Source organism: Parabacteroides sp. AF18-52 (genome assembly GCF_003479145.1).
Classification (GTDB): domain Bacteria; phylum Bacteroidota; class Bacteroidia; order Bacteroidales; family Tannerellaceae; genus Parabacteroides; species Parabacteroides faecis.
In genome coordinates this window covers 1-57,671 of sequence record NZ_QUGR01000010.1, presented here as the reverse complement: position 1 = coordinate 57,671, position 57,671 = coordinate 1, and the positions used below count along the sequence as shown (strand labels likewise).

Annotated in this window: 43 protein-coding genes (1 of these 43 running past the window's edge); 20 read left to right on the top strand and 23 right to left on the bottom strand. The window is 44.7% G+C overall.

The window, feature by feature from the left end:
- The 6 genes from DWX23_RS16385 to DWX23_RS16360 all read right to left on the bottom strand — a co-directional run.
- Nucleotides 1-600: the beginning of a RagB/SusD family nutrient uptake outer membrane protein gene (locus DWX23_RS16385; RefSeq protein ID WP_122352057.1), read on the bottom strand. 1,032 nt of this gene lie to the left of the window's left edge; only the first 600 of its 1,632 coding nucleotides appear in the window; the start codon lies at nucleotides 598-600; the stop codon falls past the left edge of the window.
- A gap of 12 nt (nucleotides 601-612) precedes the next feature.
- Nucleotides 613-3,630 (bottom strand): TonB-dependent receptor, encoded by a 3,018-nt coding sequence (locus DWX23_RS16380; protein WP_122375275.1) that lies wholly within the window; start codon nucleotides 3,628-3,630, stop codon nucleotides 613-615.
- A 57-nt stretch (nucleotides 3,631-3,687) separates the two neighbouring features.
- Nucleotides 3,688-5,898 (bottom strand): glycoside hydrolase family 97 protein, encoded by a 2,211-nt coding sequence (locus tag DWX23_RS16375; protein WP_122375274.1) that lies wholly within the window; start codon nucleotides 5,896-5,898, stop codon nucleotides 3,688-3,690.
- A 24-nt stretch (nucleotides 5,899-5,922) separates the two neighbouring features.
- On the bottom strand, nucleotides 5,923-7,767 hold the full coding sequence (locus tag DWX23_RS16370; protein ID WP_122375273.1) for a glycoside hydrolase family 13 protein: 1,845 nt from the start codon (nucleotides 7,765-7,767) through the stop codon (nucleotides 5,923-5,925).
- Nucleotides 7,768-8,285: 518 nt separating this feature from the next.
- Nucleotides 8,286-8,771 carry a cupin domain-containing protein gene (locus tag DWX23_RS16365; RefSeq protein WP_122375272.1) on the bottom strand — a complete coding sequence of 162 codons (486 nt, stop codon included), beginning with the start codon at nucleotides 8,769-8,771 and terminating at the stop codon, nucleotides 8,286-8,288.
- Nucleotides 8,772-8,780: 9 nt separating this feature from the next.
- Nucleotides 8,781-10,448 carry an alpha/beta fold hydrolase gene (locus DWX23_RS16360; RefSeq protein ID WP_370450103.1) on the bottom strand — a complete coding sequence of 556 codons (1,668 nt, stop codon included), beginning with the start codon at nucleotides 10,446-10,448 and terminating at the stop codon, nucleotides 8,781-8,783.
- 187 nt (nucleotides 10,449-10,635) lie between these two features.
- Between DWX23_RS16360 and DWX23_RS16355 the strand changes: the two genes are divergently transcribed.
- From DWX23_RS16355 to DWX23_RS16330, 6 genes are all read left to right on the top strand, one after another.
- Nucleotides 10,636-11,547 carry an AraC family transcriptional regulator gene (locus DWX23_RS16355; RefSeq protein ID WP_122375270.1) on the top strand — a complete coding sequence of 304 codons (912 nt, stop codon included), beginning with the start codon at nucleotides 10,636-10,638 and terminating at the stop codon, nucleotides 11,545-11,547.
- A complete protein-coding gene (locus tag DWX23_RS16350; protein WP_122375269.1) occupies nucleotides 11,544-13,136 on the top strand; it encodes a DUF6377 domain-containing protein in 1,593 nt (530 codons plus the stop codon). Before DWX23_RS16355 ends, DWX23_RS16350 begins: the two co-directional genes overlap by 4 nt.
- A gap of 61 nt (nucleotides 13,137-13,197) precedes the next feature.
- Nucleotides 13,198-15,342 carry a DNA primase gene (gene dnaG, locus DWX23_RS16345; protein ID WP_122375268.1) on the top strand — a complete coding sequence of 715 codons (2,145 nt, stop codon included), beginning with the start codon at nucleotides 13,198-13,200 and terminating at the stop codon, nucleotides 15,340-15,342.
- Between the two features lie 14 nt (nucleotides 15,343-15,356).
- Nucleotides 15,357-16,283 carry an ABC transporter ATP-binding protein gene (locus DWX23_RS16340; RefSeq protein ID WP_122375267.1) on the top strand — a complete coding sequence of 309 codons (927 nt, stop codon included), beginning with the start codon at nucleotides 15,357-15,359 and terminating at the stop codon, nucleotides 16,281-16,283.
- Nucleotides 16,280-17,590 carry an ABC transporter permease gene (locus DWX23_RS16335; RefSeq protein WP_122375266.1) on the top strand — a complete coding sequence of 437 codons (1,311 nt, stop codon included), beginning with the start codon at nucleotides 16,280-16,282 and terminating at the stop codon, nucleotides 17,588-17,590. Before DWX23_RS16340 ends, DWX23_RS16335 begins: the two co-directional genes overlap by 4 nt.
- A gap of 1 nt (nucleotide 17,591) precedes the next feature.
- Nucleotides 17,592-18,116, top strand: coding sequence for a histidine phosphatase family protein (locus DWX23_RS16330; RefSeq protein WP_122375265.1), 525 nt, complete (start codon nucleotides 17,592-17,594; stop codon nucleotides 18,114-18,116).
- An 18-nt stretch (nucleotides 18,117-18,134) separates the two neighbouring features.
- Here DWX23_RS16330 and DWX23_RS16325 read toward each other — a convergent pair whose 3' ends face one another.
- The 6 genes from DWX23_RS16325 to DWX23_RS16300 all read right to left on the bottom strand — a co-directional run bounded on the left by DWX23_RS16325 (nucleotide 18,135) and on the right by DWX23_RS16300 (nucleotide 24,117).
- Entirely contained in the window at nucleotides 18,135-18,548 is a 414-nt protein-coding gene (locus tag DWX23_RS16325) for a PaaI family thioesterase (protein ID WP_075558412.1), read from the bottom strand.
- Nucleotides 18,549-18,576: 28 nt separating this feature from the next.
- Entirely contained in the window at nucleotides 18,577-19,143 is a 567-nt protein-coding gene (gene xpt, locus DWX23_RS16320) for a xanthine phosphoribosyltransferase (protein WP_122352045.1), read from the bottom strand.
- Between the two features lie 6 nt (nucleotides 19,144-19,149).
- Nucleotides 19,150-20,529, bottom strand: a complete 1,380-nt coding sequence (locus DWX23_RS16315; protein WP_122352044.1) for a nucleobase:cation symporter-2 family protein — start codon at nucleotides 20,527-20,529, stop codon at nucleotides 19,150-19,152.
- A 27-nt stretch (nucleotides 20,530-20,556) separates the two neighbouring features.
- On the bottom strand, nucleotides 20,557-22,386 hold the full coding sequence (locus DWX23_RS16310) for an endonuclease/exonuclease/phosphatase family protein (protein ID WP_199673306.1): 1,830 nt from the start codon (nucleotides 22,384-22,386) through the stop codon (nucleotides 20,557-20,559).
- A gap of 54 nt (nucleotides 22,387-22,440) precedes the next feature.
- Nucleotides 22,441-23,469, bottom strand: coding sequence for a low specificity L-threonine aldolase (locus DWX23_RS16305; RefSeq protein WP_122375263.1), 1,029 nt, complete (start codon nucleotides 23,467-23,469; stop codon nucleotides 22,441-22,443).
- A 138-nt stretch (nucleotides 23,470-23,607) separates the two neighbouring features.
- Complete coding sequence (locus DWX23_RS16300; protein ID WP_028728578.1) at nucleotides 23,608-24,117, bottom strand: RNA polymerase sigma factor; 510 nt, start codon at nucleotides 24,115-24,117, stop codon at nucleotides 23,608-23,610.
- Nucleotides 24,118-24,383: 266 nt separating this feature from the next.
- Between DWX23_RS16300 and DWX23_RS16295 the strand changes: the two genes are divergently transcribed.
- On the top strand, nucleotides 24,384-25,766 hold the full coding sequence (locus DWX23_RS16295; RefSeq protein ID WP_122375360.1) for a nodulation protein NfeD: 1,383 nt from the start codon (nucleotides 24,384-24,386) through the stop codon (nucleotides 25,764-25,766).
- Here DWX23_RS16295 and DWX23_RS16290 read toward each other — a convergent pair.
- Nucleotides 25,761-26,417, bottom strand: a complete 657-nt coding sequence (locus DWX23_RS16290; protein ID WP_122375262.1) for a helix-turn-helix domain-containing protein — start codon at nucleotides 26,415-26,417, stop codon at nucleotides 25,761-25,763. The genes DWX23_RS16295 and DWX23_RS16290 overlap by 6 nt on opposite strands.
- 70 nt (nucleotides 26,418-26,487) lie before the next feature.
- Between DWX23_RS16290 and DWX23_RS16285 the strand changes: the two genes are divergently transcribed.
- Nucleotides 26,488-28,749, top strand: coding sequence for a cation:proton antiporter (locus DWX23_RS16285; RefSeq protein WP_122375261.1), 2,262 nt, complete (start codon nucleotides 26,488-26,490; stop codon nucleotides 28,747-28,749).
- 26 nt (nucleotides 28,750-28,775) lie between these two features.
- Entirely contained in the window at nucleotides 28,776-29,540 is a 765-nt protein-coding gene (kdsB, locus tag DWX23_RS16280) for a 3-deoxy-manno-octulosonate cytidylyltransferase (RefSeq protein WP_122375260.1), read from the top strand.
- Here kdsB and DWX23_RS16275 read toward each other — a convergent pair.
- The 3 genes from DWX23_RS16275 to DWX23_RS16265 all read right to left on the bottom strand — a co-directional run bounded on the left by DWX23_RS16275 (nucleotide 29,515) and on the right by DWX23_RS16265 (nucleotide 34,137).
- The gene (locus DWX23_RS16275; protein ID WP_122375259.1) at nucleotides 29,515-30,348 is read right to left on the bottom strand and encodes a DUF6057 family protein; all 834 of its coding nucleotides are present in this window, start codon (nucleotides 30,346-30,348) and stop codon (nucleotides 29,515-29,517) included. The two genes, kdsB and DWX23_RS16275, sit on opposite strands and share 26 nt — an antisense overlap.
- Before the next feature lie 274 nt (nucleotides 30,349-30,622).
- Nucleotides 30,623-32,521: a membrane protein insertase YidC gene (gene yidC / locus DWX23_RS16270; RefSeq protein ID WP_122375258.1), complete on the bottom strand. Its 1,899-nt coding sequence runs from the start codon at nucleotides 32,519-32,521 to the stop codon at nucleotides 30,623-30,625.
- Between the two features lie 11 nt (nucleotides 32,522-32,532).
- Nucleotides 32,533-34,137: a CTP synthase gene (locus tag DWX23_RS16265; RefSeq protein WP_122352036.1), complete on the bottom strand. Its 1,605-nt coding sequence runs from the start codon at nucleotides 34,135-34,137 to the stop codon at nucleotides 32,533-32,535.
- A gap of 537 nt (nucleotides 34,138-34,674) precedes the next feature.
- On the opposite strand from DWX23_RS16265, the gene DWX23_RS16260 reads away from it, so the two are divergent.
- The 11 genes from DWX23_RS16260 (at nucleotide 34,675) to DWX23_RS16210 (ending at nucleotide 45,942) form a co-directional block, all read left to right on the top strand.
- The gene (locus tag DWX23_RS16260) at nucleotides 34,675-36,216 is read left to right on the top strand and encodes a DUF3078 domain-containing protein (RefSeq protein WP_122375257.1); all 1,542 of its coding nucleotides are present in this window, start codon (nucleotides 34,675-34,677) and stop codon (nucleotides 36,214-36,216) included.
- 100 nt (nucleotides 36,217-36,316) lie between these two features.
- Nucleotides 36,317-36,736 carry a SoxR reducing system RseC family protein gene (locus DWX23_RS16255; RefSeq protein WP_122352034.1) on the top strand — a complete coding sequence of 140 codons (420 nt, stop codon included), beginning with the start codon at nucleotides 36,317-36,319 and terminating at the stop codon, nucleotides 36,734-36,736.
- Nucleotides 36,737-36,745: 9 nt separating this feature from the next.
- Complete coding sequence (locus tag DWX23_RS16250; protein WP_122363558.1) at nucleotides 36,746-37,738, top strand: Fe-S cluster domain-containing protein; 993 nt, start codon at nucleotides 36,746-36,748, stop codon at nucleotides 37,736-37,738.
- A 12-nt stretch (nucleotides 37,739-37,750) separates the two neighbouring features.
- Nucleotides 37,751-39,082, top strand: coding sequence for an electron transport complex subunit RsxC (gene rsxC / locus DWX23_RS16245; RefSeq protein ID WP_122375256.1), 1,332 nt, complete (start codon nucleotides 37,751-37,753; stop codon nucleotides 39,080-39,082).
- A gap of 12 nt (nucleotides 39,083-39,094) precedes the next feature.
- The gene (locus DWX23_RS16240) at nucleotides 39,095-40,054 is read left to right on the top strand and encodes an RnfABCDGE type electron transport complex subunit D (RefSeq protein WP_122352031.1); all 960 of its coding nucleotides are present in this window, start codon (nucleotides 39,095-39,097) and stop codon (nucleotides 40,052-40,054) included.
- A 2-nt stretch (nucleotides 40,055-40,056) separates the two neighbouring features.
- On the top strand, nucleotides 40,057-40,689 hold the full coding sequence (locus DWX23_RS16235) for an RnfABCDGE type electron transport complex subunit G (RefSeq protein ID WP_122375255.1): 633 nt from the start codon (nucleotides 40,057-40,059) through the stop codon (nucleotides 40,687-40,689).
- On the top strand, nucleotides 40,682-41,266 hold the full coding sequence (locus tag DWX23_RS16230; RefSeq protein ID WP_122375254.1) for an RnfABCDGE type electron transport complex subunit E: 585 nt from the start codon (nucleotides 40,682-40,684) through the stop codon (nucleotides 41,264-41,266). Before DWX23_RS16235 ends, DWX23_RS16230 begins: the two co-directional genes overlap by 8 nt.
- A gap of 18 nt (nucleotides 41,267-41,284) precedes the next feature.
- Entirely contained in the window at nucleotides 41,285-41,857 is a 573-nt protein-coding gene (gene rsxA, locus DWX23_RS16225) for an electron transport complex subunit RsxA (RefSeq protein WP_007657600.1), read from the top strand.
- A gap of 22 nt (nucleotides 41,858-41,879) precedes the next feature.
- Nucleotides 41,880-42,920, top strand: coding sequence for a UDP-glucose 4-epimerase GalE (galE, locus tag DWX23_RS16220; RefSeq protein WP_122375253.1), 1,041 nt, complete (start codon nucleotides 41,880-41,882; stop codon nucleotides 42,918-42,920).
- Between the two features lie 414 nt (nucleotides 42,921-43,334).
- Nucleotides 43,335-43,559, top strand: coding sequence for an Hpt domain-containing protein (locus DWX23_RS25185; protein ID WP_229801170.1), 225 nt, complete (start codon nucleotides 43,335-43,337; stop codon nucleotides 43,557-43,559).
- Nucleotides 43,560-43,584: 25 nt separating this feature from the next.
- A complete protein-coding gene (locus DWX23_RS16210; protein WP_122375252.1) occupies nucleotides 43,585-45,942 on the top strand; it encodes a hybrid sensor histidine kinase/response regulator in 2,358 nt (785 codons plus the stop codon).
- A 7-nt stretch (nucleotides 45,943-45,949) separates the two neighbouring features.
- On the opposite strand, the gene DWX23_RS16205 is transcribed toward DWX23_RS16210, so the two are convergent.
- The 7 genes from DWX23_RS16205 to DWX23_RS16175 all read right to left on the bottom strand — a co-directional run bounded on the left by DWX23_RS16205 (nucleotide 45,950) and on the right by DWX23_RS16175 (nucleotide 57,099).
- Entirely contained in the window at nucleotides 45,950-46,579 is a 630-nt protein-coding gene (locus tag DWX23_RS16205; RefSeq protein WP_122375251.1) for an HAD family phosphatase, read from the bottom strand.
- A 54-nt stretch (nucleotides 46,580-46,633) separates the two neighbouring features.
- Nucleotides 46,634-47,284: an NAD(P)-dependent oxidoreductase gene (locus DWX23_RS16200; RefSeq protein WP_122375359.1), complete on the bottom strand. Its 651-nt coding sequence runs from the start codon at nucleotides 47,282-47,284 to the stop codon at nucleotides 46,634-46,636.
- Between the two features lie 68 nt (nucleotides 47,285-47,352).
- Nucleotides 47,353-48,171 (bottom strand): peptidylprolyl isomerase, encoded by an 819-nt coding sequence (locus tag DWX23_RS16195; protein WP_122375250.1) that lies wholly within the window; start codon nucleotides 48,169-48,171, stop codon nucleotides 47,353-47,355.
- Nucleotides 48,172-48,206: 35 nt separating this feature from the next.
- Entirely contained in the window at nucleotides 48,207-50,042 is a 1,836-nt protein-coding gene (locus DWX23_RS16190) for a U32 family peptidase (protein WP_122375249.1), read from the bottom strand.
- Between the two features lie 285 nt (nucleotides 50,043-50,327).
- Nucleotides 50,328-51,260 carry a homoserine O-succinyltransferase gene (metA, locus tag DWX23_RS16185; RefSeq protein WP_122352021.1) on the bottom strand — a complete coding sequence of 311 codons (933 nt, stop codon included), beginning with the start codon at nucleotides 51,258-51,260 and terminating at the stop codon, nucleotides 50,328-50,330.
- Between the two features lie 149 nt (nucleotides 51,261-51,409).
- Nucleotides 51,410-55,936: a multidrug efflux RND transporter permease subunit gene (locus DWX23_RS16180; RefSeq protein WP_122375248.1), complete on the bottom strand. Its 4,527-nt coding sequence runs from the start codon at nucleotides 55,934-55,936 to the stop codon at nucleotides 51,410-51,412.
- Entirely contained in the window at nucleotides 55,933-57,099 is a 1,167-nt protein-coding gene (locus DWX23_RS16175) for an efflux RND transporter periplasmic adaptor subunit (protein WP_122375247.1), read from the bottom strand. The genes DWX23_RS16180 and DWX23_RS16175 overlap by 4 nt, the downstream gene beginning before the upstream one ends.
- Nucleotides 57,100-57,671 lie beyond the last annotated feature (572 nt).

The following is a 57,671-nucleotide window of genomic DNA, read 5'->3' as shown; positions in this document are numbered from 1 at the left end:
AAACAATGCTTCTGCTCCTATCTGCGAAGGTTTCCACGATTTATCATCCGTAGGACTGTCATCCCAGACAACACCCGGATTGCGATAAAGGTCGATCAGGTAATAATAGTTCATTGCCCGCAAGCCACGTACCTGATCCCGGTATTTCTGAATATCTTTAATATCGCTATCGGCATGATAAACATCCAGAAACTCTTTACAATAGCGGACGTTCAACATGGCACGCTGATAAAAGGTATATGCATAGGGCAAGGTATAGTCCCAGTCGATCTCGCAAAGTTCCACGATACCTTCGTCTGTCCAGTTCCAGATGGCCTCATCCGTAGGGAAAAGCTGCATGGAAAGCAGTCCGCGAAGGAAAACCAGCGAACCCTGATCCCCACCCTGCAGGTCCGGTTCCACATTCGGGTCGGAAGAATTTCCCGACAGGCCGAAACCGGAATAGATTTTGGCAAGGAATGCCTGACAATCCGCTTCATTATGAATGGATGCGCTCGATTTATCCAATATCGGTTCCTGATCCAGATCACCCAGGCAAGAGGTTGCCCAGACACAACTACAAGAAGCGATGAATAACGATATATATTTTTTCAGTTTCATGATCTATACAATTTAGAAATTAATGTTAACTCCGAATAAAACAGTGATCGGACGCGGATACACATTGTTATCCATACCGTCATTTACTTCCGGGTCCAGTCCGTCATATTTAGTGATGACGATCGGGTTCTGAACCGTAGCATAAAAACGGGCATTACAGCCTGTGGCAAGGAACTTATTTACATTATACCCTAATGTGATATTGTCGATCTTCAGATACGAAGCATTCTGGATATAGTAATCAGATAAACGCTGGCGAGTCTGGAAACCGGTCTTCAACGCCGATGTAGGCTTATTGCTCAATGCATTATTACCAAACACTTCATTTACACCGAGAGCAGCATTGGCAGCTGTCGCATTAAAGTTATAATTCCCCAGGCTGATACGTCCGTTAAACCCAAGATCCCAGTTTTTATAACTGAATTTGGAATTGAAACCCATCATTACATCGGCTACCGGATTTTTGTAACGATACAAATCATTATCGTTCACTACACCGTCGCCGTTACGGTCTACATATTCCCCTTCTATCGGGTTACCGTCTTTGTCGTACACCTGCTGAAATACATAGAAGGAACCGGGAGCATATCCCACACTGTGAATTTTCAGACGCAGACCACCGTCACCACCGGTCGATTCAAAACGTTTACCCGGAGAATCCGAATTGTCGTTGTAAGTCAGTTCAGTGATCTTTGTTTTGTTATAAGCGATATTGAATCCCAGATCCCAGTTGAAATCTTTTCCTACCACCGGGCGAGTGTTGATAGAAAACTCAAAACCTTTATTCTCCAACGAACCGATATTCGAAACTACATATTCGGCGAAGTCGGTACCGGCAGGAACATTTACTTCCGCATTGATCAGGTCTTTGGTCTTACGGATATACCCATCTACAGAACCGCTGATCCGGTTGTTCAGAAAACTATAATCGACACCCACATTATACGTTGTCGTTGTTTCCCATTTCAGGTTCGGATTAGCCGCTGTCGGAGCTATCACATTCACCCAGGTCACATTCCCGGCTGCATCATAGATAGGATACATGGCACCGCCTTTCCCTTCCCGATAAAAAGAAAGATACGGATAATCGCCCTGGTTGATATCCTGTTGTCCGGTAACACCCCAACCCAGACGTAACTTCAGTTCATCCAGACTGTTGAAATCTTTCAGGAAAGATTCTTCATTCAGCTTCCAGCCTAACGCCAATGAAGGGAAAAGTCCCCAACGCTTATTTTTGGCAAAACGAGACGAAGCGTCGTCGCGTAAGGTAAAAGTCAACAGATACTTGTTCATCAACGAGTAATTCATACGACCGTAGAAAGAGGCCAATACATATTTCGTATCTGTTTCCTTATATTCATTGCTTACCGTTGTATTCTGGCCGAATGTTTCCGGACGGCGTGACAGATAATAAGTCACTTTATCCGTTTTCGTACGATAACTCTGGTAAGAATATCCAGCCATTACATCGAAATGGCTGGATATGGATTCAAAGTCCTTTGAATATTGGCCATACAGATCAAATATCTTATTGTTGTGCGAATTATTATAGATATTACGGCTTCCGGTCGCATCATCGTCCGGCTGATAAGAACCGGGAGCATTCGGGTCTACATACTTCTTACCTTCCACGGAAGTATAGTCGATCCCCATATTCATGTTGACACGAAGTTCGGGCAGGAAATGAAACTTATAATCGAACTGGGCATTTCCGATAAACGATTTGGCAGTCGAACGGTCGTCTACCATTTCCAGCATAGACACAGGATTCACACCGGCAGAAGTCGAACGGGTTCCGTCAGGCGTATAATCGCCCGTCCAGGTAAAGAAACCACCATATTTACTATTGTTATAAACAGGTTTGGTAGGATCGAAAGCTACTGCGCTACCCAAAGCCCCCGTATCGGCAAAACGGTTCTTGATATAAACGCCTTTTGCGTTCAGATTCACATTCAGATGATCGTTAAACAAAGAAGGAGTCAAAGAAAGGCTTCCGGTATACCGCTGGAAGTTAGAAGTTTTCAGAATACCGTTTTGATCGGTATAACCGAAAGATACACGGTACGGCATAAACTCTTTAACCGAACCATACGCACTGAGATTATGGTCAGTAGAAACAGCCGTACGTAAAACTTCATCCTGCCAGTCCGTACTTACACCCGGATGCAGGTCCAATGCTGTCAGCATACCCTCCGTAACATTCGGTGAATTAGTTATATAGTCCCAGTATTCATCTCCGCTCATGACATCGACCTTATTACGTTTCGTACTGATCGATACATTTCCCGAATAATTGATCTTTACGCTACCGCTTTTCCCTTTTTTGGTTGTAATAATAATCACGCCATTCGATGCACGTGAACCGTAAATAGCGGCAGCCGAAGCATCTTTCAATACGGTGAACGATTCGATATCAGCCGGATTGACCGTACTCAACGGATTGCTTAAGCCGTCAGGAGCACTGTTATTCATAATCACCCCGTCGATAACCACCAACGGGTCGTTCTTGGCAGACAAGGAAGAACCGCCACGAATACGAATCGACGAAGAGGAGCCCGGTTGCCCTGTTGAAGAAGCGACCGACACACCGGCCACTTTCCCCATCAACATATCCTGCGGACTGACCTGTACACCTCTGTTTTTCTCGTCCGGCTTGATTGCCGTCACCGCCCCGGTCGCATCATTCTTCTTTACCGTACCGTAACCGATAACGACTACGTTTTCCAGCATCTGGGAATCTTCCGCCAAAAGAATGTTCATATTGGATGCGGCAGGCAGTTCCTGCATTTTATATCCGATAAATGAAACAGAGATAATATCTCCTTTGGAAGCGGCCAACATAAACTTACCGTCTACATCCGTGACTGTACCGTTCGTTGTCCCTTTTATAATGACATTTGCCCCGATAACCGGTTCTCCTGTAGGATCTTTCACAACTCCATTCACCGTTATTTGCTGTGCAAACACAGAGATGGACATACACAAGCCTGCGATGAGCATCAACAAAGATTTAAACCTTAAATGTTTCATGTGCTTAAATTTAAGTTCTTTACAAGTTTACTTAATAACCTTAACAATCCTTTTACCTTATAGATTTTTTAACCCTTTTATATCTTTCTGGTCTTTTACCTCAAAGATACTGATGGCATAGCCACCACCGCTGGCAGCCTTCAAATTCAATTTACTCTTGTTTGTCAACAGCCCTTTCTTAATCGTATAGGACTGTGGATTATTTTTCCAGTCGGCATCTTTCGCATCTGCATATACAGTCGCGATGTATTTCTTACCCGGCTCGAGGAAGTCGAAAGAAAGGCGGGAGTCATGTCCGTTCTCGTCTGCCGTACAACCGACAAACCAATCACCTGTCCCCTTTGCCTTGCGTGCAATCGTGATATAATCACCCGGCTCAGCTTCCAGATAAAGAGATTTGTCCCAATCGAGGGCAACATCTTTGATGAACTGGAAAGCATCGGCATATTGTTCGTAATGTTCGGGAATATCTGCAGCCATCTGAAGCGGGCTGTACATCGTTACGTAAAGAGCCAATTGGCGTGCCAACGTAGAACGGACCTGTGAAGTGTTCGACGGATTCATCACACTGCAATGCGTTTCGAAAATACCCGGTGTATAATCCATCGGTCCGCCGATCAGACGGGTAAATGGGAGGATCGTGGTATGGTCGACATTATTACCTCCGAACGATTCATACTCGGTTCCGCGAGCCGATTCGTTTCCGATCAGGTTCGGGTACGTACGGCACAGGCCGGTCGGACGGGTGGCTTCATGGGCGTTTACCATAATCTTATAATCAGCTGCTTTCTTTACAGCATACAGATAATGGTTACACATCCACTGTCCGTAATGATGTTCGCCGCGAGGGATGATATCACCGACATAACCGCTTTTCACACTGTTGTATCCGTTGTCTACCATGAACTGATACGCTTTGTCCATATGACGTTCATAGTTACGTACGGAAGCCGAAGTTTCATGGTGCATCATCATCTTGATGCCTTTACTTGCCGCATAACGATGGATTTCCTGTACATCGAAATCAGGATAAGGAGTTACGAAGTCGAATACATAATCTTTGCTCTTTCCGAACCAGTCTTCCCAACCTTCATTCCATCCTTCCACCAGGACGGCGTCGAAACCATTGGCCGCGGCAAAGTCGATATAACGCTTCACATTAGCTGTATTAGCAGAGTGGCGGCCGTTCGGTTTCACCTTTGTGTAATCCGTTTCGCCCAACTTGACACTGCTTAATTCATCCGTATAAGCCCATGTTCCTTTATTGGTGATCATATCCCACCAGATACCGATATATTTAACCGGCTTGATCCAGGAAACATCTTCCAGTTTACAAGGTTCGTTCAAGTTCAGAGTGATACGTGAAGCCAGAATATCACGCGCATCGTCACTTACGATAACCGTTCTCCACGGAGACTGACAAGGTGTTTGTAAATATCCTTTATCCCCTTTGGCATCCGGAGTAAGCCAGGATTCGAAGACCATATTCTTATCATCCAGATTAAGGTGCATACAAGAATAGTCTACCAATGCTGCCTCATGCAGGTTGATATACAAACCATCCTCCGATTTCATCATCAACGGCGTCTGAACGCCAGTCTGGGAGAAAGGTGTTTGTGAAGAGTTAGGCGTAACGGCTTCCTTCATCAACCCGCGGATTTCGCTCAGACGGGAAGTAACCGTACTGTATTCTTGTGTGTCATAATCACCCGGGAGCCAGAACGCCTTATGGTCGCCTGCCATGGCAAACTGTGACTTTTCCTCTTTGATCACGAAATAATTCAGCTCTTTCTGCTGCGGAAATTCATAACGGAACCCTAACCCATCGTTGAACAGGCGGAAACGGATAATGATAGAACGGTCGTTTGCCGGTTGATCCAACGTAACGGCCAGCTCGTTATACTGATTACGAATTTCTTTTTCTTCTCCCCATACCGGTTGCCAGGTTTCATCGAAAGCAGCCGTGCGGGTATCCGTTATTTTGAATCCGTCATACAGGTTCGTCTTTTTATCCAACGCAGCAACATCTTTGCGTTGTTTGAACTCGAAGTCGACAGCGGCATCCGCATCTTCCTTCTTCAACTCCAGCCCTAGTTTACTGGGTTTGATCACTTCTTTCTGTTTATAACTCAGGTCATAAACCGGTGCGCCCTTTTCATCCAGCTTGAAAGTCATTTTCAGATTTCCATCCGGTGAGAGTAATTGCTGGGCATACGACACCGCACAGCAGCCAAACAGTGCGGCCAAAAACAAAATACTACGTTTCATGGTGTTATATGATTTATATTAACATTAAAATTCAAGGATCATAACATCTCTTGCAGAAAGAGACAGGGAGGAATCCAACCGGATATTCTTACCACTCAGCAGTTCATTTGCCGAAGAGGCAGGAAGCACTTCCCGGTAGGGAGCAAGGTCAAGCATTTTCTTTTCATCCGTACCGTTCAGGAGAACGACAACAGAACGGTTACCCAATCGTCTTTCGTAGACATAAACGCCGTTGCGCGGAATGAAATGTTTATAGGAACCTTTGGCGACCACTTCATTTCCGGCACGCCACCGAAGGAGTTTCTGCATATAGGCGAATGCTTCCGTCTGCAACGAATCACGTCCTGCCGGAGTGAATGCATTTACTTTATCTCCTTTCCAGCCTCCGGGAAAGTCGTTACGCAAAGCACCGTCGCCGTTTGCCTTATCGCCGGCCATCACTATTTCCGTTCCGTAATAGATCTGAGGTATTCCACGGACAGTCAACAGGAAAGCCAACGCCTGCTTGTAACGGTTCAGACCGGAAGACGGTGTCGTTTTATAGAAACGCGAAGTATCGTGATTATCCAGGAATACCAAAAGGTTCATCGGATTAGCATACACAATATCCTGTGACAGATAATCGTAAATCTTCGCCAGCCCCCTGTCCCACTCGTTCGTTTCCTCATCGAAAACATACGACATCAGACCGTTCAACGGAAAATCCATCACGGTAGGCAAATAAGAATTACGGGGATAAGCCACCTTGCTGTCTTCCTGCCAGAAAGAAACACCGACATTGCTACCGAGCCAGGTTTCACCGACAATATTGAAATCAGGATATTCCGCTTTGACTGCCCGGCACCAGCGCGCCATCATCTCAAAGTCGGCATACGGATGTGTGTCCTGACGGATACCGTCTATTCCGGCATATTCGATCCACCAGATACTATTCTGTATCAGGTAGGTAGCGACATGACGATTCCGTTGGTTCAGGTCGGGCATGGATTCGGTGAACCAGCCGTCCACACTTTTCGTCTTATCGTAATCCGAACGGTGTATATCCATTTGCGGCATGGTCTGGTAAGAGGTCTGTGTAAAATTATCCTGGAAGTTGAACCAGTTGTCAGATGGTTTATCTTTAAAGAAGAAATGTTCGCTGCCACAATGGTTGAAGATCATATCCATTACGATCTTCAGGCCCTTATTATGAGCAGCTTCTACCATCCGACAGAATTCCTGGTTGCTACCCAAACGCGGGTCGACGGCATAATAATCGGTGATTGCATAGCCATGGTAAGAACCTTCTCGCATATTGTTTTCAAGAATGGGATTCAACCAGATAGCTGTCACGCCCAGATCGGTAAAGTAATCCAGGTGATTTTCTATTCCTTGAATATCACCTCCATGGCGGGCAAAAGGATCGGAACGGTCTACCTTATTCTCCAACATCCCCGAAACGCGGTCGTTGTCGGGATTGCCATTCGCGAAGCGGTCAGGCATGATCAGATATAATACATCAGAAGCATCAAAACCTTGCGCTCCGGCAGGACTGTCTTTGCGGTCTTTGATCTGATAAGGAATAACGGCCTGCTCACCGTTCTTCTTCAGAATGATATCGAATTGTTGCGGAGCCGTCTCTGTCAAATCCAGATATAATAACAAGTAATTGGGATTTTCCAGCCAGACAATTTCCTTGATACGGATATCCGATGCCGACAGAGAGACATTATCTGTAGAAATATCGTTACCGTATAATAAAATCTGTAATTCGGTATTCTGCATACCGGACCACCAGAATGCCGGTTCTGTTTTCTGCACATTCAAAGCCGATACCCAGGGCAGATTGAAGGTCAGACATAGTACAATCGTAATAATAATTTGTTTCATGGAATGATTTGTTTGTTAACGGAAGCAAATGTAGCAGGTTGGTCAACCGGAAACTTCCACTAGAAAAAAAATCAAAACTCATAAAAGCATCTTATATCTGATTTACAACAATATAACCCCAACCAAACAGGATAAAAATCAAAACTAATTAGAAAGAATTATAGCCTGGAACTATAGTGATACACGGGATAGCATTATAGTATTACTGGGTATTACACTATAGTGCGAGATACCGTAGCACTATATAGGGAGCAAGTTCACTCCCCATAAAGTAATCACTCGTACTTTATAGGAAAAAGGCAAACACCCTATAAAGAAAAAACGTAAGTATTTCTCTGAAAAAACATAAGTATTTTTGCAAATGGGTAGGCATCGGTTGGTAAGCGGGTAGGCACTCATAAAAAATACTCCGATTATCATTCGATTATTCCAATCTGACACAAGCTGCTATCGTCGTCAGCGAAAGAAATAAAAGCGATATTAAACCAAACCTTATCATATTCAATATTTTTAGATAGTTATTTATTGTTATACTCTTCGTCTGTTACAGGTTCATACCATTGGGTTACTCCCAAATGCACTTTTGTATTAACAGCAATATGAGTGAAACTGCTGTCGGGAGCCGCTCCATGCCAATGCACTACATCGGCAGGAATGGCAACCACATCACCAGGATGCAATACTTGTATAGGTTTCCCTTTCTCCTGATAGTAGCCTTTACCAGCAGTGGCGATCAAGATCTGACCACCCGGATGCGAATGCCAACTGTTGCGGGCTTTCGGCTCGAATATCACATCTGACACCACGACATCGAATGTTTCACTGTCGGTCATCAACCTTTGAAGATAAGCCGTACCGTTAAAGTTAGCACCTTCGATAGCACTTCCTCTAGGAAAGATAGAAGTAGATACGGCAGGCTGGGTTGTTTCAACCTTATTCACCGGCTTCCGGATGCAGGCTCCAAGTACCACAGCCAATAATAATAAGCAAGTTATCTTTTTCATATCAAAATATTATTTCAGATATTGTTTGAAGAAAGCATCCAGTTTGGGAAGCGTGATCTGCAGATACTCCGGCTGGTCGTATAAATCCACATGCGTTGCTCCGGGTACGACAAACAACTCTTTTGGTTCGGCTGCTTTCGCATAGGCATCTTCTGAAAAATAGGCAGATACGGCGTTCTCACCCACAATAAAAAGTACCGGGCGCGGAGAGATGGTTTCTATCTGTGCAAAAGGAAAGAAGTTCATCATCGGAGCAAGACTCGTGTAGGAGTAATAGCCCGTGGAATTAGGATGCTGGCCACGTTCCGGATTATCGTAATAATCGAGGAAGTCGATCGCAAACTTCGGTGTCGAGGCATCTACTTTTTCAGGCAGTGCACGGATATCTTTGCGCGCAGTACCACTGTATTCTGCAGTACGTTGAACGCCGATGGCATCGAGAATTGCCATACGTTGCTCATACGTTTGCGAATCTCCAACACCCTGACGCCTGGCACGCCCCATGTCGTACATGCTGATTGTGGCAAGTGCCTTGATACGGTGGTCGATCTGTGTGGCACTGACAGAGTAACAGCCACCCCCACAGATACCGATGACACCTATTTTATCGGCATCGACAGCCGAGTGATTCGACAGAAAGTCGACCGCAGCACTGAAATCTTCCACACGCACTTCGGGTGATTCTATACGACGTGGATAGCCACCACTCTCGCCATAGTAGGAAGCATCGAAAGCCAACGTTACATAACCGAGCTCCGCCAGCCTGCGGGCATGAAGTCCCGAAGTCTGCTCTTTTACGCCGCCAAAGGGATGACCGACGATGATTGCAGCATACTTCTTCGTTTCATCGTAATCTTTGGGCAGATAAAGATCACCTGCAATGTCTATCAGAAAACGATTGTGGAAAGCCACTTTCTGCACTTTCACTCCATCATCCAATATCTGAGACGGGGCATCGGAGTATACAGCCAACCCCTTACTGTGCAGTAGGTCGTTCATTACCAGTCGTCCGGCATCGGCTTCACTGCGACCGATATTTCTCTGAACTACGGCAAACAGATTGCGCAGTTCGTCGGAAGTGACACCTATGTTCATTGCAATATTCATGTGGCTACGCAGCATCGGTTCCACCCCTTTACCAAGTGAGGCGATTACAGCAACAGTAGCCAGTTCACGTTCCTGGTAGGTCAATACGTCCCGTTCGAAGAGGTCAGCAAAAAGATGTTCTTTGAGGAACACTTCGATTTCGGGAGCCAGTACGGCATAACCGGCTTTCGGCGCATCGGCAGGTACACCTGATATCTCGGCCAATATATCCCGTCCTCGTTCGTACTTGCTGCGGGTATCGGTTATCGGCGATGCTTCCCGCCCCCAATTATCCTCGATACCTTCTTTTTTGCGTTCGTCAAGTACCTCGACAAGAGTTTGTAGTCCGCGCAATACCCGAGGAAATCCACAATAAGCATAGGTATGTACCATTACCTCTTTGAGTTCATTGACGGTCATTCCGTCGTCCAATCCCGTAACGAGGACTGGTTTCAAATGATGAAGGTCTCCCTTACCCACAAGGGTCGCGACCTCTACAATGTGTTGTCGTTTGTTGTCCATCTCTTGTTCCACTTTTGGAGTTTGTGCAACCGTATTTCCATACCAAAACAAGATACAGAACAGGGTCATCACTAATTTTGATTCTATTTTCATTCTTCTGAATATTTATTTATCTGTTTTATCTGATGCAAAATTAGTCTGATATTTCTGCTTTGACCGGTCATAAATTACGGTTCTGTGTATAATTATTACAGATCAGGACTGACAACCCGAAGATATTTCTTATTTTTGTATAGAAACAATGATACATGCTGTTATGGAGAAGATTATAAAGCTGAATACGATCAAAGATTACAATGATTTTTTGGGTATAGAGACTCCCCATCCATTGGTCAGCGTGATCGATGCGTCGAAAATCAAACCGTTGCATCATACCCGTAAAAATATTGGATTCTATGTCATTTATCTAAAAGACATTAAATGTGCCGACCAGATTAAATACGGTCGAAAATTATACGATTTTCAGGAGGAGACACTGGTGTTTGCCGCACCGGGACAGATTATCGGTAACGACGATACAGGTGAAGTATTTCAGCCCAAAGGGTGGTGGTTGACGTTTCAACCCGAGTTGTTACACGGCACCCCCCTGGGACGTCATATGCAGGACTATACATTTTTTTCCTATGCTGTCAATGAGGCACTACACCTTTCGAAACAGGAGCGACAAACCGTTATCGACTGTATGATAAAGATCGATGAAGAAATCAAAGGAGCGACGGACAAGCACAGTAACCTGATTATAGCCTCGGCTATCGAGTTATTACTCAATTATTGTACCCGGTTTTATGATCGTCAGTTCATTACCCGCAAAAAAGAGAATAAAGATACGCTCAGCACCTTCGAAGCGTTGCTGAACGATTATTTTACGTCGGATAAACCCCAGTTATTTGGAACACCGACCGTAGCTTATTGTGCAGAAAAACTACACTTATCGGCGAATTACTTCGGAGATCTGATAAAAAAAGTAACCGGTTCTTCTGCACAGGAATATATCTTGTCGAAAATAATGGATACAGCAAAAGAGTTACTCGCCGACCCGGCCAAATCAATCAGTGATGTTGCTTATGCTCTAGGGTATCAATATCCACAATATTTTAGTAGGGCATTTAAGCGTATCGTCGGATATTCGCCAAATGAATACAGAACATTGAGAAAAACACTCCTATGACTAAAACGATATCAGCCATTCTCCTGTTTCTGTTCTGCATTCAGTTGCCTTATGCTTCTGAAAAAGACAAGACGAATCTATCCCTGCTAAAAGAACTGGATCGCACGATTGCGCAGAAACCTTTCTTCCAGCAGCAACGGGAACAGGAAGCCGATAGCATTAAAAGTCTGTTGAAAACGACCTCTTCGCTGGAAAGCAAATATGAACTATACGGAACTTTATTCGGTATCTATCTGCATTTCCAGGCAGATTCAGCCTTGCGTTACCTGGAAAGAAGAGAGGCTTTGACCGACTCACTCCGTAACCTATCCTATAAGAATGACCTGCGGATAGCCCGGGCAGAGGTTCTCGGTATCATGGGGCTTTATAACGAAGTTCCCGAACAACTGGAACAAATACAGAGAGAGAGTCTTAGTGAAGGCTCATTACTTTATTATTATTATACCAGCCGTACTTTCTATGGATGGATAGCCGATTACACCCGCACGAACGACCGTCATAAATACATCGCCCAGACAAATGCTTACCGCGATTCGATCCTGGCTGTTACGCCAAACGGCATCGACCATAATATCGTACTGGCAGACCAGTTGATCGTAAACGGTAATCCGGATGAAGCCATTCGCCTGATGAACGACGAACTGACAAAAGCTCAGGGCACAGAATCCGCTATATACATATTATATAACCTATCCCAGGCATACGCTCAAAAAGGTGATACGGAAAAACAAATCTATTACCTGTCCCAAACAGCGATCAGCGATCTGAAAGCAGCCAAACGTGAGTATATATCCCTGCAAAAACTGGCATTACTCATGTTTGAAAAGGGAGATATCGAACGGGCATACAAATACCTGAGCTGTTCGATGGAAGATGCCGTTGCCTGCAACGCCCGTCTCCGTTCAGTCGAAGTGACCGAGTTTTTCCCGATCGTGGATAAAGTTTATAAACTAAAGATACAGAAAGAGAAACAGATTACCCGTACCCTGCTTATCAGCATCAGCCTGATGGCGGTCCTTTTACTGATCACCATCGTTTACCTCTACCGCCAGATGAAAAAGCTGTCGTTTATGCGTAAGAAAGTCAGTGCCGCCAACGAACAGTTACAGGAGATCAACCAGGAACTGAGCCAGGCCAGCAAAATAAAAGAAGAATACATCGCACTCTACCTGAACCAATGCGTTATCTATCTGGATAAACTGGATACATATCGCCGTTCACTCGCCAAACTGGCAATGGCCTCCAAGCTGGATGATTTGTTCAAGACGATCAAGTCCGAACAATTCATACGCGACGAGCGGAAAAACTTCTACAACGAGTTCGATAAATCATTCCTCCGGCTCTTCCCCCGTTTCATCGAATCTTTTAACGGCTTAATGACGGAAGAAGGAAAATTATATCCTAAATCCGGTGAGATATTATCGACCGAACTCCGCATCTTCGCCCTCATCCGGCTCGGAATAAACGACAGTAGCAATATCGCCCATTTCCTGGGATATTCGCTGGCTACGGTTTATTCCTACCGAAGCAAGGTCAGAAGCAAGGCACTGAATAAAGAAGAGTTTGAACAACAGGTAGCAGTCCTGTAAACATATTTCAAATAAAATCACTACATTTGCCTTCCGTTATTATAAGGAAGGAAATAATTAAATGATCGATCAACCTACCATAGACCGGATACTTGACGCTGCAAACATTGTGGATGTTGTTTCTGAATTCGTTACCTTGCGTAAGCGAGGGATCAACTATGTAGGATTATGTCCGTTTCATACTGACAAAACACCCTCTTTCTACGTCTCTCCGGCTAAAAATATATGTAAATGTTTTGCCTGCGGCGAAGGAGGCACGGCTGTTCATTTTATTATGAAGCATGAACAGCTGAACTATTTCGATGCCTTACGTTATCTTGCCAAGAAATACAACATCGAGATACAGGAACGGGAACTGACCGATAAGGAAAAGCAAAGACGCAGCGACCGGGAAAGTATGTTGATCGTCAACAGTTGGGCACAACAGTATTTCAGCACCCAGCTGTACGAACACGTAGAAGGGAAAACCGTCGGATTGCGTTATTTTGCCGAACGTGGATTCCGGGAAGACACCATCCGTAAATTTCAGTTAGGTTACAGTCTCGACCAGCGGGATGCTTTATATAAGGCAGCAACCAAGAACGGTTATAAAAAAGAATTTCTCGAAAAGACAGGACTCGTCATCGTCTATGACAACGGAGGAGTCAATGACCGTTTCCGTGGCCGTGTGATCTTTCCTGTACATACCCTAAGCGGAAAAGTCGTAGCTTTCGGTGGACGCGTACTCAAAAAAGACGAGAAGACAGCCAAATACGTCAACTCACCGGAAAGTGAGATTTATCACAAGAGTAATGAGTTGTACGGTATCTATTTCGCCAAACAGGCCATCGTAAAGGAAGACCGCTGTTTCCTGGTGGAAGGCTATACCGATGTGATCTCCATGCACCAGGCGGGAATCGAGAATGTCGTCGCTTCTTCCGGTACAGCTCTTACACAAGGACAGATACGGCTTATACACCGTTTCACCAGTAACATAACCGTATTATATGACGGTGATGCCGCCGGTATCAAAGCCGCTCTGCGCGGTATTGACCTGTTGCTGGAAGACGGCATGAATGTCAAGGTGGTCCTGCTCCCCAACGGTGAAGACCCCGACTCGTTCGCCCGTAAACACAATGCCAGTCAGTTTGCTGAATTTATCAAGCAGAGCGAAACAGACTTTATCCGCTTCAAAACCCGTTTATTATTGGATGATGCAGGAAACGACCCGATCAAACGATCGTCGCTGATCACGGATATTATACGTACGGTAGCCATCATTCCCGACAATATTGCCCGTTCAATCTATATCCGCGAATGCAGTGCAATGATGGAGATAGACGAACAGGTGTTGTTGAACGAAGTCAATAAAATTCGTTTAAGCAAAGAAGAAAGACAAAATACACAGGGTACTCCTCCGGTATCCAATACGATGAGTATAATACCGGAATATCCTGATATTCCCGGTTACCAGCCAATCGTTGAGGATAGCTTTTTGCCACCGCCGGACGATGCGATGCCATTACCGGACGATAATATGCCTCCTCCTCCACCGCCAATGGAAGAATATCCGATGGAAGAGACAGGGCCTATGGAGGTTCCACCGCCCGATTTTCCGCCGGTACAACCTACACAACCGGCCCACTCCGTCCAACCGAAACGCTCTCCGTATGAGGTATATGAGCTTACGCTGTTGAAATATATCGTGCGGTACGGTGAACAGGTCTTGTTCGATTATGTGGATGAGGAGACAAACGAACAGGTCATAATGCGAGTAGCAGAATATATCCGTTACGACCTGGAGCGTGACGATCTGACTTTTTATACCCCTATCTTTAAAAGCATGCTCGACGAAGCCTCAGAGAAATGCAAGACCGAGGGATTTAAAGCCAGCCGTTATTTTCTGGCCCATCCGGACCCGAATGTCAGCAGGCTTGCCGCCAACCTGATCAGCGAAAAGTATCAACTAAGCAAATATCACAGTAAATACCGCGAGTTGGAACAGGAGCAGGATAAACTGGACCAACTGGTCATCCGTGAACTATATGCCATGAAAGATGCCTATATCCTCCGGCAGATAAAGGAGGCACAACTGGGTATTAAAGAGGCACATGCCCAGGGAAATGAAGATAAGGTGTTCGAGTTGATGAAACAACTCACCCACCTGAACGAAATAAAAAATGTATTGAGTAAAGAATTAGGAGAACGTATCGTATTAAAAATGTAACAATCTTAAAGCCTATGAACTTTCTGGAAACAGAAGATGTGGTCAAACAATATGCCAATCATCTTGCCCTGAATAAAGTCAGCATACAAGTTCCCGAAGGGAAAATATTCGGGTTACTCGGACCGAACGGTGCCGGAAAAACCACGCTGATCCGTATTATCAACCGTATCACGGCTCCTGACAGCGGGATTGTCCGTTTCAACGGCCGCGAATCGAAGCCGGAAGATATTTATCAGATCGGTTACCTGCCCGAAGAACGGGGATTATACAAAAAGATGAAGGTCGGCGAACAGGCCATTTATCTCGCCCAACTGAAAGGATTGTCCTATCAGGAAGCCCGGACCCGCCTGACCCGCTGGTTTGAAAAGTTCGACATCATGCCCTGGTGGAATAAGAAACTGGAGGAGTTATCAAAAGGGATGCAACAGAAAGTACAGTTCATCATAACCGTGATACACGAACCGGCATTACTCATCTTCGATGAACCGTTCAGCGGCTTCGACCCGGTGAATGCAGAACGGCTGAAACAGGAAATCCTGGAACTGAAAGAAAAAGGGCATACGATCATCTTCTCTACCCATAATATGGCTTCGGTCGAAGAAATATGTGACAATATAGCCCTGATCAACAAATCGCAAGTCGTACTGTCGGGTAATGTAGCGGAGATCAGAAACCGTTTTCGTAACAATACGTTTACACTGCGTATCTCATCCGACAGCGAACTTTCAAACGATCATTCTGATATTTTCACGCTGCTTTCTGAAAAAGACCAAAGTGGAATACGCGAATTACAAATCCATAAAGCAGACGGAGTCAGCAATTCCGCTTTATTATCCGCTTTATCCGAAGAGGTCGAGATTCTATCGTTTACCGAAGAACTTCCATCCATGAATGATATATTTATTAATACCGTTTCGGGCACAAACTCTACACAGGCATGAATAAAATAGGACTTATTATCAAAAGAGAATATCTACGCCGGGTAAGCAAAAAGTCGTTTATCCTGCTAACATTCCTTACACCATTTCTGTTCGCCGCACTGGTATTCGTGCCGTTATGGTTATCGACCATCAAGGGAGACGAAGTACGTAACGTTGCCATCATCGATACGACCGGAAAGTATGCCCCGTTGTTCGAGAATAATGAAAGCTATCATTTCATCCATAGCAATAAGACGCTGGATGAATACCGGCAAAACGAGGACAAAGAAATATTTGCCTTCCTGAGTATCACGGACGATCTGCTGGACAATCCCAAAGCAGCGACCTTGTATTCTGAAAAACAAGTACCGGTAGAACTGAGCCGGATGGTCAACCAGACACTCAGCAAACAGCTGGAAAGCGAGAAACTGGCATCCTTCAATATCCCTAACCTGAAAGAGATCATCCGGGAAAGTAAGATCAACTTTAATGTACAAACGATCAAATGGAGTGAAGACGGCAAGGAAAGTGCCTCATCGGCTACCGTGGCTTCCGTGATCGGGATGGTATTTACCTTTATCATTTATATGTTTATCATGATGTATGGAGCAATGGTGATGCAAGGTGTTATGGAAGAAAAGACCAACCGTATCATTGAAGTGATGATCTCATCGGTTCGCCCGTTCGATCTGATGATGGGGAAAATCATCGGTATCGGCTTTGTCGGGCTGACACAGGTATTCCTGTGGGGAGTTATCACAACGATCCTCGTGGCTGTCGGAGGATTCATGTTCTCCGGTGGTGCGGATGTGACAGCCTTACAGGCAACCCCGTCCATGGGAATGATGGATGCAGGCGCACTAGCTTCCTCTTCGGGCAATGAGATTATGGGAATTATCAATTCGATTAATATTGCGGAAATAGGAATCTCTTTCATCATCTATTTTATTGGCGGTTATATGTTATATGCCTCCATATTTGCTGCTATCGGTTCGGCTGTCGACAGCCAGGAAGATACCCAGCAGTTTATGGCTCCGGTTACGATCTTTATGATCTTTGCTTTGTACGCCGGTATATATAGTATGGAGAACCCGGACGGACCGTTGGCATTCTGGTGTTCGATGATTCCGTTCACCTCTCCGATCGTCATGATGGTACGCATCCCGTTTGAAATACCGTTATGGGAAAAGCTATTGTCTGTAGCGTTATTATACGCTTCCGCTATCGGAATTGTCTGGATATCCGCCAAGATATACCGGGTCGGTATCCTGATGTACGGAAAGAAACCGAGCATCAAAGAGATGATCAAATGGATCAAATATAAATAATATGGAACAGAATATATCGCTTATACTAAGCCGTCACGGGGAGACGGAAGAAAATAAACTACGCATCATGCAGGGACAGATGCCCGGACATCTCTCCGAACTGGGCAAACAACAGGCGGAACAACTTGCCGACCTGTTAGAAAAGGAAGAGATCGATATCATCGTTAGCAGCGACCTGGCACGGAGTTACGATACCGCCATGGCCGTTGCCCGCCGAAAAGGACTGGAGCCGGTCCAAACGCCGCTACTCCGGGAAATGGACTGGGGTGTTTACACCGGAAAGGTTGCCAATGAACTGGATTTCAAAAAACTCCCGGAAAGCGTAGAGAGCCTGGAGGCTTTATATAAAAGAGCCGGAGAGTTTCTGCAATTCCTGCAAACGAACTTCCCCGGAAAACGTATCCTGGCGATCGGACACGGAGGTTTCAACCGTGCCATTATCGTACGGATAGAAAAAAGGCAGCAAGAGGATATCCTGAAGCTGCCGATCATGAAAAACACAGCTTGTCTGCGCTTTTCAATCTGAATGATTCTTTGTTATTGTTTATACCTGGGGCTGCACGACACTGAATGTACCGGATGCTTTACTGACCAGTTTATCGTCGCAATAAATCTCACACTCGCTGAAATGAACGTGACGTCCAGGTTTGATCACCGTTCCTTTAGCGATCAGTTCCTTGCCCCAGGCGGCTCTTAAAAAAGAGACTTTCAATTCTGCCGTCAGGACATCTTTGTCCAGCGGTGTCATCGTATAAGCGGCAAAACCGGCGATCGTATCCGCCAAAGCCGCCAGCACACCTCCGTGAATAACCCCGCTGTACTGGCGTTGTTCATCATGTAAAGGCATGCGTGCCTCGACTATTCCATCCTCTACTGTCGTGAATTGAACGCCCAAATGATTTACATATGGGTTCGTCTTTACCCTGTCAAGCAATCTTTCTTTTACTTCTGTATTCATTATTTTTACTCAATTAGTTGGTTTCCTTCTAGCGGATCGTGATCTTACAATCATCCAGATTATCTATGATTGCCAGGCTTTCCACATGGATACCCGATTCACGCAAAGCTTTTCCACCGTCCTGAAAGGCTTTCTCAATGATAAAGCCCATGCCGGAAATAGTAGCACCTGCCTGTTTTGCCAGATCCAGCATTCCCATAGCCGCATTACCGAAAGCCAGGAAGTCATCGATAAAAAGAATATGGTCGTCGGCTGTCAGGAAGTTATTACTGATACAAACCGTATAATCACGATCTTTCGTAAAAGAATGGACTACCGTACTCAGCATATTCTCCATTGTCTTCGGTTGTTTCTTCTTCACAAATACCACCGGCAATTGCAAGATATATCCGACCATGATAGCCGGAGCAATACCACTGGCCTCGATCGTCACGATCTTATTGATATGTTCTCCTTCAAAACGTCTGATAAATTCTTCAGCAACCTTATACAGAAGCATCGGGTCCATCTGATGATTAATAAAACTATCCACTTTCAGGATGCCTCCCGGATAACATCTGCCATCTTGCAAAATACGCTGTTTAAGTAATTCCATGTGTTTTTATTCTGTTTTATCTACTTTGTCTTCTTTTACGCGGATCAGGACATTGGCTATGATCGCCGTCAAACCGCCGGTAGTGATACCGGATGAAAATATTCCCTTTATAGCTTCCGGAGCTGTTTTCAAAATATCAGGCATCAGTTCTACCCCTAATCCCAGGGAAAGACTGACAGCCAATACCAGTGTCGCTTTCCGGTTGATCTCCTGTGAAGCGATGATACGGATACCGGCAGCTGCTACCGTCCCGAACATCAGTAATGTCGCCCCTCCGAGAACCGGATCGGGCATCAAAGAGAACACCACTCCCACGATCGGGAATAATCCCAGTAAAATCAACATGCCGGCAATATAATAGCCGACATAACGGCTGGCAACGCCCGTCAACTGGATAATCCCGTTATTTTGTGCAAAGATAGAGTTTGGAAACGAATTAAAGACACCGGCAACAAAAGAATTTACACCGTCTGCCAGCACACCACCCGAAACACGCTTCAGATACCCCTCTCCTTCAATCGATTTACCGGAAATCATGGAGTTGGCTGTCACGTCTCCTGTCGCTTCGATAGCCGTGATCAGATAAACCAGGCCGATAGCAATGAAAGAAGAGATATTAAAGTCGAGTCCGTATTTAAAAGGTACCGGGATATTGAATCCCATCAGGTTCTGTGAAGAAGCCGCACTCATATCGACCATGCCTAAGGCAAAAGACAGTCCGTAACCGATGCACAGCCCAAGTACGATCGAACTCATACGCAGGTATTTGTTTTTACAACGATTGAAGAACAGTACACTCAGCAATACCGTTGCCGCCACACCGATATTCCTCAAACTACCGAACGTTCCGTTATCCATCGCAGCAAACCCACCTCCGCAGGAGACTACACCGACCTTGATCAGACTCAATCCGATCAACAGCACGACAATCCCGGAAACCAGCGGAGTAATGATCGAACGCATATATTTGAATGTCCGGCTAATGATCATTTCGATCGGAGCAGCAGCCATACAAACACCGAAAATAAGCGGCAGGCCACCGGCTAGTCCGGCTGAAATGATCGGTCCGATAAACGAGAAACTCGTTCCCTGTATACAGAGCAGTCCGGCTCCTACCGGACCGATCCGTTTACATTGTACAAATGTGGATATACCGGAAGCGAAAAGAGCCATCGACACCAGGAAGCCGGTTGTTTCAAGATCGAGCTTCAAAGCACCCGCAATAATCAGCGGCGGAGTAATGATCGCGACAAAGATAGCCAGCAAATGCTGCAAAGCTGCAAACAAAGCCTCTTTCAAAGGCGGACGGTCATCTATACCGTAAATCAAATCTGTTTCTTTTACCGGAATAATAGTCTCTTCTAACTCTTCAGTATTTATATCCATATTTGTTATTTGATGATAAATATTTAATTACAGTTTCAGATCTTGAAGGGTCTCTCCTTTGGCATTCAATACACGCAAAGTCATATCCTTTCCTTTTTTCTGAAGTACCATGACCGTCGCACCGTCCATCCGGTAACCGCCACCTACGATAACCGGGAAATTGTTACCATTGGCAACCCCTTTCGGATAATAAGCATGACGGTGAGTATGTGCATTGATACATACATTGAACGGAGCTTTCGCCAATAAGCCACCCCATAATTCCAGACAAGGATTATAACGGTCTACATCTTTTCCATAAATAGGCACATGATGGATCAACACGCGTTTCGTTGCTTGTTTAAACGGCCTGGAAGCCAGTTCTTCTTTCAGGAAGCCTACTTGTGCCTCACGCAGGGCGGAGAAATCATTCAGGCCATAATAAACCCAATGGTCATCGGGTTTATCTTCACCGCAATCCAACATGACGATACGAGTATCGCCCCAGTTAAACGCACCGTATGTCTTATCGCCGACATAATCGAACAGTTTACGCAAACCGATCGAATAAGCATTCCTGATCTCATGGTTACCACGCAGATAGAATACGGGAACATCCGCTGCCCCGACCGTTTCATTCAGTTCAGAAAGAAAATGAGTTGCTTCATCATGATTGGCGGGATCGTCGATACAATCGCCGTTAAAGATAACGAAATCATAATCTACACCTTTTACCTGATTATATAGTGCCTGCAATGTTTCCGAATGCTTATGAAGGTCATTAAAGATAATGGCTGTAAAATCGGATGTAGAAGATTCCGGCAACGTGAATGTATGGAAATCGGAAACAGCCGTTTCCCCGAATATTTTCTTATAAGCCTGGTAAAGCATGATTTCCTGAGAGCAAACGCGATAATAATAAGTCTTACCCGGTTCCAGGTCATTCAGCCTGATCTTATTCTGCAAATCGTTACAGATCACCTGACCATCCACGATGGTACGCGCTTTCTTTAACTGATTCTTATCCGTGCCATATTCAACCCAACTATAAGCAGGAACAGTAGTCTGCCACATAACCGTAACTCCGTTCCCTACCGGATTCTGCAAATAAGGTTCCGTACGGAAGATCTTGTCAGCGGGTTGTTTGAAAACGATATCCGTTACGATCGGACGATGATCGGAAGCTGCCGGTTCATCGACTACCCAGGCGGAAAGACGTGTAAAGGCAGTAGTATCCTTTGCATAAGCCGCAATATAATCGATTGTTTCAGTCGGTTCATCTGCCGGGAAAGTCGGTTGCTTGGTATTTGTCAGGATTACAAAATCGTTCTGTATACCTTTAATGACTTCCGAATCCGGATGAGCATTAAAATCGCCGGCAATAAAGAGAGGCTTATTCGCCTTTGCAGCTTCTCTGCTGATAATCTCCAACGAAGCCAGGCGGTCTTCCCCTGTCAGGGAAAGGTGGGTACAACAATAAATATACTTTTCAAATTCTACGATAAGCAGGGCACGTTCTTCTTCTCTTCCCGGGAGTGCCAGATACCGATAACCGAGCGGTTTCTCTTTGCTCAACATGCCGATACCGTATTTTCCTCCGTCATAATCGATAGCAGGAGCATATACCGGATACATCAATGTTTTGTCAGCCAGCACACGCAACACATCGGTCTGACCGCTCCTGCCCGTCACACTGTCCACTTCCTGTACGGCAACAACATTCGGATGCACTTTATTGATCACGTCGGCCGTACGTTGAAAGTTGGAAACATCATCCATTCCTCTCCCGTTACGGATATTATAACTCATTATACGCAAGGTATTATCTTCCCTCGCTCCCTTCTCCTGTGAATAAAGGTTGCATAACGGCAATAACATAAAAAGTACCGCCATTAACCCACTCCCGTGTTTCATATGTTTATAGTTTAGTGATTAACATTCTCCCATTACTTCTTTCAAATCCTGTTCGAATTCAGCTATATCTTCGCCGGTCGTATCCCAGGAAGTAACCAGGCGGGCCTCATTGTTTTCTTCATTCCACATATAGAAGAAATAACGCTCCTGGAGTTTTTTCAACGGTTCGGATGGGATCGTGAAGAATATCTGATTCGTTTCTACTTTCTGCGTAAATTGTATCTGCGGATATTGTTTGAGCGCAGCAGCCAGTTTCGCTGCACTGATATTTGCCTTCATAGCATTTTCAAGCCACAGGTTATTTTCCAGATAAGGGATAAACTGAGCTGAAAGGTAACGTAGTTTGGAAGCCAGTTGAGCCGACTGTTTTCTGTAATACTGCAGGTTTTCCGTAATTTCCGGACGGAAAGAAACGACAGCCTCTCCCATCATCATACCGTTTTTTGTACCGCCGAAACTTAAAATGTCGACACCGGCGTCTACCGTCACTTGCTTCATGGAACAATTCAGATAGGCACAGGCATTCGCCAGACGTGCACCGTCCATATGCAAATACATATTATGAGCATGCAGTAAGTCTGCAATCGCTTTCACCTCTTCAATCGTATAGACTGTACCCAGTTCTGAAACCTGAGAAATATAAACGGCTTTCGGTTGCGAATGATGGCAAACGCCAAAGTTATGTAAACGCGGCTTGATCAGCTCCGGAGTAAGTTTGCCGTCGGTGGTCGGGATCGTAACAACCGCACAACCGGTCATACGTGCCGGAGCACCGCATTCATCGACATTAATATGTGCCGTTTCCGCACATAAAATACTATTGAAAGGACGTGTTACGGCCTGCAACGCTACCGAATTAGCGCCAGTCCCGTTAAAAACAAAGAATGGAGATGCCTCTCCACCGAATATACTCTTGATCTTTGCCACTGCGGCAGCTGTCCAGGGATCGTCGCCATATCCGATCGCATGATCCTCATTTGCTTTTATCACAGCCTCCATCACCAAGGGATGGACACCAGAATTGTTATCGCTTGCAAAACTTCTCATTGTGTTTTAGAATTTTGCAGTAAAAGTACGTATTTATTCATTAATATGTCATTTTTATCATCCATATATTAAAAAAAGAAGGAGCTTCCAAACGGAAACTCCTTCTTTTTATTAACTTGTTTATTAGAATATTAACCACTATCCCAGGCGGAAATCCTTCAAAACTTTTTGCAACTCCTGGCGGGCAAAGAAGATACGACTCTTTACGGTTCCCAGCGGTACATTCAGTTTATCTGCTATCTCATTATATTTATAACCACTTAAAAACATGGAAAAAGGAACTTTCAATTCATCATTCAATCCATTAATGGCCTTTGTGATTTCCTGAATCTGATATGCTCCGTCCGGAGAATCAAACCCTGAATCATTAACGACGTCCAAATTATACAAATCAACACCTTGATCAACAACTGTCTGCGTACGAACTATCTTATGATAGTTGTTTATGAAGATATTACGCATGACGGTCAAGACCCATCCTTTAAAATTAATATTATCAACAAACTTTTCCTGATTGTCCAAAACCTTCAGCGTTGTGTCCTGCATCAAATCTTGGGCGTCATCCCGATTTGCGGTGAGCATCAATGCAAAATTCATCATGTTTTCTTGCATGCTCAATAATTTTTTCTGAAATTGCAACGCATTCATATTACTTACTATTTATAAAAGGTTAATACCGGTTAAGTATAGCCCCTCACTATTGAGAGACAATACAAATATAGGAAATATTATTGATATCGAATGTCGCTTTGAGAAATATTAATATTAAAAATCGTAACTTAATATATTTATAACAAACACTGCTGAAAATGAACAGCTTTTGCAAGTTGTAAACTTGTACAAATACAAAATTTACAAGTTATATGTTACAATTTTCAAGAAAGTACAAAAAGTATAGATAATTAGACAAAATGATGAAAAATTCAGGACTCTTGTTTTTGCTGCTATTTCTTTTGGTAACAACCTTTAAATCAAAGGGAGAAGAGCAAAAGATCGTCTACCAGATAGATATAAAGAAAGAGATAGATAACACCACCCGTATCTATCTCCGTAACGGATTGGAAGAAGCCAAATCGTTGGGAGCGGATGCTATCCTTCTCCACATGAACACTTATGGAGGACTGCTCGAAGCAGCGGATTCAATGCGTACGGCAATTTTATACAATCCGATACCCGTCTACGTTTTTATCGACAACAATGCCGCTTCGGCAGGAGCACTTATATCCATTGCGTGTGAAAAAATATTTATGAGAAAAGGCGCCAATATCGGGGCAGCAACCGTCGTCAATCAGACTGGGGCCGCCTTACCCGACAAATACCAGTCATATATGCGCTCCATGATCCGATCGACTGCCGAAGCACACGGAAAAGATACGATCATACAAGGAAAGGATACGACTTTCAGATGGAAAAGAGATCCGCTGATCGCCGAAGCCATGGTAGATGAGCGCGTTGTCGTTCCCCAACTGATCGACTCGGGAAAAGTCCTTACTTTCACAGCCGACGAGGCTTTGGAATGGAGATATTGCGACGGCATTGCAGAAACACCCGGTGAAGTAATTACAAAGTATCTGGGATATAACGATTACGAATTGAAAACATATAAACCGTCCTGGTATGACGACCTGAAAGGTTTCCTGATGAATCCTATGCTGCAATCGTTACTGATCATTATTATTATCGGGGGAATTTACTTCGAGATGCAAACACCCGGTCTCGGCTTTCCATCAGCAGCAGCCGTTGCCGCAGCTATACTTTACTTCGCTCCCTTATATATCGACGGCCTGGCACAAAACTGGGAAATCCTGGTATTTATAATCGGCTTGTTATTGATTGCGGCGGAGATATTTATCATACCCGGATTCGGGATAGCCGGTATCAGCGGGATCATTTTCCTGGTAGCCGGATTAACCCTTAGTTTACTGAATAATACGGATTTCAATTTCGAAGAAGTCTCCACCAAGGAAATCGGCGAGGCAGTCCTTACCGTTCTGATCGGACTGGGACTGGGTTTCGTTCTGATGATCTGGCTGTCCAACAAAATAGGGACAAAAGGCATGTTGCGGAAAGTAGCACTCCATAAAGATCTGGAAGATGCCCATTCATCACCTTCCCTCGCCCCACTGATCGGAAAAGAAGGAACCGCCTTCACCGTTCTGCGCCCTTCGGGCAAAGTGATGATCGACAACGAACTCTATGACGGCGTATCCGATTCAGGTTTTATCGAAAAAGGGACGAAAGTGAAAGTCGTCCGTTTCGAGAATGCACAAGTCTATGTGGAGACATTCACCCTATAGTACCAGTTTATCATTACCGGGCACACGCTCATAAAGGATACGTTTATCGACGACCACATATCGCAAGGCATCGATCGCCAGCAGGTCGCTTAAAATATTCCTGGCCGTGTAATAATTTACATGGCCGATACGGCAAAGCTGTCCGGCATTGATAGATGGATGTTCGTCCAGATAGGCGAACAGGCGTTCCACCGGTTTGCTGATCTTCACCAGTGTCCCGTCTTTCCTACGCTTTTTCTCCCACGAAAGCATCAGGATTTCATTGGCCAGGATATTTTCATCGGCAACACGTATATAGGCCTTATATTTATCTTCCTTATCAGGTGCCAGGTGGGGCTTATCCGCACTGGGCGCAATATAAACTTCCAATACGGTTTTTCCGTTTATCTCCCAGCGGGTGGCTTCAAACGGAACTTCCGGCTGAGTATACATTTTTGATGCAGCCTCGATCATATAATACTCTTCTTCACTACGGACACCGGAGATATTCCCGTTGTCTTTCACTCCTATCAGCAACCGACCGCCATCGGTATTGGCAAAAGCAGACAAGGTACGGGCAATCTTTTTACTATCGCTTACCTCGAACTTGAAATCGAGCTGTTGATGCTCGCCCTGTTCAATCAATGCTTCTATCGGATGTTTCTTCTTCATTTTGGCTCATTATTTGACCGGCAAAATTAAAATAAATGTCTAACTTTGCCAACCGAAAAAGAGTGAAAGCATGTCACAGATCCCTTCATTAATTTCAGACCTGGCAGTAATACTGATTTCTGCGGGGCTTGTTACTTTGCTTTTCAAGAGATTAAAGCAACCGGTCGTACTGGGCTATATTGTTGCCGGAATTCTGGCAGGCCCGGCTATAAAAGAAATTCCCACAGTTTCAGACGTAGAAAGTATCCGTATCTGGGCAGACATAGGCGTTGTCTTCCTGCTTTTCGCCCTGGGGCTCGATTTCAGTTTCAAGAAGCTGATGAAAGTCGGTGGAACAGCGGTGATCGGGGCAGTCACGGTCGTTATCGGGATGATGACATTCGGTTATATCACCGGATTATCGCTCGGCTGGGGACATATGAACAGTCTTTTTCTGGGCGGAATGCTCTCGATGTCGTCCACCACGATCATATTCAAAGCTTTTGACGATATGGGACTACGTAACCAGCGGTTTGCTGGGGTCGTATTCGGTATACTGGTCGTAGAAGACCTGTTTGCCGTCCTGCTGATGGTCTTGCTCTCTACACTTGCCGTAAGTAAACATGTCGAAGGTATGGAATTACTGGACAGCGTGATTAAGCTAGGTGTCTTTCTCCTTTTCTGCTTTGTCGTCGGTATTTACCTCATCCCTTCTTTCCTGAAGAAAGCGCGAACATTCCTCAACGACGAAACGCTGCTGATCGTCAGTCTCGGTCTATGCCTGGGGATGGTCATGATCGCGACCAAAGCCGGTTTTTCTTCTGCACTGGGTGCTTTCGTTATGGGTTCGATCCTGGCTGAAACGATCGATGCCGAACATATCGAACACATCGTAAAACCGGTAAAAGACCTGTTCGGTGCCATCTTCTTCGTTTCCGTCGGCATGTTGATCGATCCGGTATTGCTTTGGGAATATAAGATCCCGATCCTGATACTGACCCTCGTTGTCATGATCGGACAAATACTTTTTGCCAGTTTCGGAGTCTTGCTGTCAGGACAGACAGTCAAAGTCGCCATCCAATCGGGTTTCTCCCTGGCACAGATCGGCGAATTTGCTTTTATCATCGCTTCCCTGGGGTTAACACTCAAGGTGACTGATAATTTCCTCTACCCGATCGTTGTCGCTGTTTCCGTCATAACGACCTTTTTCACTCCTTATATGATACGTATGGCGGAACCTGCCTATAAAATAGCCGAACGGCTCATTCCTGCCAGCTGGATGAATTTTCTCGAACGTTATTCTTCCGGCTCTAACACGATCCGGCAGAAAAGCGCCTGGGACAAGTTGCTAAAAGCGTTGGTACGTATTGTAGGTACTTATACCGCCGTCACCCTGGTACTGATCTTTATCTGGCTGCAGTTCGTAGCTCCGTTCATCATCAAACAACTTCCCGGCATACAAGGACAAAGCATTTCACTGGTCCTGATCCTTCTTCTGATCTCTCCGATGTTGCGCGCCATCATGATGAAGAAAAATCATTCGGTGGAATATGAGCAACTATGGCATGACAACAAATATAACCGTGGTCCGCTCGTCTCCCTGATCGTGCTGCGTATTATATTATGTATAGGACTCGTTATGCTTCCGATCGCACGATTGCTGAATACGGCCCTCGGAATAGGGATTGCAATCGCCGCCACAGTCATTGCCCTGGTCATTTTCTCCAAACGGTTGAAAAAACAGTCGATCCTGATGGAACGCCATTTCTTCACGAACCTGACTGCGCGGGAGATGGAAAACGAACGGAATGCCCCCATCAACCAACGATTTGCCAGCCATTTGCTGGAGCGTGATCTTCACCTGGCCGACTTCGAAGTAAAACAGAATTCTCCCAGTATGGGCAAAACACTTAAAGAGCTTAACTTCCGGCAGAAATGTAATGTAAATATCGTCACGATCATCCGTGGAGGCAAACGTATCAATATACCGGGAGGAAACGAACGGCTTTATCCGTTCGACAAACTGGTCGTTGTCGGTGCCGACGACGATCTGACCCATTTCCGGAAATATATAGAAGAACGCTATAAAGAATCGATGAACAACCTGCAGGAAACAAAAGAGGTGAACATGGAACAATTCTTTATCAGCGAAGGTTCAGGACTGATCGGCCGGACCATTCTGGAATCGGGTATTCGCGACAATTCCGGCTGCCTGGTCATCGGGATCGAACGCGACTCCCACTCTATCAAGAATCCGCCTCCCACTACGGTTTTCGAACAGGGAGATATTGTATGGATCGTCGGCGAGCATGAAAAAGTGTTACGTCTCAGCGAAGGAAAAACAGTAAGATAATCAACTAACGAATAAAACAACCGGATATGAAATTTATAGGAATAATACCGGCAAGATATGCCTCCACCCGCTTTCCGGGGAAACCGTTGGCCGACATGGCTGGTAAACCCATGATACAACGCGTGTATGAACAGGTAAAAGATGTACTGGATGCCGTATGTGTCGCCACCGACGATACCCGGATCGAAACAGCCGTAAAAGCTTTCGGCGGAAATGTCGTCATGACTTCCGACCAGCACCGGAGCGGTACAGACCGCGTTTACGAAGCCTACACCAAAGTAGGAGATGGTTATGATGTCGTTGTCAATATCCAGGGAGACGAACCTTTCATCCATCCGGAACAGATCGAAACATTAAAAGGATGCTTTACCGATACCGGTACACAGATCGCCACGCTGGTAAAACCTTTCCGACCGGACGATGATTTCGAAACAACACTGTTCAATGCGAACTCACCGAAAGTCGTTCTCAACAAGAACAGCGAAGCCATGTACTTCAGCCGTTCCATCATCCCTTATATGCGTGGAAAAAATTATCAGGAATGGTTACCCAACCATACTTATTATAAACACATCGGTTTATATGCCTACCGGGCCGATACACTGAAAGAAATCACCAATCTGCCCCAATCACCGCTGGAACTTGCCGAGAGCCTGGAACAACTCAGATGGCTCGAAAACGGCTATAAGATAAAAGTCGGCATTACCCAGCAAGAAACGATCGGCATCGACACCCCGGAAGACATGGAAAAGGCACTCGCTTTTCTCAACCGACAGCATAACCGGATATAGCAACCAGCAGCAATACCAGTAAAAGTCCGGTAGTAATGGAGACAGACAATATACTGATTTTCATATGCCGGACTTTTTCAAACTGCGTAGCTACCAATACACATGCCAGCACGATAGCCGGGAAAAATGCCGGAAGCCATGCATGCGGGTACTGATATGCATCTTCCTCCGAAAGCGAATACAACTCTTTCAAAAATTCAGGCAGTAAAATACCTGTTATCAGCAGTAAAGCCCAGTATACCCAATGTTTTTCTCCTATTTCCGCTTCATACAGCAACACCAGAATGACAAAAATAAACAACCGGCTACCCACCAGCGAATAGACTACGAACAATAAAGCAAATCCCGCTACCCAGGAAAGCCATTTCGTCTTTATCAACGTATAGCCACAGAATATATAGAGTGTCAGAACCAGGGACAGTATAGAATTCAAATGGTAATAATGACTACAATAAGTTCCCCATTCCAATATCACCGGAAACAAGGCATACAAAGGAGCCATTCCCCCTACATGAAATTTCTTTAATATAAAAAGAGAAGCCCACCATTCCGCCAACAATACCAATGCTATCAGAACAGCACCTCCACCGACGGGAACAAGCAGGGAGGTAAGAGTCCTTGCTAAAGAACAAGCAAGCCATGCCGGTTTACCCCAATATCCGGACAACACTTCCGGTAAACTCGTAATACTTACCATCTGCTCTTTCAGAAACAAACGATCAGGATCAAAAAACTGGAAAAAGAGAATACATAACAATGCAAAGAGTCCAGCTACGCTCTCTTGCAAAAGCCTTTCTTTCTTATTCATCAGTAAACCGTTTTAGACCAATACCAAACCCTTCAAACCGGAACTTGCTAATCCGACAAAATAAGTCGTCAACATAATCATAATCCACATAGGTTGACATATTCCAATAATGCAAATATATGAATATTTTAATACAATGTACACCGGATTACTTCAAATTCAAGCGATTGATTAAAATATACAACTTATTTAAATAATCGGTCATAAAAAAAGGCATGCCCGCGTCTTTCGACCGGCATGCCTTCTCTTTTATCTTTCCCGGAAAGGGTTCTTATTATCTTTTCTTTTTCTGATCCTGTTGTTTCTTCAACTGATCCTGTTGCATACGTTGTGCTTCTTCCAAACGTTTCATGAAACCTGATTTCTTCTGCGGTTTCTTTTTGTTTGCTTCCAGCTTGGCGAGCAACTTATCCTCATTGATCGTATAGCGGAATACTAACGTCTGAATGATCGTGATCAATGTAGAGATGAAGTAGTAATAAGTCAAACCTGACGCATACTGGTTGAAGAACACCAGGAACATTAGCGGCATCATATACATCATGGCCTTCATACCTGGCATCTGCTGTTGTCCGGTATTGGTCATTTCCATATTATACTTGGTATAGATAACGTTGGTAATCGTCATCAACAAACAGAATAAGCTGATATGGTTACCGAAGTACGGAGTAATAATAGGAATGTATTTATTCCAGCTGAAAATCGCATCATAAGTCGACAAGTCATGTGCCCAAAGGAAACTCTGGTGACGCAACTCAATAGCCGACGGGAAGAACATGAACAGCGCAATCAATACCGGCATCTGTAACAACATCGGTATACAACCCGCCATCGGACTGGCCCCGGCACGACTATACAACTCCATCGTAGCACGCTGACGCTCCACTGCCTTATCCTGACCCGGATATTTTGCATTCAACTCTTCCACCTGCGGGCGAAGTACACGCATTTTCGCAGATGACATATAAGACTTATAGGTCAATGGGAACAGAATCAACTTAACAATGATCGTCATCAATAAGATGATCAGGCCATAACTCTTGATATATTTGCCCAGGAAGTCGAACATTGGGATAACGAAATACTGGTTCACCCAGCGGAATACACTAGCCCCGAGCGGAACCAGGCGTTCCAAATCCAGCTGCTGGTCGGAAGCGATCCCCTTGTCGTACGATTTCAACAACGGATAACTGTTCGGTCCGAAGAAATAACGGAAAGTCGTCGCTTCATTACCTCTCAGGTCGAAAGGCACTGCCGTTGTTGTCTTGAACTCTTTAACGATACCGTCGGCTTCAACCATCTTAGAATCGAAAGTAGCGCTTTCAAAACCTTCGTCAGCGATCATCACCGTCGAGAAGAACTTATCTTTATAAGCGATCCATTTCAGACGACCCGACACTTTCTTATCTTCGCTTTTGCTTTCGCTCAACTGTTCTACGCCGTCAGCCAGGAATTTATAATACAAGGCTGTATATCTGTTCTCATATTTGATACCTTGTTCCTGCTGGCGGATCTTTTGTCTCCAAACCATATCCAGAGCAGTCGTACTCGGAGCCAGAACACCGTTCAGACCTGTACCTTTGATATCGAACTGTACCATGTAGTCGTCCGGCTTGATCGTATAGATAAAGTCCAGCGAACTACCTTCGCCGGCATTCACCCGCATAACCAACTGGTTCGGGTCCTGTGTTTTTACCGGAGTAAAAAACAGTTCGGCCGTATTCAACACACGGTTCGTTGCTGTCACCAGGGTAAAATCGAGAGATGCCTCTTTCCCTTCAAACAGGACAACCGGTTTATTATCATACGTGGTATAATCTTTCAGGCGAGCATACGAAATACGTCCCCCTTTATTACTGATATGCAATTCGATCAGGTCATTCTCCAGAACAGTTACATCGTCTGCTCCTGTCATAGCTGCGGCAAATACCCCGAAACTGCTTTCCAACCGGGCTGTTTTTGCAGAGTCCGGCAGATTATCAAAAGAATTATCGGCAGTGCTTTTACTTTCTTCGCGCTGCATTTCAGCCTGTCTGGCCAGTTCGATCTTCGCGATCGAATCCTGATACTGGCGCTGAGCTTCCAACTGCTCAGGCGTCGGTTTGTTTAACCAGCTGAATGCAAATAAAACAATACCAATAAGCAGAAAACCAATTAATGTGTTTTTATCCATCTATAACGTTGTTATTTATTATCAATAGCGGCTTTCACAAAGCTCACGAAAAGTGGGTTCGGATTAACTACCGTACTGTTATATTCCGGATGGAACTGAACTCCTACAAACCATTTCAAAGCAGGGATCTCGACCACTTCCACCAGACCGGTCTCAGGATTTTCTCCCGTACATTTCATTCCGGCTTCTTCAAACTGCTCGCGATACTGATTGTTGAATTCAAAACGGTGACGATGGCGTTCCTGAATATGTTCTTTTCCATAAGCTTCATAGGCTTTTGAACCTTTTTCCAAAATACAATCATAAGCTCCCAGACGCATAGAACCTCCCATATTGGTAACATTCTTCTGTTCTTCCATCAGGTCGATCACCTTGTAAGGCGTATTCGGTTCCATTTCGGTCGAATTAGCTTCTGTCAGTCCCAAAACATCGCGGGCATATTCGATCACCATGCACTGCATACCCAAACAGATACCCATGCAAGGCACATCGTTTTCACGGGCATATTTCAGAGCGGCAAACTTACCTTCGATACCCCGCTGTCCGAATCCCGGAGCAATCAGGATACCATCCATGTCTTTCAACTGTTCAGCGGCATTGGCTTCCGTCAGTTTCTCTGAATGGAATAAATGCAGGTCCAGTTTGCGATCGTTATAGATAGCGGCCTGCAACAATGATTCGTCGATCGACTTATAAGCATCCTGCAATTCCACGTATTTACCGACCAATCCGATCTTTACTGTTTCAGTAGCATCCGTCTTTTTCTTCAGGAACTCTTTCCAGGGTTTCATTTCCGGAGTCGGTCCTACTTCCAGTCCCATCTTTTTCAAGATAGTTACATCCATATTCTGACGCTGCAATACCAACGGAACTTCGTAAATAGTCGGAACATCGACCGACTGCACAACAGCATCCGCATCAACATTACAGAACAAAGCGACCTTGCGTGTAATATCGTTGCTCAACAGATGTTCGGTTCTCAAAACCAATACATCCGGCTGGATACCCAGTTCCTGCAATTGCTTAACCGAATGTTGTGTCGGCTTTGTTTTAAATTCTTTGGCAGCCGCAATGTAAGGTACATAAGTAAGATGTACGCACATACAGTTCTTACCCAGCTCCCATTTCAACTGACGCACACTTTCGATGAACGGCAACGATTCGATATCACCTACGGTTCCACCGATCTCTGTGATCACAAAGTCAAACTTATATTTCGAACCCAACAGTTTCACATTCCGTTTGATCTCATCGGTAATATGAGGAACTACCTGCACAGTTTTACCCAGGTAATCGCCTTTACGTTCTTTATTTATTACACTCTGATAAATACGGCCTGTCGTAATATTGTTCGACCGTGTGGTCGGAACATTCAGGAAACGTTCGTAGTGTCCCAGGTCCAGGTCCGCTTCATGTCCGTCTACGGTTACATAACATTCACCGTGCTCATAAGGGTTCAATGTTCCCGGATCGATATTAATGTAGGGGTCAAACTTTTGGATAGTAACCTTGTAGCCTCTCGCCTGAAGGAGTTTACCCAATGATGCAGCAATAATTCCCTTACCTAAAGAAGAGACTACGCCGCCCGTAACGAAGATGTACTTTGTATCTGCCACGATAGTAATATTTTAATTGTCTTTTAATTGCTCACTCGCATTTCAAAACTGCAAAGTTAGTTATTTTCATTCAGACGACAAGGGTATGGAAGTTTTTTCAACCTTAATTTAATACAAACAACCGCATAGGCATCCGGTACATACGGCATGCCCGGAAACTATTTTTCACATCCCGTAAAACTAACAGCAGGATTACAGCTAACTATTTATAAGTAGTAGGACATATCTATGATAACATGTACACCTTATTATATATATGTAGTACAGGTTACGCCCGATAAGTAGTACACCTTATGCTTAGTTGTATATATAAGAGACAATAGTTTCCGGTAATACGCCGGTTAACCGGCCGGCATGAAAAACTTAGTGGAATGGCATCTGCTGTATAAAGTTCTGACTTATATAACATTTTGTTTAACTGCCCGTTATAAAAACAGATAAGTTAAGATTGTTATATCATGTAAAAGATTAGCACATCTCATACTTTTTATCTAATTTCGCATCGTAGATACTAAAGATTGTAAATTAAAAGGTATTATGGTTATCAAGAGATACTTCATTCTGTTTTCTATACTTTCATTACTGGCAGGCGTGGCAAATGCGCAGGAAGGAACTATCATTAGCGGGACTGATGTTACCAATGCAGAACAAAGTGATGCGACAGATACTATCCCACTGATTGAAATAGAAGATCCGGACCTGGATAATATTATAAGCCTGCGGGCACAATTCGAGAAACAAAACCGGTCGTATTCCGCTCCGGTTACTCCCAATGAGAATCTGCTTCGTTTTCTAAAGAAAGACGAGGTCGAACTGTCTGATGAAGCGATGTATTGGGCACACTTGGTACGTGACGCTTCCACCATATTCGACAGCAGTGTAACTTTTCAGGATACGATCCTAGTAAACCCGCTGTTCCTTCCTATCATATTTAAGGGGAAGCTTCTACCGGATGATCTTTCTTATTATGATAAAGATGCCTGGAAGACTAGAGTCGATATTCCGCTTCCTTTTACTCCGGACACTATATTCAAGGAAGAAATGCTAAGACGGCAGATTCAAAATAAAGCATATAAATATGTAGAGGCAAACTACCCGAACTATTTCCGGTATTCAATGAGAGATCTGCCCCAGGATAAAGTGATAGCCAAGGTCATCACAAAACCGACTTACCAGCCGGAAATGATCAAAGTGGAAAGTGAAGCAGACTTCAGCGATGTGGATGCTCCGGTAAAATTCATACCGGAAAGACGTTTCTGGACGTCACACTTTGAAAGCGCGATCCAGTTCGCGCAGAATTATATATCCCCGAACTGGCACAAAGGTGGTGTCAGTGCACTGAATCTGACTAACCGTCAATATTTCGTTTATAATTACAATAAAGATAAAGTTCAGTTCACAAATGAACTGGAATGGAAAACGAATGTCTACACAGCACCAAAAGACACCTTGCGTGACTATAAAATAGGTGATGATGTCCTACGTCTTCACAGCAACATAGGTTATAAGGCTTTCAATAAATGGTTCTATACATTAGATGCGACATTCCAAACGCAGATGTTTAGCAACTATGCAGAAAATACAGATAATAAACTAGCTGGATTTCTCGCTCCGCTCAATGTCAATATCGGTCTCGGTATGAAATATGACTTAAATAAAACTTTTGCTAATAAACGTCATAAAAAATTATCGTTGTCAGCCAACTTGGCTCCGTTATCTTATACATTTATGTATAGTACGGACAAAGACATAGATTTAGGCCGTCACGGTTTCAAAAAAGATGAAGCTACAGGTGAATTCGAACGCAAGTTAAGTCAGTTCGGTTCTACGATTAATGCAACCATGACATTTCAGTTTAACCGAAACGTAAGCTGGTATTCACGTTTTTACTATTTCACCAGTTACGATCGTATGTTAGGAGAATTTGAAAATCGTCTGACTATGGCTATAAGTCGCTTTTTCTCAACTACTATATCGCTTAACTTGCGTTATGATGATGCAGTAAGTAAGAATGAAGACTTCGACAGCTATCTGCAGATCAACGAGGTGTTGAGTTTCGGCTTCAATTACAAATGGTAAGTTGAAGACGATTATTTCTGTAATAAACTTTGTTAATCGTGACATATTATCCAAATAATCCTTACTTTTGCCCTGGTTTTGCAATGTCGAGATTACAAACATGAGCGAAAGTATCAATCACAACGGTAGAATCGAAAAGATCGAAGGCGATACGATCTTTGTCAGGATCATTCAACAATCGGCCTGTTCCGGTTGCCACGCAAAAGGTATGTGCAGCGCATCCGACCAGAAAGAGAAAGTCATTGAAGTGAACGATCCCAACTCCGACAGATTCCACATAAACGAGGAAGTTACACTATGCGGTCAGAGTTCGCTCGGACTACAGGCTGTGTTACTGGCCTTTGTTCTTCCGTTGATCATTGTAGTCGCGGCCATTGTAGCAGGAAATTATTTGCAATGGGACGAAACAACCAGCGGGTTAACCGGTCTATTACTATTAGTTCCCTACTACTGCATACTATACTTTTTACGCGAAAAACTAAAAAGAAAATTCATATTTACCTTGAAAAAACTTAATTGATCAAATATCATGATTTTAATTGCCGTTATTTCATTAGGAGCCATTGGAGCCATCGGTGCAGTATTTCTCTACGCCGCCTCCAAGAAGTTTGAAGTATACGAAGATCCCCGCATCGCAGAGGTTCAGGAAGCATTGCCCGGAGCCAATTGCGGAGGTTGCGGATACCCCGGATGCGGTGGTTTTGCTGCAGCCTGCGTAAAAGCCGATTCACTGGAAGGACTGCTTTGTCCTGTAGGCGGAGCCGAAACGATGGGTAAAGTTGCTTCAATCCTCGGTATGGAAGCTGCCAGCGCAGAGCCGATGGTAGCAGTAGTGCGTTGCAACGGAACTTGCCAGGCCCGTCCGCGTACAAACCGTTACGATGGTGTACAGAGCTGTGCCATCGCTTCCTCTTTATATGGAGGAGAAACGAACTGTACATTCGGTTGTCTCGGTTATGGCGATTGCGTAAACGCCTGTACTTTCGATGCCATCCACATCAATCCGGAAACAGGACTGCCTGAGGTAGACGATGACAAATGTACATCATGCGGTGCCTGCGTGAAAGCTTGTCCGAAAAACATTATCGAACTACGTAAGAAGGGACCGAAATCACGCCGTATCTTCGTTAGCTGTGTGAATAAAGACAAGGGAGCAGCAGCCCGCAAGGCTTGTTCCAATGCTTGTATCGGTTGCGGTAAATGTGTGAAGGAATGTCCGTTCGAAGCCATTACGCTTGAGAACAATGTGGCTTATATCGACTACCGCAAATGCCGCTTGTGCCGCAAATGTGTAGCCGTATGTCCGACCGGAGCGATCCATGAACTGAATTTCCCGCCCCGTAAAGAAGCTGCCCCTGCCGTGGACGCCGACAAAGTAAAGCCTGTTGCCCCGAAAGCAACACCGGCTCCGAAAACTGCCGAAACAACTCCGAAAGCAGAAGCTACAACTAAAGCTGAACCGACTGCAAAAGCAGCCACAGCGCCTGAAACAAAAACAACAGAAGAAACAATTCAAAAATAAAAATCTAATAGTATGCTAAGGACATTTCGAATCGGAGGTATACATCCACCCGAAAATAAATTGTCTGCCGGGAAGAAAATCACCGGACTGGCTATACCCAAGCAGGTCATTATACCGCTAAGCCAGCATATCGGGGCTCCGGCCCAGGCTGTGGTCAAGAAGGGCGATCCGGTTAAAGTCGGTACACTTCTCGCCAAAGCCGGAGGTTTTGTATCGGCGAATATCCATTCGTCGGTATCCGGTAAAGTAAACAAGATAGATAACGCCCTCGACGCAAGCGGATACAAACGCCCCGCTATCTATATTGATGTGGAAGGCGACGAATGGGAAGAATCCATCGACCGCAGCGAGACACTCGTAAAAGAATGCCCGCTTCCTTCCAAGGAAATCGTAGACAAGATCGCGGCTGCCGGTATCGTAGGTCTGGGCGGCGCAACTTTCCCTACCCAGGTAAAACTGATGCCTCCTCCCGGAAGCAAAGCGGAGATCATTATTATCAATGCCGTAGAATGTGAACCGTATCTGACTTCTGACCATTCGCTGATGAAGGAAAAGACAGAACAGATCCTGGTCGGCGTTACTTTGCTGATGAAAGCCGTCAACGTAACGAAAGCGGTGATCGGCATTGAAAACAACAAACCGGATGCCATTGCCCTTATGCAGAAACTGGCAGCAGGATATAAAGGTATTGAAATCATGCCACTGAAGGTACAATATCCTCAAGGAGGTGAAAAACAGCTGATCGACGCTGTGATCCGTCGCCAGGTAAAGAGCGGTGCACTGCCTATCTCTGCCGGAGCCGTTGTACAGAACGTAGGTACGGCTTATGCAGTATATGAAGCGGTGATGAAAAACAAACCGTTGTTCGAACGTGTCGTTACCGTAACAGGTAAAGCAGTTGCCAATCCGTCTAACTTCCTGGTTCGCATGGGTACGCCGATCAGTGCATTGATCGAAGCTGCAGGCGGTATTCCTGAAGATACCGGTAAAATAATCGGCGGAGGTCCGATGATGGGTAAAGCCCTGATCAGTCCGGAAGTGCCGGTTACCAAAGGTAGCTCCGGCGTATTGCTGATGACAAAAAAAGAATCTGAACGTAAACCGATGCGCGATTGTATCCGTTGTGCCAAATGCGTCAGTGTTTGTCCGATGGGCCTCAACCCTACCCTGCTGATGAATGCTACAGAGTTTACAGAATGGGATCTGGCAGAAAAGAATCATATCACCGACTGCATCGAATGCGGTTCTTGTAGTTATACTTGCCCGGCCAACCGTCCGTTGCTGGATTATATCCGTTCAGGTAAAGGAAAAGTAATGGGAATCATGCGGGCACGAAAGTCATAAAAACAGAGCAATATGGAAAATAATTTAATAGTATCTCCGTCGCCCCATATCCACGGTGGTGACAGCATAAGCAAGAATATGTATGGTGTACTGATTGCCCTTGTTCCGGCTTTCCTGGTATCCCTCTACTTTTTCGGACTGGGTGCGCTGATCGTTACTGCAACATCGGTCGCAGCTTGTGTCCTTTTTGAATATCTGATCCAAAAGTTCCTGATGAAAAAGGAACCGACCGTATGCGACGGTTCAGCCATCCTGACGGGTGTCCTACTGGCATTCAACCTGCCGTCGAACCTGCCTGTATGGATCATCCTGATCGGTGCGCTGGCAGCTATCGGCATCGGTAAAATGTCGTTCGGCGGACTGGGTAACAACATTTTCAACCCGGCGCTTGTCGGACGTGTATTCCTGTTGATCTCTTTCCCGGCACAGATGACAACCTGGCCGGAAGTAGGACAGCTGACAGCTTATACCGACGCAACAACGGGTGCAACCGTTCTTTCACTGATGAACGAAGGGGCACTCGACAAATTGCCGACATTGGTCGATATGTTATGCGGTAAGATGGGCGGTAGCCTCGGTGAAGTAAGTGCGCTGGCATTGCTCCTGGGACTGGGCTATATGTTATGGAAGAAAATTATTACCTGGCAGATTCCGGTATCCATCCTGGTGACGGTATTTGTATTTACAGGTATCATGCACCTGGTCAACCCGGTTCAATATGCGAGTCCGTTCGTTCACCTGCTATCCGGAGGTCTGATGTTGGGAGCTATCTTTATGGCGACTGACTATGTGACTTCCCCGATGAGCAAGAACGGAATGTTGGTGTACGGTGTCGGTATCGGTATCCTGACCACAGTGATCCGTCTGTTTGGCTCTTATCCGGAAGGTATGTCGTTTGCTATTCTTATTATGAATGCATTTACCCCGCTGATCAACAGTTATATCAAACCTAAACATTTTGGAGGGAAATAAGCATGGCAAAATTAAAATCAACATTACCCAATATGCTCTTGTCGCTTACCATCATTTGTGTGGCGGCCGGGGCAATATTAGCCGGAGTAAACATGTACACCACCGGTCCGATTGCCGCCTCCAAAGCGGCTGCACTGGAAGCAGCTATCAAAGCTGTTACCCCTGAATTCGACAACAAACCGTCGGAAGATGCCTATATGGCCGTTACTGCCGAAGGCGATTCTCTGAAGATTTATCCGGCCACCAAAGGCGGTGAATTCGTAGGTGCTGCCGTTGAAAGCAATACAAAGAAAGGATTCAGCGGCGAGATCAGAGTGATCGTCGGATTCGACAAAACAGGTAAACTGCTAAATTATTCCGTATTACAGCATGCGGAAACTCCGGGTCTCGGAGCTAAGATGCAGGAATGGTTCAGCGCGGATAAGAACAAACAAAGTGTGCTGGGACGCGACTTGACAAGCGGACCGCTAAAAGTAACTAAAGACGGTGGCGACGTAGATGCTATCACAGCAGCAACCATCACCAGCCGTGCATTCCTGGACGCAGTGAACCGCGCTTACAGCGCATTCTCTGGTACTGACGGAGTAACCGGTGCAACCGCTAACACTAAAGAGGGAGGAAACAACAATGAGTAATCTAAAAATATTGATGAACGGTATCATCAAAGAGAACCCGACATTTGTTTTACTGCTGGGTATGTGTCCAACTCTTGGTACAACTTCTTCAGCACTAAACGGTATGAGCATGGGATTGGCAACCATGTTTGTATTGATCTGTTCAAATATTGCGATCTCAGCAATGAAAAATCTTATTCCGGATATGGTACGTATCCCCGGATATATCGTTATTATCGCAACATTCGTGACGGTAGTACAAATGTGTATGGAAGCTTTCGTTCCCGCATTATATGCCAGTCTGGGATTATTCATTCCGTTGATTGTTGTAAACTGTATCGTATTAGGTCGTGCTGAAGCTTTTGCCGCGAAAAATGGCGTCGTTTCTTCTGCATTCGACGGACTCGGTATTGGACTCGGTTTCACCCTGGCACTTACATTACTGGGTGCCATACGTGAATTATTGGGTACAGGCAAACTATTCGGTCTGACTCTTATGCCTGAACAATTTGGCTCACTGATCTTTGTATTGGCTCCGGGCGCCTTCATTGCATTGGGTTACCTGATTGCTATTGTAAACAAATTGCGTAAAGCCTAACATTAAAAAACGAAAAATATGGAATATATACTAATATTTATCGCAGCCGTATTCGTCAACAACGTTGTGTTGGCACAGTTCCTGGGTATATGCCCGTTCCTCGGTGTATCGAAGAAAGTGGAAACTGCAGCCGGTATGGGGGCAGCCGTAACATTCGTACTTACCATTGCAACCATCGTAACTTTCCTGGTACAGAAATATATATTGGATAAGTTCGGATTAGGCTTTATGCAGACGATCAGTTTTATCCTGATTATCGCCGCATTGGTTCAGATGGTAGAGATCATCCTGAAAAAAGTATCTCCGGCTCTTTACCAGGCACTTGGGGTATTCCTTCCGTTGATTACCACCAATTGCTGTATCTTGGGTGTCGCCATCCTCGTAATACAAAAAGAGTATAATTTATTGGAATCTGTTGTATATGCAATATCAACAGCTATTGGATTTGCGCTAGCTTTAGTTATCTTTGCAGGGATTAGAGAACAGTTGGCTTTGACACGTGTTCCCGAAGGTATGAAAGGTACCCCTATTGCGCTGATAACTGCCGGTTTACTGGCTATGGCGTTTATGGGATTCTCCGGAATCGTATAATTTAATCTAAATAGAGACTAGCATGAAAAAGAAAATCTTAGTAGCAGGTGGAACCGGATACATTGGCTCTCACACTACAGTTGAGTTGCAGAATGCAGGTTATGATGTGGTAATCATCGACGACCTGTCGAACTCCAATATCGAGGTATTGGATGGTATCGAAAAGATCACTGGTATCCGTCCTGAATTCATCAAGCTGGATTTAAAAGATAAAGAAGGAACCCGCGAAGCACTGAAGGCTCATCCGGGTATCAACGGTATCATCCTGTTCGCTGCCAGCAAAGCTGTCGGTGAATCAGTTCAAAAGCCGCTGATGTACTACCGTAACAACGTAGTTACATTGGTCAATCTGCTGGAGTTGATGCCTGAATTTAATATCGAGGGAATCGTATTCTCTTCTTCCTGTACCGTTTACGGACAGCCCGATCCTGAAAACCTGCCTGTAACAGAAGATGCACCGATCAAACCGGCTACTTCTCCTTACGGTAATACAAAACAGATCAACGAAGAGATCATTCGCGATACAATTCACGCAAACGCTCCGTTCAAGAGCATCATCCTGCGTTACTTCAACCCGATCGGTGCTCATCCGAGTGCAGAGATCGGCGAATTACCCAACGGTGTTCCTCAGAACCTGATCCCGTATCTGACACAGACCGCTATGGGTATCCGCAAAGAACTGAGTGTATTCGGTGACGATTACGATACTCCAGACGGTTCTTGTATCCGCGATTATATCAATGTTGTCGACCTGGCCAAAGCACACGTAATCGCTATGGATCGTATGCTGGGTGGTAAAACTGAAGCTAACGTTGAATATTTCAACCTGGGAACAGGAAACGGTGTAACCGTACTGGAGCTGATCAATACATTTGAAAAAGCTACCGGAGTAAAAGTACCTCACAAGATCGTTGGTCGTCGCGAAGGCGATATCGAAAAGGTTTGGGCTAATCCGGAACGTGCAAACAAAGTATTGGGCTGGACTGCAAAAGAAACATTGGCCGACACATTGGCTTCTGCCTGGAAATGGCAGGAAAGACTGCGTGAACGCGGTATCCAATAAAAGATAAATCTTTTTAATAAACACCGGAAGAATCTTCATTGACTTCTTCCGGTGTTTTTTTGTTCTCAAAACGGCCATTATCTAATCAAACTGCCAGATCGACATCCAACAGTGAAACAGCCACATCAGAAAGGCCGGGTTTGCCTAATAGTAAAAAACGAACAGTTCTATTGATTTATAAAGCTTTTTCTGTCTTTTGTATATTATTTTATTTACTTTTGTACAATATTTTTCAGTCACAGAGGATTGGTTCGTGACATAAAACCGGCAACAAAGAACATGACAAGCGAATACAAAGAAAAGTTACAAGCACACGGAGTTAACCTAAACAGTGCATTAAACCGATTCATGAATAATGAACAGTTATATGAAAGGATACTTTCTAAATTTCCAATGGATGAAAACTTTATTCTAATGGAGAAAAGTCTTGCAGAGAATAACATCAGCCAGGCTTTCCAGCATGCTCATACGTTAAAAGGATTAGCCGGTACACTTGACCTGACCACTCTTTCAAACATATTGATCCCGATGACGGAACAACTCAGAAACGGAGAAACGGAAAGTATACAGGATTTATTCAACCATTTGAAGATAGAATATAAACACATCTGTGAATTGATCGCCGAACATAGCGCCTGATATAAATGCAGATAAACGAAGTCACATGGAAAAGTATCTTAAATCAAAAGAATTGTTAGCTAACTACCTGTATCTTATGGACGTCGTTTGGGTTATTTATCCCGAAAACGAAAGTATCGAAGTCATCAAGGACGGTATAAATCCAAAACTGGAAAATACAAAACACGACTACAAAATTCTTTGTAATATCCGTAAAAGAGATATCTATCCACCGGATCATAATTTATGGGATGAAACGATCTCACTCGAAACTTTTCATAAAATGATAGAGGAAGGATATTTACACAGGAAATTCGATATGCGTTTCTGCAATAAACATTTCGGTTTTGAATGGCATGAAGCCTTTATCGACATAGTAATCAACGAGGATGGAATGCCGGACAGAATCATTCTATCCAGCCACAATGTCAACGATTTCAGAAAATCACAAATCATAGAAAAAGCCGTACAATCGGAATATGACTATGTGATTTATATCGAAGCTTCAAAAAATAGCTATGTCATGTACACTTCCGGTTCGGAAAGCGACAGCCCCCCTCCTGTCGCCAGCAGCGATTATGAGGCTGTGGTTGCGGAATACAACCGGCAATATATGTCGCCGGAATTGTGTGAAGAAATGACCATGAACATGAAGATTGCACATATCAGTCCCATATTGAAGCAACACGGAGAGTATATTCTATACAACTCTATGATAGAAAATGGCATGAATCGGGATAAGAAAATACGATTCAGCTATTTCGACAAGGAAAAGAACATCTGGCTATTGACCCGAACCGATATAACAGAAATCAAAGAAGAAAGAAGACAGAAACAACTGTTGCGGGATGCTTTACAAAGCGCTACAGCAGCCAACCGGGCTAAATCTGATTTTCTGTCGCGAATGAGTCATGATGTACGCACCCCTATCAATGCGATCATCGGCATGACGGCAATAGCCGGATTACATATGAACGATCAGGCACGTATCGCTGATTGTCTGAAAAAGATAACTATTTCATCCAAACTTCTGCTGAATCTGATCAACGAAGTTCTGGATATGTCGAAACTGGAAAGTGGGCGTATCATGCTGACGGATGAAGTTTTCAACCTCGACGAACTGTTGGAAAGCTTGTTCATAATGGTACAATCCACCTTTGAAGCAAAGAAACAGCAATTACATATACGCGTCATCCGTGTAAAACACGAATGCCTGATCGGTGATGTACAGCGCATACAGCAAGCCTTATTGAATATGCTGACAAATGCGATCAAATATACTCCGGATGGAGGGCAGATCGAAGTCACAATCGAAGAAAAACCGTCTGTTTATAATGGTTACAGCCAGTTTGAAATAGCCGTTTCAGACAACGGCATCGGGATGAAGCCTGAATTTATAAGCAAAGTTTTCGAGCCTTTCGAACGGTCGGACGATACCGCTGTACGTAACATCCAGGGTACAGGCCTCGGCATGGCCATCAGCCGGAACATTGCCCAGATGATGAACGGTGATATCCTGGTAAAAAGCGAATACGGGAAAGGTTCCACATTTACTATGATATTCCACGTCAAACAGGGTAACCTGGACGAATACGACAGCAGTATATTGGTAGACTTACCGGTACTGGTCGTAGATGACGACGATATCTCGTGTGAAATAGCCTGTGAAAATCTGGAGGAACTCGGGATGAAACCGGAATGGGTACTATCCGGCCGGGAAGCCGTGCAAAAGGTTACCGACGGAAACAACTATTTCGCCATTATCATAGACCTGATGATGCCTGGTATGAACGGCATCGAGACAACTCAAAAAATACGGGAACAAGTAGGCCCGAATATCCCTATCATTATCATTTCTGCTTACGACTATTCCGGATATGAGAGTGAAGCCCTGAAAGCGGGAGCCAATGGTTTCATCAGTAAGCCTGTTATGAAATCGAAGTTATTCCTTCTGATGAAAAGATTTGCGACAGACAGGAAAGAAGAAGAACAGGCCGTCGGTCCGGCTGTTATTACTTCTTTTGCAGATAAACGGATACTGGTAGTGGAAGACAACGATCTGAATCGTGAGATCGCCTACGAACTACTGAAGGAGACCGGTGCAGAAATAGAAACAGCCTGTGATGGGAAAGAAGCGGTAGACAAAGTTTCCGCCTCCCCCGAAGGCTATTACAATCTTATAATTATGGATATCCAGATGCCCGTAATGAATGGCCTGGAGGCAACAAAGAACATCCGCCGGCTCGACAGGCAAGACATCAAAAAACTACCGATCGTAGCCATGTCTGCCAATGCTTTTGCCGAAGATGTACAGTTAAGCCTCAAAGCTGGTATGAACGAACATATTGCAAAACCGATAGAGATAATCAGTCTTTACAAGATTATCGCAAAATGGTTTAGCTAAAAATTTATCATTTGGATAAATATCGATTAATCGCCTCGCGCCAATCTTCCCCGTTTTCCGGCTGGTATGTTTCGAAACCAAGTTGGCGTGCGATCTCGATATTACTCTTTCCATCATCCACAAAAAGTGTTTCCGAGGGATTCAAACCGCTGTCACGGATCATATATTCGAAAATCTTCGGGTCGGGTTTGGTAACACCCACTTCATAAGAGGTGTACATCTTATCGAAATAAGCGCCGATAGGACGACCCGCAGGCGTGAACTCGCTGGTCCTTGCCCAACCTTCCTGAATGATCGGATTGGTATTGCTCAAAAGATATACATTATATTCTTTGCGAAGTTTCAACAGGTAGTCCAGCTTATATTGAGGAGTATCGACGATAAAACCCAGCCAGGCATGTCTTATAGCATCGTATGAAAGATCTTTCCCGGCGTATTCACGCAACTTCTGACAAAATTCATCGGAGCTGATTGTTCCGTTCTCGACTTCCAGAAAGAATCCTTTCTGTTCATAGGGATCGAGCAATTGCCTTGCATCATCCACTCCAATCTCCTCAAAGCGACGCACGGCACAATCATGGTCCAGTTCTATCAAAACACCTCCCAAATCAAATACAATGTTTTTAATCTTTGTCATAACACTCTTCTTTTATATGATGTTCTCTTTACACGAACAAAGATAGGAATAATCTTAATATCCCAGGGTAAAACGTTCCTGATGATGCTTTTCCTGTTCCAGTTCGTCGATCATGGCAACGGCAAAATCCTCTACGGAAATATTACTATCCCCCTTTTCATCGGCTACCAGCTCGTCTTTTCCCAGACGGAATTTACCTGTACGCTGCCCGGGAAACATATTGGCTGCCGGACTCAGGAACACCCAGTCGAACGACTTTTCGGGTAACAGCATATCGGTATATACCTTTGCCAGACTCCGGATACCGGGTAACAGTTTTTCAGGAACATCGGGTTCGTCCATCAGCAGACGCCCCGGAGCCACCTGCAGGCTTCCGGCTCCGCCAACCATCAGAAAACGATGTACACCGGCATTACGCACGGCACAAATAATAGAGCCGTAGCCTTCTAATGTTTCATCATATATATTTGGATTCGACCATCCCGGATTGAAAGCACTGATCACCGCATCCGACTTTGCCAACTCACGCGACAAAAAATCGGTATCTGTCACATCACCTCCTACCACCTTCAGGTTCGGATGGGTTAATATCAACTTGGATGGATTTCTGACAATGACCTTTACCTGATGCCCTCTACCTAACGCTTCTTTCAAAATCGCAGAACCTACATAACCGGTTGCGCCTATAATAACAATTTTCTTCATGACTATATCCATTTGATTACTTGTTTATAGAACAACATCAGGTAGGTATCTTGTTTAGGGAAGCCTCTCTATTTCTGAAATACTTTAGTCGATTTGATCATGACATCATGTACAGGACGGTCATTTTTATCGGTCTTTACCAACGACATCTTCTCCACAATATCAAACCCGTCGACTACTTCGCCAAAGACGGTAACAGAATTGTCCAGATGGGGAACACCACCTACAGTCTTATACACTTCGCGATACTCTGCCGGAATAACATACGGGCCAAGTTCCGCCAGGGTATCTTCTACCATAATCAGGGCACGGTTCGTCAATTCAGTTTCCATCGAATCGGCTGCCAGCGCAGGATCTTCTTTCTTTAACTGATCAAGATATTTATAATACAACCAGTTACGACGTATCTGGTTGATCCGGGCTTCTTTTTCGTTCAGTTCGGTATCGGAAAGAACTTTTCCCTGTACAAAACAAAACTGGGTTCCGGCTGATGCCCGTTCAGGGTTTACGTCGTCGCTTTCTTTGGCATCGATCAAGGCACCTCGTTTATTGAAATGGTTAGGGAGTATCTCGGCAGGAACAGTATAGCCGCCGTCGCCATCACCATATAATACACCCGGTTCATGGGCTTTACTGGTAGGATCGCCTCCTTGTACAACGAAGTCTTTGATAATGCGATGGAACAACATTCCCTCATATTCACCGGACTGGCAAAGTTTTATAAAATTATCCCGGTGCAATGGCGTATCATCATAAAGAAGGACAGTAACGTCGCCCATCGTTGTTTTCACTGTTACATAAACCGGCTTAGAGGGGTCAAGCGGTTTATCCGCACAGGAAGCGAAGGTAAACAAGACGAGTAAAAAGGTTAATAGGTGCTGTTTCATAATAAGTTTATTGTGTATTATAGTTCAAATTTCCTCTATTCTTCCGCTTCATATACCAACATCTGGCACCGCTTGCAATCAAACTGCAGACGGAGCCGGGTGTCTTTATATAAAAGGTAATACGGTTCTTTATACGGTGATTTCTGTTTCTGGTATGTCGGACACCATCCCATACTATAGCGCAGGCAATGTTTTGTGAACATCAACGGAACATCCTTCTCCGGCTTCAATTCGAAGGCATCGGCTACCGTCTCCACCTCATGCATCTTATAGAAAGCTTTTGCCCGGCTGTTCGATACATTCCCCAAATAAGTCAATTGACGTTCAGGGAACGGTATCTCTTTCGCCGGTTCCACCTTACGCGCCAATTCCCGTTGATAACGAATGGTCCGGTCAGCCTGTAACTTCCCGACAGCCTTGCGACGCATATCCGCCAGCAAAGAAGAAGGGACAAACCAATTCCCGCCCATCTGTACAATGACCTCCGAGGCTTCAAACGGTGTATTTCCTAATTTTGACAGTTGGGTACGAATATTGTCTGTTTGCTCACGTCGTGCCGGTTCTTTGGCAAACGGTTCCGTCAACATTACCCGCGCACCGGTTTCATCCTCCATTGCCAAGGTAAATCCGAAAGCATTATCGAGAAACTCTATCTTTACGGAGAGTTTCCGTTCGGCCGAAGGCTTCGCCAACAGCTTCTCAAACATCTGATCGAAATTACGATAGAGAGGTGTTTTAGGCTTTATGTCCGGCATATCCAATGGGAAAACGCGATTCGCCTCCACCCTATTTACACGGAATCCTTCCAACTCTCCCCGATTATTGAAGAACACCAGGCCATCACCATTATTCAATTGTTTCAAACCAGCCACTGTAAACGAGTTACCTTTCAATTCCTTCACGGTCCCTACCGGTTCCCCTAACGACTTCGGTGTATCGAAAGCTGTAATATCTTTCGACCGTTCATGCAGAAAGAAAGGAGTAAATCCCCTGTTGAAGCTCTTCTCTGCCACCGGTTCAAACGTATAGGTACTTGTTCCTGCCGAAGCCCTGCAATATTCCGGACGATGTGCCAGGATTGCATCCAGCTTTTTCCGGTAATAAGCTGTTATATTCTTTACATAGGTGACGTCCTTCAACCGTCCTTCTATCTTCAACGACGAAACACCTGCATCGAGCAACGCTTCCAGTTGATCGGAGCGGTTCATGTCCTTAAGCGACAACAAATGCTTGTTATGTACGATCTCCGTCCCGTTTGCATCCACCATCGAATAGGGCAGGCGACAGTATTGTGCACATTCGCCCCGATTGGCACTTCGCCCGCTCAGGGCTGCACTCAAATAACATTGACCGCTATAACTGACACATAAAGCGCCGTGCACAAACACCTCCAGGGGCACAGTCGTCTGCTCCGAGATACATCTGATCTCGTTCAAAGACAGTTCACGTGCCAAAACCACCTGTGTGAATCCGGCAGATTCCAGGAATTTTACCTTTTCAGGTGTCCGGTTATCGGTCTGTGTGCTGGCATGCAAAGGGATAGGCGGCAGATTCAGGCGGGTAATTCCCATATCCTGAACGATCAAAGCATCCGTACCGACCTGATAAAGTTGCCAGATCAACTGCTCCGCTTCCGGTAATTCGTCTTCACGCAGGATCGTGTTTAACGCCACATAGATACGGGCATTATATAGATGGGCATAATCGCAAAGGGTACGGATATCCTCCAACGAATTTCCGGCTGCTGCACGCGCACCGAATTTCGGTGCACCGATATAGACGGCATCGGCACCGTGATTGATCGCTTCGATACCACAGGTTAAATCCTTTGCCGGAGCCAGGAGTTCAATACGACGAGGTTTGATTGGCATATTTTATTTCAGATATTATCAATAATGAGCTATCCCTTTATCAAAGTGACTTAGCCATTACAGGTTTATTTGCCGTCAGTTTTAACTGACGGTTTACATGTTGCTTCTCTTTATTGGCTTCAGCCACATTTATCTTCAATAGAGAGACTGCTTAAATGGGACTAAAGGCCAAAGAGAGAGAGCATTTACTAATCCGTTGGTTAAAACCAACGGCAAATGAACCTGTAACTAAGCATGTTTTATGTATGACTGATCGCTTGCTCGGATAGTTCAATTATTTCTAAATTACAAACTTCCCAGGTTCTTAATATCTTCGATATTGAACGGGGTTTCCTGATAAACGTAATAGTTCAGCCAGTTGGTAAACAGCAGGTTTGCATGACCTCGCCAACGGACAACCGGACCTTGTGCCGGATCGTTATTACGGTAATAGTTATGAGGAACCGAAATAGGAAGTCCTTTATTCAAGTCACGGATATATTCATCGCTCAATGTATAAGGCGAATATTCCGAATGTCCGGTGATATAAAACTCACGTCCTCCGCGCGACATTGCCATATAAACACCCGACTCTTCACTTTCTGAGAGCAACGTCAGTCCCGGAACCTTCCGGATATCTTCACGGCGTATCTCCGTATGACGGCTGTGAGGCACATAAAACTCATCATCGAACCCACGGAAAATAGGCAAAGAAGGCTCCCGCAACGTATGACGGAAAACCCCGAACATCTTCGCTGGCAAATCATATTTAGGAACACCATAGAAATGATACAATCCTGCTTGTGCCGCCCAACATATATATAATGTAGAGGTCACATGCGTACGTGCCCAGTCGAAAATCGTAGTCACTTCCTCCCAGTAACTCACCTCTTCAAACGGCATCTGTTCTACCGGTGCACCGGTAACAATCATTCCGTCGTAATAATCTTTCTCTATTTCGTCGAAGTCTTTATAAAACTCCTGCATATGTTCGATCGGTGTATTCTTCGGAGTATGTCCTTTTATCTTCATAAAGTCCAACTCTACCTGCAAAGGGGTATTACTTAACAAACGGATCAGATCGGTCTCCGTTGTAATTTTCAAAGGCATCAGGTTCAGTACCACCACACGAAGCGGACGAATATCCTGTTCCGAAGCCCTAAGGGAATCCATCACAAAGATGTGTTCCTTTTTAAGGAGTTCAATAGCGGGTAAATTCTTTTGTAAATTTAATGGCATAGCAATTCCTATCTTTATTGTTTTTAGGAATACAAAGATAGGAATAAGTTAGCAGTTAACGTTTTTCCCAATAAAAAAAGTACCTATAGGCTGTCTTTAGCAGATTTCCTATAGGTACCTAATATTTTGTATCTTCTTGCAAAAAAGGACTATTTCTCTGAAGTTAAGGTATATCCGCCACCTAATGCCTTATACAGATAAACCACTGCCAGCAATTCATTCTGTACCGCATTATTTAAGCTGATCTGAGCATCCAGATAACCACGCTGAGCATCCAGTACATCTATATAATTAGTTACTCCATTTATATATTGCAGTTCAGCTAATTTAAGATATTTAGCAGATGCAGCTTCCAGCCTTTCCTGCGAGAAACGGATCTCTTTCGCTTTACGGATCGTGATAATAGCATCATTCACTTCCTTAAAAGCACTGATCACACTCTTTTGATAAGTATAAACCTCTTGTTCGTAACGAGCTTTCGATGCTTTCAGCTTCGCTTTATTCTTTCCCATCGCAAAAAGCGGTTGAAGCAAATCGCCTGCCAGAAACCAGGCCGGACTCTTCAACAGGTCGCCCAATTCTTCACTTTCAATACCAAAGTTACCTGTCAGGCTGATCTTCGGAAACAGGTCTGTATAGGCCACTCCTACTTTGGCATTTGCTTCACGGAGTTTCAACTCTGCCTGTCGCATATCGGGACGACGTTCGAGCAAAGCAGAAGGTAGTCCTATCGGTAAAGCATCAGGCAAACGCTGTTCACCAAGCGGCAATCCCCGGGGAATATATCCCGGATATTCTCCCAAAAGAAGGGAGATATCGTTTTCTTTTATCCTGACCTGACGTTCCAATGACGGGACAAGTGTTTCCGTACGGGCCAACTCAACCAATGCCTGGTTATAGGATGTTTCAGATGTCAAGCCTCCTTCAAAACGAAGTTTAGCCAAACGGACACCTTCACGACGGGCTTCCAAGGTCTGCCGTACGATATTTAACTGCCGGTCGAGAGCACACAATTCATAATAAGCAGCTGCAACTTCAGCTACTAAAGTCAATTGAAGAGCACGACGTGCCTCTACCGATTGCAGATAAGCTACTACACCCGCCTCATTTGCCCAACGCAAATTTCCCCATAGATCGAGTTCCCACGAAAGCGTCAGTTTGGCTCCATATTCAGGATCGGGTTTCGGATTATCGCCACCATAATTCAAACGCTCCTTCTGTCCATAAATACGTGCCCCGATCTCCGGGAACTGCTCGGCAAAAGTGATACGTTTAGCAGCCATCATCTCTTTGATCTTGGCAGCTGCGATCTTCATATCTTTGTTGTTTTCCAGAGCAGTTGTTATTAACCGCTGCAAAGTTGTATCAGCATACAGGCTTTCCCAGGGAATGTTCTCTACGGAAAGAGTATCCGATTCTCCTTCAAACTGAGCCGGAAGATTCAAATCCGGACGGGCATACTTCTCTCCCAACTTACAGGAAGAAAGCGAAACCAAAGCAACGGCGACCACTGCAATAAAAAAGAATAACTTTCTTTTTCGAAGGATTTTTTCCTTCGGAATAATCTGGCTGACGCGTTCCATTTTTAAGACTTTCTTCATTTTATAGATAAATACAAAGAAGAATGGTACCAACACAATTCCTACAGTGATAACAACCAACATACCGAAGAACACTCCGGTCCCAAGACTATGACGGGAAGCTGAACCCGGCCCGCTAGCCAATACCATCGGAAGCATCCCCAACACAAAAGCCAGAGAAGTCATCAGAATGGGACGGAAACGCATCCGGGCGGCATGAATAGCGGCTTGTATAACATCGACACCTGCATCTACCTGTACTTTAGCAAACTCTACGATCAGGATCGCATTCTTTGCAGCCAGACCGATCAGGGTTACGAGTCCAATCTGGAAATAGATATCGTTATGTAATCCGGTAGCCCAAATACCCAAATAAGCTCCCAAAGCTGCAACCGGCAACGACAGCAGTACGGCGATCGGCACAATCCAACTTTCATACTGTGCAGCCAGGAACAGGAAAACAAACAGGAAAACGAGTGCAAGCACCATGCCGGTCTGACCTCCGGCTTTCTTTTCCTGATAAGACAATCCACTCCATTCCACACCGATGTTATCCGGTAGATGTTCACGAGCGATCCGTTGCATAGCCGCCATCGCTTCACCGGAACTGTATCCGGGAGCAGCCACTGCACTGATTGCAGCTGTAGAGAACATATTGAACTTCTTTATCGTACCTGGCCCGGTTGTATAACTTGTCGTACCCAATGCAGTCAACGGAACCATCGAACCGTTCTGAGCACGGACAAAGAATAATCCCAGATTCTCCTGTGTGGCACGATACGGTGCTTCCGCCTGGATATATACCTTATATATACGGTTGAACATATTGAAGTCATTCACATAAACCGAACCCAAATAAGCCTTCATCGTCGAGAAGATGTCGGTCAGAGGAATACCCAGAAATTTCGCCCGGTCACGATCTACATCAAAATATAATTGAGGGATCTGGGGTTGCAAAGCAGAAGAGACACCGGTCAGCTCCGGAGCTTTCGATGCGTACAGCATGAAAGTGTCGGTGGCACTTACCAGATTTTCCCAACTGGCTTCTCCACGAGCTTCCAGTTGCATTTCCAGCCCCCCGCTTTCTCCCAATCCAGGAATAACAGGCGGACGGTTCAGATAGGCCAATATTTCCGGATAGTACTCGAATTCTTTACGGGCAACTTCCATTACATCTTCAACTCCCATGCCGGAAGACTTACGTTCTTCCCAGGGTTTCAGAATAACGGTAAGGGTTGAACGGCTTTGTGATGTTCCCACACGAGTACTGCTACCGGTCACATTTTGCACATAGGCCACAGCCGGTTGTTTCTGCAAAAACTCGATAGCACGGTCGGTTACTTTACGGGTACGTTCCAGGGTTGCTCCTTCAGGCATCACTAATTCCACGGTGAAAAAGCCCTGGTCTTCCTCCGGTATAAAGCTGGTCGGTATAAAGCGATTCAGTACAAAGATGAAAACAAGTACCATACCGAAACCTGCCAGAATCCGTTTTGGATTTCCGATGGCCTTCGATAACAAATGGATATATTTATTATTTCCTTTATGTAACCAGATATTGATTTTACGGAAGACAAAGTTCTTCTTTCCGGTTGTCGGACGCAAGATCAAGGCACACATAGCAGGACTCAATGTCAATGCGACTACTGTTGAAAGCAATACCGATACGACAATAGTTATCGAGAACTGGCGATATAACGCACCGGTAATCCCGCTCAGGAAACTTACAGGAACGAATACTGCAGCCAGTACCATCGAAGTCGCGATCAATGCTCCCGACAATTCATGCATGGCCTTATGGGTAGCTTCACGAGGCGTCAGTTTTTCCTCATGCATAACACGCTCCACATTTTCCACAACAACAATCGCATCATCCACCACAATACCAATTGCCAGAATCAATCCCAATAAGGTCAGCATATTCAGTGAGAATCCCATAATCAACATGAATCCGAATGTACCGATCAGAGAAATAGGCACGGCAATAGTCGGGATCAAAGCGGCACGCCAATTCTGCAATGACAGGAACACAACCAACACAACCAGGAATAAGGCTTCAAACAAGGTCTTGTACACTTCATGGATGGACTGTGAAATATATTCTGTCATATCGAACGGGAATTTATATTCCAGCCCTTCAGGGAAGTTCTGGCTGATCTCTTTCATCGCTTCCTTCACGTTGGTTGCCACTTCCAGAGCGTTAGCTCCCGGTAACATATAAATACCGAGGATTGCAGCATTCTCACCGTTTATCCCACTTTCAGTAGAATAGGAAGAGGCTTCCAATGAAATACGGGCAACATCCCGCAAACGGACGATAGAACCGTCCTGATTTGCACGGACGACAATATCTTCAAATTCCTTCACTGTCGATAGGCGGCCACGAGCTGTAATAGGTATGGTGACATCCACATCTATGACCGGTTGTTTACCTAACTCACCGGCGGCAGATTCACTGTTTTGCTCTTTCAATGCATTCTGGATATCCTTTACCGTCAATCCCATATTAGCAAGACGATCGGGATATACCCATATCTGCATACCATAATAACGGCTACCGATATTCGAAACACGTCCTACTCCAGGGATACGACGAAGGACATCAAGCACATTGATCGTTGCAAAGTTACTCAGGTAGATTTCATCGAAACGCGGATCATCCGAACTCAAACTTAATGTCATCAACTGACTGGCGGATTGTTTCTCTACCGTAATACCGTTCTGCACGACATCGGAGGGAAGACGCGACTCTGCCAGCTTCACACGATTCTGTATTTCTACAGCAGCCAGGTCAGCATCCGCCGACACATCGAAAGTAACCGTAATAGTCAAACCTCCGGAGTTACTGCTGCTACTCTGCATATAGATCATACCCGGAGTACCATTCAACTCCTGCTCGATCGGTGTAGCAACAGCTTGCGACACCGTCAAGGCACTGGCTCCCGGATAAGAGGCACTAATCTTCACAACCGGTGGCGTGATCTGCGGATACTGATCCACCGGCAACAACATCAATCCAATAATCCCGACAATAACAATTAACAAAGAAAGTACAGTCGAGAATACGGGACGATCTATAAAGAATCCCGGTTTCATTCTCCTGCCTCCTCTCTATATGCTGCGACAGCTTTATCATCACCAGCCTGGACCGGACGAACCAACATTCCGGGAACTAACTTATGATAGCCTTCAACAACGACCGATTCATTTTCACCTAGACCACGTTCAATAACAATGCTGTTCCCTATTTCCGGTCCTGTCTGAACAAAACGTTTTTCCGCTACGTTATCACGACGGATAATATAAATAAAGACACCGCCCTGTTCAATAGAAATGGCTTTCCGGGGAACAACGATTGCGCGCTCACGCACATCTAATAATAGTTTTACACGTGTAAACTGTCCGGGAAGCAATTTTTGGTTCGGATTAGCCAATTCTGCACGGACACCGAATGTTCCTGTTTGAGGGTCTACAATCGGATCTGCAAAATCTACAATTCCTTTTACCGGATATTCAGAATTATCAGCAAGGGTTACAGTAACGGTCGGTTGCCAGGAGCGGGTCGTGTCCTGCTCACCGAACTTGATATTACGACGTTCAGCACGCAGATAATCCAGTGCTGTCATTTTAAAATCCACCAATACCGTATCGCTCTTCACAACAGCAGCCAACTTTGAATTGACACCGGGGCCGACCAAGGCACCGACATCGACAAAACGCTCACTGATATACCCGGCAATTGGGGAAGTTACAGTTGTATAACCGAGTTCCAGTTGTGCCTGATCGAGGTCAGCCTTACTCATAGCGATATTGGCTTCCGAATCGTCCAGAGAAGCCAATGCATTATCGAGATCCAACTGACTCGCTGCATGTTGTTCATACAAGGGCTGCAAACGTTCCACATCTCTTTTGGCTTTTGCCGCCTGAGCTTCATTCTTTTTTAACTGTGCTCTTGCTTTCTCTACGCGAGCCTTATAAAGTGCAGAATTGATAATAAACAGAGGTTCATTTTGTTTAACCTGTTTACCTTCTACAAAAAGCATCCTTTCCAGATAACCTTCTACACGGGCATGTATCTCTACATAACTTGCTGCCCGAATACGACCTACGTATTCACCAAATATTTGCACATCTTCTTTCTGAGGCTTGTCTACAATGACAAGGGGACGCAACGGTTCTTCTTTTTTACGACAACCTGTTGCCAGCATTAAAAGGGCGACTAATACGATACTTCCTTTTACTAATCTTTCTCCTACCATTACTAATATCTATAAATGACATTTAAATATTCTATTGTTCTATCTCTCTACTGTAAGAATGAAATAATCGTACCATTGTTCAATACAATCTGTTAAAAAACGCTATACTACTAAATATTAATCATATAAACCAACTACAAGATAGAACGACTTCTTTATTAAAAGATACTTTTGTAGAATTATTCCACAAACAAGTGTTACAGAGTCCACAAAATTAATATAAATCAAAAACAAATAATGTATTTATGGATAGTTTTCCCCTTTGGAAGGAAGGTAGAGAGAATAAAGCTAGTCATTAGGAAGAACTATATAAAACAAAAAAGAAGTCAGCTCCATTATGCCAATAAAGATTTGAGCCAACCATGTATAAGCATCAGTCATAAATAAACCTGTAATAGCCAAGCCTCTTGATTATGGGATAGCTTCTTTTGATGAATATAAACTTATTGCTATCTCTATTGGCATATTGGCACATTAGCTCATTATTGATAAAAGTGAAACCATGATAAATGAAAAAAGGAGTCCACTCTTTCGAATGAACTCCTTTCTACCTTTCAGCTCTCGCTTACTAA

What these genes read in the sequence shown, in the direction of transcription:
- DWX23_RS16380 (WP_122375275.1), bottom strand. Translation starts at nt 3,630, where the DNA reads ATGAAACATTTAAGGTTTAAATCTTTGTTGATGCTCATCGCAGGCTTG.
- DWX23_RS16375 (WP_122375274.1), bottom strand. Translation starts at nt 5,898, where the DNA reads ATGAAACGTAGTATTTTGTTTTTGGCCGCACTGTTTGGCTGCTGTGCG.
- DWX23_RS16370 (WP_122375273.1), bottom strand. Translation starts at nt 7,767, where the DNA reads ATGAAACAAATTATTATTACGATTGTACTATGTCTGACCTTCAATCTG.
- DWX23_RS16365 (WP_122375272.1), bottom strand. Translation starts at nt 8,771, where the DNA reads ATGAAAAAGATAACTTGCTTATTATTATTGGCTGTGGTACTTGGAGCC.
- DWX23_RS16360 (WP_370450103.1), bottom strand. Translation starts at nt 10,448, where the DNA reads ATGACCCTGTTCTGTATCTTGTTTTGGTATGGAAATACGGTTGCACAA.
- DWX23_RS16355 (WP_122375270.1), top strand. Translation starts at nt 10,636, where the DNA reads ATGGAGAAGATTATAAAGCTGAATACGATCAAAGATTACAATGATTTT.
- DWX23_RS16350 (WP_122375269.1), top strand. Translation starts at nt 11,544, where the DNA reads ATGACTAAAACGATATCAGCCATTCTCCTGTTTCTGTTCTGCATTCAG.
- dnaG (WP_122375268.1), top strand. Translation starts at nt 13,198, where the DNA reads ATGATCGATCAACCTACCATAGACCGGATACTTGACGCTGCAAACATT.
- DWX23_RS16340 (WP_122375267.1), top strand. Translation starts at nt 15,357, where the DNA reads ATGAACTTTCTGGAAACAGAAGATGTGGTCAAACAATATGCCAATCAT.
- DWX23_RS16335 (WP_122375266.1), top strand. Translation starts at nt 16,280, where the DNA reads ATGAATAAAATAGGACTTATTATCAAAAGAGAATATCTACGCCGGGTA.
- DWX23_RS16330 (WP_122375265.1), top strand. Translation starts at nt 17,592, where the DNA reads ATGGAACAGAATATATCGCTTATACTAAGCCGTCACGGGGAGACGGAA.
- DWX23_RS16325 (WP_075558412.1), bottom strand. Translation starts at nt 18,548, where the DNA reads ATGAATACAGAAGTAAAAGAAAGATTGCTTGACAGGGTAAAGACGAAC.
- xpt (WP_122352045.1), bottom strand. Translation starts at nt 19,143, where the DNA reads ATGGAATTACTTAAACAGCGTATTTTGCAAGATGGCAGATGTTATCCG.
- DWX23_RS16315 (WP_122352044.1), bottom strand. Translation starts at nt 20,529, where the DNA reads ATGGATATAAATACTGAAGAGTTAGAAGAGACTATTATTCCGGTAAAA.
- DWX23_RS16310 (WP_199673306.1), bottom strand. Translation starts at nt 22,386, where the DNA reads ATGTTATTGCCGTTATGCAACCTTTATTCACAGGAGAAGGGAGCGAGG.
- DWX23_RS16305 (WP_122375263.1), bottom strand. Translation starts at nt 23,469, where the DNA reads ATGAGAAGTTTTGCAAGCGATAACAATTCTGGTGTCCATCCCTTGGTG.
- DWX23_RS16300 (WP_028728578.1), bottom strand. Translation starts at nt 24,117, where the DNA reads ATGAATGCGTTGCAATTTCAGAAAAAATTATTGAGCATGCAAGAAAAC.
- DWX23_RS16295 (WP_122375360.1), top strand. Translation starts at nt 24,384, where the DNA reads ATGAAAAATTCAGGACTCTTGTTTTTGCTGCTATTTCTTTTGGTAACA.
- DWX23_RS16290 (WP_122375262.1), bottom strand. Translation starts at nt 26,417, where the DNA reads ATGAAGAAGAAACATCCGATAGAAGCATTGATTGAACAGGGCGAGCAT.
- DWX23_RS16285 (WP_122375261.1), top strand. Translation starts at nt 26,488, where the DNA reads ATGTCACAGATCCCTTCATTAATTTCAGACCTGGCAGTAATACTGATT.
- kdsB (WP_122375260.1), top strand. Translation starts at nt 28,776, where the DNA reads ATGAAATTTATAGGAATAATACCGGCAAGATATGCCTCCACCCGCTTT.
- DWX23_RS16275 (WP_122375259.1), bottom strand. Translation starts at nt 30,348, where the DNA reads ATGAATAAGAAAGAAAGGCTTTTGCAAGAGAGCGTAGCTGGACTCTTT.
- yidC (WP_122375258.1), bottom strand. Translation starts at nt 32,521, where the DNA reads ATGGATAAAAACACATTAATTGGTTTTCTGCTTATTGGTATTGTTTTA.
- DWX23_RS16260 (WP_122375257.1), top strand. Translation starts at nt 34,675, where the DNA reads ATGGTTATCAAGAGATACTTCATTCTGTTTTCTATACTTTCATTACTG.
- DWX23_RS16255 (WP_122352034.1), top strand. Translation starts at nt 36,317, where the DNA reads ATGAGCGAAAGTATCAATCACAACGGTAGAATCGAAAAGATCGAAGGC.
- DWX23_RS16250 (WP_122363558.1), top strand. Translation starts at nt 36,746, where the DNA reads ATGATTTTAATTGCCGTTATTTCATTAGGAGCCATTGGAGCCATCGGT.
- rsxC (WP_122375256.1), top strand. Translation starts at nt 37,751, where the DNA reads ATGCTAAGGACATTTCGAATCGGAGGTATACATCCACCCGAAAATAAA.
- DWX23_RS16240 (WP_122352031.1), top strand. Translation starts at nt 39,095, where the DNA reads ATGGAAAATAATTTAATAGTATCTCCGTCGCCCCATATCCACGGTGGT.
- DWX23_RS16235 (WP_122375255.1), top strand. Translation starts at nt 40,057, where the DNA reads ATGGCAAAATTAAAATCAACATTACCCAATATGCTCTTGTCGCTTACC.
- DWX23_RS16230 (WP_122375254.1), top strand. Translation starts at nt 40,682, where the DNA reads ATGAGTAATCTAAAAATATTGATGAACGGTATCATCAAAGAGAACCCG.
- rsxA (WP_007657600.1), top strand. Translation starts at nt 41,285, where the DNA reads ATGGAATATATACTAATATTTATCGCAGCCGTATTCGTCAACAACGTT.
- galE (WP_122375253.1), top strand. Translation starts at nt 41,880, where the DNA reads ATGAAAAAGAAAATCTTAGTAGCAGGTGGAACCGGATACATTGGCTCT.
- DWX23_RS25185 (WP_229801170.1), top strand. Translation starts at nt 43,335, where the DNA reads ATGGAGAAAAGTCTTGCAGAGAATAACATCAGCCAGGCTTTCCAGCAT.
- DWX23_RS16210 (WP_122375252.1), top strand. Translation starts at nt 43,585, where the DNA reads ATGGAAAAGTATCTTAAATCAAAAGAATTGTTAGCTAACTACCTGTAT.
- DWX23_RS16205 (WP_122375251.1), bottom strand. Translation starts at nt 46,579, where the DNA reads ATGACAAAGATTAAAAACATTGTATTTGATTTGGGAGGTGTTTTGATA.
- DWX23_RS16200 (WP_122375359.1), bottom strand. Translation starts at nt 47,284, where the DNA reads ATGAAGAAAATTGTTATTATAGGCGCAACCGGTTATGTAGGTTCTGCG.
- DWX23_RS16195 (WP_122375250.1), bottom strand. Translation starts at nt 48,171, where the DNA reads ATGAAACAGCACCTATTAACCTTTTTACTCGTCTTGTTTACCTTCGCT.
- DWX23_RS16190 (WP_122375249.1), bottom strand. Translation starts at nt 50,042, where the DNA reads ATGCCAATCAAACCTCGTCGTATTGAACTCCTGGCTCCGGCAAAGGAT.
- metA (WP_122352021.1), bottom strand. Translation starts at nt 51,260, where the DNA reads ATGCCATTAAATTTACAAAAGAATTTACCCGCTATTGAACTCCTTAAA.
- DWX23_RS16180 (WP_122375248.1), bottom strand. Translation starts at nt 55,936, where the DNA reads ATGAAACCGGGATTCTTTATAGATCGTCCCGTATTCTCGACTGTACTT.
- DWX23_RS16175 (WP_122375247.1), bottom strand. Translation starts at nt 57,099, where the DNA reads ATGGTAGGAGAAAGATTAGTAAAAGGAAGTATCGTATTAGTCGCCCTT.